The following is a 54,201-nucleotide window of genomic DNA, read 5'->3' as shown; positions in this document are numbered from 1 at the left end:
GTGGAGATTGATATCCCTGAGAACCTGCAGCGGCGTGCCGTTCAACGTGTAGGATTTGGAGAGGCGACGGATCGTCACCTCACCGCGGCGAATATCTTGGGCGAGGCTCATCACGCTTCCTCAGTTGCTGGCAGGCTTGGCATCGGGTGTGAAAATGATGTCCTTGGCCGCCAGCTGGTCTTGCTTCAGCTTGCCTTCGCGGACCAGAACGTCGATCCAGAACTGGATGTCGCGTTCGACCGGCAGACCGCCGGCGCGCACGCCATAGCCGCGGAAATATTGGGCGATATCAGCATTCTCGCCACGCTCGCCGAGCGCCTTGGCCAGGATCTTCTTGGTTTCCTCCGGATGCTCGCGGGCAAAGTCGAGGGCGCGAGCCGACTGCTCGACGAAAATCTTTGCGGCCTCCGGATGCTGGTGAATGAAATCGCGGCGCAGGACGACGAAACCGCCGGCAATGTCGCCGAGCACGTCGGTATCGTCGAAAACCGCCCGCAGACCGCCATTCTTCAGCGCTACCCCCTCAAAGGTCGTCTGCCAGTAGCCGAAGGCGGCAATATCGACCTGCTTGGAGCGCAGCACCTGTTCGAGCTGCGGCCCGGGAACGACGATCTGATTGGCGGAATCGCTCGGCAGGCCGACGGAATGCAGGGCCTCGCGGATGGTATAGTCGAGATGCGCGCCGAGCGTGTTGACCGCAATGCTCTTGCCGGCAATGTCCTTGATGCTTTTGATCGGGCTGTCCTCGAGCACGTAGAAGGTCGACTGCACCTCGTCGTTGATGCCGTTCGACGGATAGGCGGCGACGAAGTCGTTGCCGCCGATGATCGAATTCAGCACCGCGGAGGTAGCCGCACTGCCGATCTCGACGTCACCCGATGCGAGCGCGATGAGCGAGGCCGGGCCGCCCTGGGCATAGCCGACATTCTCCAGCGTGATGCCCGTGTCTTTGAAATAACCGAGCGCGTCGGCGAGTTCATGAGCAGCAAGGCCACCCTGGCTGGCGAGGTAGCGCAGCTTCACCGTATCGGTGGCTGCGGCGGGCGTGGCAAGGCCGAGCGCGATGACGGCCGGCAGGAGAAGATTGCGGGGATGAAATGTCATGACGGGTGCCTTTCGGAAGAGGAAATCGGTGGAAGCAGGTCAGCGGCTCGGTTGAGACCAGCGGCAGAGGCGGCGCTGCAGCAGAACGAGCAAGGCATTGGCCGCAAGCCCGAGAAAGGCGAGCAGCAGGATCGCCGCAAACATCAGCGGGATCTGAAAATTGTACTGGGCATTCATCACCTGGAAGCCGATGCCCTTGTTGGCGCCGATCATTTCGGCGGCAATCAACAGCAGAAGCGCGGTCGTCGCCGAGAGACGCAGGCCGACGAAGATTGCAGGGACGGACGCCGGCAGAATGACGCGACGGAAGATGGTCAGCGATCCAGCGCCATAGGTCCGCGCCATCTCGATAAGCTTCTGGTCCACCTCCTTGACGCCGCCGATCGTGGCGAGCAGCACCGGAAACAGGGTGGCCCAGAAGATCACAAAGATCTTGGAGGTTTCGCCGAGGCCGAGCAGCAGGATGAAGATCGGGTAGAGCGCCAGCGCCGAGGTCTGGCGGAAGAGCTGCAGGATCGGATCGAGCGCCTGCTCGACTGCACGAACCTGGCCCATGAACAGGCCGAGCGGAATGCCGATCACGACGGCAAAGGCGAAGGCGGTTCCGGCTCGCTGCAGGCTGATGGCGATGTCATCCAGCAGTGCGCCGTTGGCGAGATTGGTCCAAAGAGCGGACAGGATCACGTTCAAGGGCGGGAAGATGGCCGGATTGACCCAGCCTTCGGTGCTCGACACCTGCCAGAGCGCGAGGAAGGCGAGGAGCAGGCCATAACGCGGCAAAAACGATGCGAGCACCCTGCGCACATGGGAACCGAGAGCGGAAATAGGGCTTTCGCTGCTTTTCAGGCGGCCGAAGCTTCTCGGGAGAGTCTGGTTGATTTCATAGGCCATGGTCAGCTCCTCACTCTGCTGCCTGGAGAGCTGCATGTCCTGCAGCCCATCGATTGGCGGGGAAAGGCAGTCCGAGATTTTCCCGGAGCGTCTTGCCTTCATAGGCGGTGCGGAACAGACCGCGGCGCTGCAGTTCCGGGATGACCAGATCGACGAAGTCGTCGAGCGCCGTCGGCAGCCAGGGCGGCAGAATGTTGAAGCCGTCGGCTGCCTCGTTTTCGAACCATTGCTGCAGCGTATCGGCGATCTTCTCCGGCGTTCCGACGATGGTGTAGTGACCACGGGCCGATGCGATCCACTGATAGAGCTGGCGGATGGTGAAGTTGTTTTCGTCGGCGATCTGGCGGATGAGGGCTTGGCGGCTCTTCATGCCTTCGGTCGGCGGCGCTGGCGGCAGCGGCCCGTCGAGATCATAACCATGCAGGTCGAGCGTTCCGCCGGTCAGGCCGTTGAGGAGGCCGATTCCATCCTCTTCGACAATCAGCGAGGTCAGACGGTCGTACTTCTCGCGTGCTTCCGCTTCGGTCCTGCCGACGAAAGCGGAGACGCCGGGCATGACGAGGATGTGATCGGGATTGCGACCGAGGCCGCGGGCGCGTGCCTTGATATCGCGGTAGAATTCCTGGGCGGTTTCGATGTGCTGATGGGCGGTAAAGATGACTTCCGCCGTTGCCGCGGCAAGGCCGCGCCCGTCGTCGGACTGGCCGGCTTGCACGATAACCGGATGTCCCTGCGGCGAACGCGAGATGTTGAGCGGGCCGCGCACGCTGAAATGCTCGCCGCGGTGGTCGGTGTCGTGCAGCTTCGTCGGATCGAAGAACACGCCGGTCTCCTTGTCGCGGATGAAGGCGTCGTCCTCGAAGCTTTCCCAGAGTTTGCGGACAACGTCGACATGCTCGGCAGCACGTTTATATCGATCGGCATGCGGAAGCTGGGTGTCGCGGTTGAAGTTCTGTGCCGTGAGGTCGCCTGTCGTGGTCACGACATTCCAGCCGGCGCGGCCCTCGGAAATCAGATCCAGCGAAGCGAATTTGCGCGCCGTCGTGTATGGCTCTTCGTAGGTGGTCGAGGATGTCGCGATGAAGCCGAGATGGGTGGTGAAAGGCGCGAGCGCCGAGAACAATGTCACTGGTTCGAAGCCGGCGACGCGGGCGTTGCCGCCTTCGCGGGCGCCCCCGAATCCGACAGCCAGTCCGTCGGCGAGGAAATATGCATCGAAGAGGCCGCGCTCAGCTGTCAAAGCGAGCTGCTTGTGAAATTCGAAACTGGTCGCGCCGTCAGCCGGCTGGTCGGGATGCCGCCATGACGCCACATGCTGTCCGCCACCGGGAAGAAATGCCCCAAGCCTGATTTTCCGTGTCATTTCGCGCCTCTCCGTTTGCCGTCAACAGCAGGTTCGCTCCAGGGCCGATCTGGCTGTCGGACGCTAAGATACGTTCTCCATAAATTTTATAGAGAAACTTAATTCCGTAGATTCGGGAGAAAAGTGAATAGATTTTCGGGATCGGCTGGAAACTCGAAATTCAATGGCCGGGACGGCGAACGCGGACTGGCGGGACCGCGGAGGGGGCATCCTCGCCATGCCGTATTGCCGTCGAACATTGCTGGTGTCGAAACCGCCAGCCGTTCTGAAACCAACCGCGGCTTTTCACGTTCATTGCGGGAATACGCGGGAGATGACAGATGAGGCTGGTGCCATTCCACTACGCGGGGCCAAACGACCCCCTCGTCTTCATCAATCCCGAACACGTCGTTGCCGTGCGGCCTTTTCCCAGCAGCACGCATATTTATGTCTGCGTGCTGCAGAAAGACGGCGGACCAAGTTATTACCCGGTTAGGGAGACGATCGATGATGTCGTGAAGCGACTAACTGGTTCATGAGTTCCAGCATCAGCCCCGCTTTGGCCGGGAAGGGGCGTGCTCCAGGCCGGTGGCGGCCTTCTTCAGGCAGTCGAGGTAGCGGTCGCGGTTCGCGATGCCGTCGTCACGTGGCGTCACCAGGCAGAGAGTTGCGGCAGCATGACCTTCCTCGCCGCGCACCGGGACGGCAAAACAGTGCGTGAAGCTGTCGACGATGCTGTTGAAGGTGAAAAGACCTTCTCGCTCGGCCTGGCGTACCTCGGCGATGAATGTCTGGGGTTCGAGCCATTCCCCGCCAGGCAGGCGAAAATCCTGCGGCGGAATGAAGTTCAGGATTTCCTCATTCGACAGATGCGCAACGAGCAGACGGCCCGACGCCGTCCATGGAATCGGCACCGATTGGCCGACATCCGTCGAAATACGAAATGGCCGCGCGCCTTCGCGCATGCGCACCACCGTGTACCTGTTTCCATCCAGCATGCAGAACTGCGCCGTCTCCCGGGTTTCGTCGGCAAGCTGTTCCAGCGTCGCCTCGCATTCGCGGGTGAAATCGAAATGGTTCTCATAGGCGGCGCCGAGGAAATAGAGCTTGCGGCCGAGATAGACCCTCCCCTCGCCGCCGGTGAATTCGAGAATGCCGTTACTGAGCAGCAGGTTGACCAACTCGTAGACCGATGAGCGCGGCGCGCCGATCTGCGCGGCGATTTCGTTCGGCTTCAAGGCCTGCCGTTTCTGGCGCAGAAAATCGAGGATCTCGAAGGCGCGGTCGAGCCCACGGGCGCGTTTACCGGCTGCTTCGTCCCGAACTGCATCCATTGCTGTCATCCCTGTTTATCGGCCCGCTTTTATCAGGCCCAAGCTTTTCAAGCCGTCCGCCGTATCTGTCAATTCATGCCGTCATTCAATCGCGAATGAAATTTTCCTTCCCCCCTTGCGGGGTGAAAAATTCGGCATAAGATCGCGTCGTCCGGTATACAGATCACATGTACGATATATTGGACGTAGATGGCGAGCCGTCAAGGCTGCCGCACAAAAAAGGGGATCGACATGAAGAATTTTGAAAACAGCATTTCCGCACCGCTGCGCCGCCGCCTTCTCGCAGGCGCTGCGGCCGCAGCCGCCCTCCTCGTCTTTTCCGGCACGGCCTCGGCCGCTGCCAATTGCATCAAGGGTGACCGGAAGGCGCCCTATACGATCGGCTGGGCGAACATCTACTCGGTGCCGACCTGGATGAAACAGACCGAAGGCACCATCACGGCAGAGGTGGAGGAACTGAAGAAGGCAGGCCTCGTCAAGAACCTGATGATCACCGACGCGCAGGGCAATGCCCAGACGCAGATCCAGCATATCCAGTCGATGATCGACGCCAATGTCGACGCCATCGTCGTCATCGCCGGCTCCTCCAATGCGCTCGACCGCGTCATATCGGATGCCTGCGACAAGGGTATCGCCATCGTCAACTTCGACAGCCTGGTCAATACCGACAAGGTAACCGCCAAGATCAATACCGACTCCAGTGAATGGGGCGCGACCGCAGCCAAGTGGATGGTCAGCCAGCTCGGCGGCAAGGGCAATATCATCATCATGAACGGCCCGGCCGGCATTTCGGTGAGCGACGACCGCCGCAAGGGCGCCCAGCCGGTGCTCGATGCCAACCCGGGTCTTAAGGTAATCACCGAGACAAATACGGAATATAACGTCGCGCCGGCACAGGAAGCGATGACCAGCCTGCTCTTCGCCAATCCGGAAATCGATGGCGTGCTGTCGCTCGGTGGCGCGCTGTCGGCCGGCTCGGTCCTCGCTTTCGAGCGCCAGGGCCGCGATCAGGTGCCGACGACAGGCGAAAACGCCAGGCAGTTCCTGGAACTCTGGAAGGAAAAGGGCCTGAAGGGCTGGGCGACCATGCAGCCGAACTGGCTTGGCGCGCTTTCCGTCTACACCGCGGTGCAGGCGCTGCAAGGCAAGGACGTGCCGGCTTTCGTCAAGGTGCCGCTGCCTGTCATCGACGACAGCACGATCGGGGGCTACCTCGCACGGGCCGACAAGTTCCCAGCTGACGGCTATATCTACTCGGATTATGACCAGGCGCTCTTCGACAAGCTGCTTGCCAAGTAATCCTGAGCCGAGGAAACCGTCATGACGGAAGAAAGACCCCTGCTGGAAGCCCGGCAGGTGTTCAAGGGATTTTTCGGCAATCCCGTTTTGAAGGGCGTCGACATCGCCCTTGTGCCGGGCAGGGTTCACGCCCTGCTCGGTGAAAACGGCGCCGGCAAGTCGACGTTGATCAACCTTCTGTCCGGCTCCCTCCAGCCGGATAGCGGGTCCATCCTCGTCGGCGGCGGGCCGGTCGGGCGCTTCAGCCCAGCGGCGGCGCGCGCGGCTGGCATTGCCGTCGTTCAGCAGGAGCTGAGCCTGACGGCCAGCCTGTCGATTGCCGAAAACATCGGGACCGGCGCCTTTCCGCGCCGGTTCGGTCTGATCGATTACGCAGCGCTGCATCGCGGCGTGCAGGAAGTCTGCGACATGGTCGGGCTCACCGAGCCGCTCGACATGCCGGTTGCCGACCTGGCACTTGGCCGCCGCCAGATGGTGGAGATCGCCAAGGCGCTGTTCCGCAAGCCGCGTGTGCTTATCCTGGACGAACCGACCTCATCGCTTTCCGCGCACGAAGCCGGCATCCTTGCCAGGCTGATCGAGACGCTCAAAGGCCGCGGCACCGCACTTCTCTATATTTCCCACCGCCTCAACGAGGTGCAGGCGCTCTGCTCGCATGTCACCGTGCTGAAGGATGGCGGCGTCACGGCGGACCAGTCGCTGTCCGGCATCGACGGCGAGGGCCTGGTGCGCCTGATGGTCGGCCGCGAGACCGGCGACCTGTTTCCGCCGCGCCCAGTCGCGGCACCCGGCGTGGTACGCATCAGCGTCGAAGGTTTTTCCGCCGGCATCGTGCGTGATATCGGTTTTTCCGCCCGCGCCGGCGAGATCGTCGGCATCGGCGGGCTCGTCGGGCAGGGCCAGGAGGATCTGCTGCTCGGCCTCTATGGCGCGATTCCGGCCTCGGCGGCGCGGGCCGAGGTCGCGGGCAAACCCCACCTGCCCGCCCATGTCGGCGCGGCGAATGCGGCCGGCATCGTCTACGTCCCGGCCGACCGCAAGCATGAGGGACTGGTGCTGCCGCATTCGATCGCCTCCAATCTCATCCTGCCCTCGCTCGGGCGGCTTACCCGCAATGGGCTGCGCGACCCGAAGGCGGAAAACGGCCTGGTTGCCGATCTCGCGCGCCGGCTGACGATCAAGGGTGATGCGGCTCGGCCAGTGCAGGCGCTTTCCGGCGGCAACCAGCAGAAGGTGGCGCTGGCGAAATGGCTGCCGCTCGATCCGTCCGTACTGCTCCTCAACGATCCGACGCGCGGCGTCGACATCGAGACCAAGCGTGAGATCTACCTGATGCTGCGCGCCTTCGCCGCCGAGGGGCGGCTCGTCATTCTGGCCAGTTCCGATACGCCGGAGCTCGTGCATCTCTGCGACCGCGTCGTGGTTCTGCGCGAGGGGCGCGTCGCGGCGACGCTGTCGAAAGATCGGATCAGCGAAGGAGCGATCGTCGGCGCCGCCATGGGCGTTGCGACCACGACGCAGGGAGAGGCGGCATGAGCACAATTTCGGCATCCCGACTCTACGGCTCGATCCAACTCCGCCGCAACCGCGGTCTCGCCGGCCTCTATCTGGTCGTCGCTGCCTTTCTCATCCTCTATGTGGTGCTCTTTCCCGGCATCCTTTCCATCGGCGGCTTTTCGAAGTTCACGCAGAACTGGTTTCCGCTCGCGCTGGTCACCATGGCGCAGGCGCTGCTGATGCTGAACGGCGGCATCACACTGGCGATCGGGCCGCTCGTCAGCCTTGGCGCGGTGATCGCCGCGACGACGATGGAAGGGGTACTCGGCGTGCCCGGCGGCATCATCGCCGTCGCCGTCGCCGGCCTTTCGATCGGCGCCGTCACCGGCGCCATCGTGACACATCTGAGATTGCCGGCGATCATCGTCACACTGGCCGGCTCCTTCATCATCGGCGGCGTCGCGCTCATCTTGCTGCCGCGGCCGGGTGGCTTCATTCCCGATTGGCTGTCGACGGTGCTGGCCGGTCATACGCCCATTGCCTTCCTGCTGTTGGTCGTCATCCTCATGCTCTGGAAAGCCTTTCTCGCAACGCCGCTCGGCCTCGGCATCTATGCGGCCGGCGACAACCCGGTCGGCGCATTTCGTTCCGGTGTTCCGGTCGAACGGGTGAAGGTCGCAGCCTTCGCGCTATCCGGTCTTCTTGCCGCGTTGACCGGTCTCTTCGTCGCCGCGCAGACCGGGTCGGGTGATCCCGTTATCGGCACGCCCTTTACGCTGAACTCGATTGCCGCCGCCGTGCTGGGCGGCGTCGGTTTCCTCGGCGGCAAGGGCACGATGCGCGGCGCGATCTGCGGCAGCCTGCTGCTCTCGGTGATGATCAACGTAATGTTTTTCCTGGGCTTCCCGCCGGTGGCGCAATATGTCGCGCAAGGCTTGATCATCGTCGGTGCGGTCGCCGTTCCGGAACTTCTTGGGGCTTGGAGGGCAAGGCGATGAACATCATCAGGTCCGCGTTCCGCAATCCACCACTACTGACCGTGCTACTGGTCGCGCTCGTCTGGATCGTTGCAAGCGTCTCGTTGCGTGGTTTCGGCGCCTACGGCCATCTGCGTTATCTGCTGGAGCTCGCCGCGGTGATCGGCATTGTCGCTGCCGGCCAGACGCTCGTCATCCTGATGGGCGGCATCGATCTTTCGGTCGGGGCAGTCATCACCGTCACGGCGATCCTGCTGCCGCTGATTTCGCCCGCCTGGGACCCGACCGGCCTCGCGGGCATCGCCGCGGCCCTTGCCATCGCCACCGGCATCGGCCTGCTGAATGGTGCGGGGGCCGCCTATCTTCGCGTGCCACCGATCATCATGACGCTTGCAATGGCGACCTTCCTGCAGGGGCTGCTCGTCATCGTCGCCGGCGGCAGCGCCGTCACCGTCAGCAATCCGGCGGTCATTCTGCTCGGGCAGGCGCGGCCGCTGGGCATTCCCTCGGGCATCCTGCTGTGGCTCGCCGTCTCGGTCGTGGTGCTGCTGCTCGTCCATCGTATGCCGATCGGCGCACGGTTTCTGGCGCTTGGGGCAAATCCGCTGGCGGCCCGGCTTTCCGGCGTCAGCGTCACCCGCAACACGCTGATCGTTCACACGCTGTCCGGCTTTTTCGCCGGGCTTGCCGGCATTCTCGTGCTCGGCATGAACCGGCAAGGTTATGTCGGCATCGGCGATCCCTATCTGCTGACCTCGATCGCCGCCGTCGTGCTCGGAGGCACCTCCATCCTCGGCGGCCGCGGCACCTATGCCGGGACGATACCGGGGGCGATCCTGCTCGTCACCACGACGGCGCTGATCACCGTCGTCAACGCTTCCCCCGGCTGGCGGTCGATCATGTTCGGCACGCTGATCCTCGCCCTCCTGCTGGTGTCCGGCCGTGAGGCGCGCAGATGACGGAGCGCTACGATGGGCCGGTGATCGACCCGCATCACCATCTTTGGGACCTCAGCCTGCAGCGCCACCCCTGGCTCCAGAAGGCGTGGGAGACCAGCGAGGAGATGGTTTTCGGAAAGCTTGCACCGATCCTGCGCGACTATGGCATCGACGATTATCGCGCCGACGCCGCGCGCCAGAACATCGTTGCGACGGTGCATGTGGAAGCCGGCTGGTCCGATGCGCATCCGCTGGAAGAGAGCCGCTGGCTGGAGGGTCTCGACCGTAGCTCCGCTGTGGCGCACCGTTATATCGCGCGGGTTCCCCTCGACGGGCCGGACGCCGTGCGTCTGCTCGAAGCGGAGGCGGAAAATCCCAACGTCGTCGGTATCCGCGATATTCTGAGCTGGCATCCCGATGCGGCGAAGCGTTTTGCGCCGCGTCCGGATCTCATGGTCGATGCCGCCTGGCGGGCGGGGCTGGCTGAGGTTGCGCGGCTCGGGCTGGTCTTCGACCTGATGCTCTATCCCTGGCAGATGGCGGAGGCGCTGGACCTGGTGCGCGATCTTCCGCAAACGCTTTTCGTGCTCAACCACGGCGGCAGCCCCGCCGACCGATCGGAGGACGGCATGGCGGTTTGGCGCCGCGGCCTGCGAGCGCTCGGCAAAGAGCCGAACGTGCGGTTAAAGATTTCCGACCTCGTCGCCTACGACAATGACTGGACGCTCGAAAGCCTGCGGCCGGTGATCGGGCATTGCCTCGATTGTTTTGGCCCTGAACGTTCGATGTTCGCCAGCGACTTTCCGGTCGCCGGCCTGCACGCCTCATTCGACGAGGTCTATCAGGTTTTCCGCACGGTCGCCGCCGAGCTTTCTTACGATGAGCAGCGAGTTTTGTTCTTTGCCACCGCCAACGACACCTATCGCCTTGGTTTGGCCGATCCGGTCGAGATTGGGAGAGGCCGCCATGTCTGATCTTCATGCCGCGACGGAAAACGTCCTGATCGACGACCGGGTGCGCGGCTTTCCGCCGGGCCATCCGCCGCTTTCACCTGCGGCAGTGGGAATGCAGGGATGGAAGCCCTATGACGGCAGGATGGCCCTGCCGCTGATCTCGCTCGACCGCCGGGCCTTCGCCGGCAATGTCGAACTGATGATGGCCTATGTGAAAAGCCATAGCGCCGACATCGCGCCGCACGCCAAGACCCCGATGTCGACGGCGCTGGCGGACGCGCTTCTTTCGGCAGGCGCCTGGGGCACGACGGTCGCCGACATCCGTCAGGCGGCCGTGCTGCTCAAGGCGGGACAGCGCCGGCTGATCCTCGCCAACGAGATCGGCGGGGCCGCCGCCGCCCGCCGGCTTGCGGCCCTGCTCGGCCATTATCCCGATGCGGAGTTCCATATCTTCGTGGATTCGACAGCGCTCGTCGAGGCGCTTCGCTCCGCCTGGCTGGAACGCGCGGATCTGCCGCCTCTCGGCCTGCTGGTGGAATTCGGCGCCGGCCGCGCCGGTCTCCGCAGCGTTGAAGCCGCGACCGCAATCCTCGATGCGATCCTGGCCGTGGAGACGCACGCCTTCCGGCTGACCGGCATCGCCGCCTATGAGGGCGCAGCCGCGACCGCTAATGCGGACGAGACGATGCTGCGCATCGACGCGCTGATGGCGATGACATCAGATTTCCTGCCAAAGATACGCGCCCGCATCGGCAAGGAGCGGCCGCTTCTCGTCACATCAGGCGGCTCGGTGTTTTTCGACATCGTGGTGGCCCGGCTTTCAGCCGCCGTCGCAGCCGATCCCGCCTGCCGGCTGGTGCTGCGCAGCGGTGCGATCTTCTTCCACGATCACGGCGTCTACGAGCGCGGCCTTGCCGGTCTCGATGCGCGCGGCGGCTTGCGTATCGGCGGCGAGACGGTTTCGGCGGCGGCCGGTTTCCGTCCGGCGCTGCGCGTCTGGGCCGAGGTCCTGTCGCGGCCGGAGCCGCAGCTTGCCATCTCCGGCATGGGCATGCGCGACGTGGCGATGGACCAGGACTTGCCGCGGCCGCTGGGGCTCTATCGCAACGGCGCGCGCCTCACCGATCTCGAAGGCGCGAGAGTTTTCCGTCTCAACGATCAGCACGCCTTCATGATCCTTGCCGATGGCAGTGATGTCGCGGTCGGCGACGTCATCGAGTTCGGCATCTCGCATCCCTGCACCTGCCTTGACCGGCATGCAATCCTCTATGGCCTCGACCCCGACCATTCGGTGACGGCGGCCTATCTGACCAGCTTCGGCTGAATCCTCCTGCAAAGCCAAGAAAAGGAAACCTCCATGATCCAGCGTTACCAGAAAGGTTCGCGCATGAGCCAAGCCGTCAGCTATGGCGGTCTCGTCTATATTGCCGGCCAGGTCGCGGAAAATCGCAAGGCTGATATCGAGGGGCAGACGCGCGACGTGCTCGGCAAGATCGACGCCCTTTTGAAGGAAGCCGGTATCGACCGCTCTCGTCTCCTCGCCGTCAACGTCTTCCTGCCGGCGATCACCGATTTCGAGGCGATGAACGGCATCTATGACAGCTGGATCGACATCGAAAACCCGCCGGCCCGCGCCTGCGTCGAGGCGCGTCTCGCCGATCCGGATCTGCGCGTCGAAATGACCGCGGTCGCGGCGCTATAATTGCACGGCAACCGCCCGCACTGGAGAGATCATGCACAGCGGCCTCGTCAATCCGATCGACTTTTCGCGCGAGGGCCGGCAGGCCGGCCATCTCGCCATTCCCTATTCGATCGATCGTTCGCCCTATTATCAGATCCGCATCCCGATCCTTCGCCTCAAAAATGGCGAGGGACCGTCCTTGCTGCTGCTGGCCGGCAATCATGGCGACGAATACGAGGGTGAACTGCAGCTCTGTCGGCTGATACGCTTGCTTGAGGTCACTGAGATCCGCGGTGCCGTCACCATCCTGCCGATGGCGAACCTGCCGGCGGTGATGGCGGCCAAACGCTGCTCGCCCTTCGACGGCGGCAACCTCAACCGGGCCTTTCCCGGCGATCATATGGGGTTGCCGACAGCGCGACTGGCGCATTTCCTCGAACACGAACTCTTTCCGCGTCACGACGTCATGCTCGACCTGCATTCGGGCGGCACGTCGATGGCGCATTTGCCCTGCACGCTGATCGAGCGGCAGGCCGATGCCGCCGGCTTCGAGCGGTCCGTCTCGCTGATGCGGGCGATGGGCGCCTCACATGCCTTCATCGCCGACAACGGACCGACCGCGCCGACATCGATGGGTGCTGCTGCACGGGCCGGAATCGTCGGTCTTTCCGGTGAATTTGGCGGCGGCGGAACCGTGACGCCTGCGACGATGGCCTTCACCGCGGCGGCGATCGACCGGCTGCTGGTAACGCTCGGCATCGTCGAACACCCGATTCTGTCGCGAGCGACCCTCGCCGAACCGGGGCCGTTGCAGCTTCTTTCGCTGTCGCGCCACAGCCAGGGCATCTATGCCAACCGCAGAGGCTGGTTCGAGCCAGCCGTCACACTTGGAGCCATCGTTTCTGCCGGTGATCTGGCCGGATGGTATCATGACCTGGAACGCCTTGAGCAGCCGGAAGAAGAGCTGCACTTCGCTGAGGGCGGCATCGTCATTTCCCACCGATTGCACTGCGACAGCCAGGCCGGCGATTGCCTGATCCAGGTCGCCGAACCCGTCGCATCCTGACTCCTCCGCACCAGGCCGAGGCGCAGCTTAGATGATCGCGTCAACCGCCGCCTTGACCCAGTCGAGACGCTTTGCCGGGATGAGGCCGTAATTGTAGAAGTTCACGCCGTCGGCGCCGGCATCGACGGCCGCCTTGGCGCGGGCCGAAAGGATCGCGGGCTCGCCGACCTCGGGATAGAAGACGCGCAAGCCGACCCCGAGGAACTTTTCCGATCCAACGGCTGCCCGGCCGGTGCGGATGACATCGCCAATTGCATCCGGCGCCATGTCGTAGCAGCAGAGGATCGCCCCGTCGCAGAGCTTGCCGACGGCTGCGAGATCGACGCCGCCGAGCCAGCCGTCCTTCAGGTCGATGAGCACGATGCGTGTCGCCGGATCGGCTGCCGCCTTGATCTCGCCGATCAGGCTGGTCACCGGTTCGCTGCGCCATGAGAGATAGGCATGCAGATCGGGATAATCGCGGAAGGCATCGATGCCGGCCGCCGGGAAATCCGGGAACTGCCGTTCCGGCACAGCCCTTTCGCAGAGTTCCGCGATGAAGCGCGCCACCAACTTGCGCGCGCCTTCAATCGGCACGCTCGCCTTGGCGGCGCGCGCCGTGCAATGCTCGCAGAAGCAGAGAGACAGCAGGAAATCGTCTTCAACGTTCAGGCCGACACCGTCCTTCTCGTGATGGTATTCATGCGCGAAGCCCATGAAGTTCGGGCTTTCCAACTCCACCATATCAGGCCGGTAGTTCACCGTGATGTCGCGGACAAGCGTGACGGCATACGCCCGCGCCGCAGGGCTGGAGGGGCAAAGATTGTAGTAGTTGGGATTACCGTAGGCGTTGCGCGTCACGTGCTCGGGGTGCAGCATGCCGAGGCGGCTATTGTGGAGGCAGACCGTCCAGCAGGAGACCTTGAGACCCGTCGTCTCACGCTCACTGACGAGTGCATCCAGCATGTCGCCGCGCTCGGTGACATTCCCCGCCATCAGCGGCCGGATCACCTTGTCCTGCCACAGGCTTTCATCCGGCCGGAAATAGACCGTCCCGTCCTCGGGAAAATAGGCCTTCTGCTGCGGGCTGCGCGGCTGCAGGAAGCGGCCGGCATGATAGGAGGTCGCCATGCTGATCGTGTTGAGGCCGGCCCGGCCGCGAAGCTCGGCGGCAATCGCGTCGAGCCCCTGGTCCTGGATATCCCAGGGGTAAGTCCACATGGAAAGATGCATGGCACGCTCCGGTCAGATCTGTCCACTTTATAGAACATGTGTCCATAATAGTGTCCAGAGTGACTTTCGCGCGCAGACCTTTTGATGCTTCCGCCGCATGTCAAATATCGACGACGAGGCCCTTGGCTTTCAGCACCGGTGCCAGATTACTGACCTCGATGACCGATTTGCCCGCCTTGTAGGCGGCGATATAGCCGGCTTCGGCATCCTCGCGGGCCTGCGAGAGCCGGGCGACTTCCGGCGCTTCCTGCCGGCGTACGACCACCAGTCCGTCGGCATCGCCGACGATGATGTCGCCGGGATTGATGGTTTCGCCGCCGACGATGACCGGCTCGTTCACCGCTGCAATGGTTTCCTTCACCGTGCCCTTGATGCAGACGCTGAGCGAGAAGACGGGGAAACCGAGTTCCCGCAGCTGCAGCGTGTCGCGCACGCCGGTGTCGGTGACGAGACCGCCGATGCCCTTTGCAAGACAGGCATTGGCAAGCACATCGCCGAAGGATCCGGCCTCCTCGTATTCGCCGGCCGACACGACGATGATATCGCCCGGCTTGGCATAGTTGATGGCAAGCTGCAGCATGATGTTGTCGCGCGGCGCGCATTTCACCGTAAAGGCCGGACCGCACAGTTTCATGCGGTAGTCGACCGGTTTGAGGCGGGAGGACAGCGCGCCGCGGCGTCCCTGGGCTTCGTGGATCGTCGCCGGCGAAAATTTCGAAACGGCATCGATATCGGCTTTATCAGGCCGCTCGGGAATATCTTTAATATGGATCATGGATGGTTCCGATCGTTGGTCGACGGCGGGCATGCCCGCCGTCTGATTTCGGTTGGAAATCGTCACTTGAGGACGTTGAGGCCGGCTGGCCTCACGGGATCGGGTCGAACTTCAGCTCGGAGAGCGGCACGACCTTATCGGTACGGGTCATCTTGTATTCGGTCTCCGGGCCGAGCCACTTGTCCCAGATCTTGTTGATCTCGCCCGCTGTGTCGAGCTTGTGGAGGATTTCGTTGACCTTTGCGGTCAGCGCCGGCTGATCCTTGGCCATGCCGATGCCGATCGGCTGATAGAGCATTGGCTCCTCGATCATCCGCATTTCCTTGCCCTTACTCTTCGATTCATTGACGAACTTGGTCGTCGTCATGGTGTTGGCCACCATGCCGCGGGCCTTGCCCTGCTGGACGGCGAGATAGGCCGAGGCGGTATCCTGGAATGTCAGCGGGTCGGATTTGTTGAGCTTGATCGACATTTCCGAGGTCGAACCCTTGGTCGAGGCGATGCGCTGGCCTGCGTAATCGGCCTTCTTCTTGCCGGCATCGTCGGCCGGCACGATCAGCATCTCCTTGGCGAGATAGTAGGGATCGCTGAACTGGATCTGCTCGGCGCGGCTCACCGTATAGGCGAGGTTGGCTACGGTGATGTCGACGCGGCCGAGCTTGACCTCGGGCACGCGGGCTTCGACCGAAACCGGCTTGATTTCAGCCTTGACGCCCAATTCCTTGGCGATGGCGCCGCAGAGATCGACGTCGAAACCGGCCATTTCGCGGGTCTTCGGATCCGGCGAAGCAAAGGGGGGAACGTCGGCGAAAGTCGCGCAGCGCAAGGTTTTCGCCGACATGATGGTGTCGAGCTGATCGGCTTTCGCGGGCAAGGCGGCCGCCATGCCGGCAAATGCGACGGTGAGGCTCAGGTATTTCCAGTTCATTGCTGTTCTCCTTTGTTTTTGGTCGTTGGTTTCAATGCCTGAGATCAGCGAGGAAACGCTGAGCCCGGGGATGGGTCGGATTGTTGAAGAAGTCCTCGGGGCTCGCCGTTTCGATGATCTGGCCCGCATCGATGAACCAGATCCGGTCGGCGACATCACGCGCGAAACCCATTTCGTGGGTGACGCAGAGCATGGTCATGCCTTCGGACGCCAGGCTCTTCATGACGGCGAGCACTTCGCCGACCATTTCGGGATCGAGCGCACTCGTCGGCTCGTCGAACAGCATGACCGGCGGTTCCATGGCAAGGGCGCGGGCGATCGCCACGCGCTGCTGCTGGCCGCCCGACAATTGACCGGGATAGGCCCGGGCCTTGTCGGCGAGGCCGACCCGATCGAGCAGCTTGAGGGCCTTTTCGTGCGCGACATTGGCTGACACGCCTTTCACCCGGATCGGCGACATCGATACGTTTTGGGCGACGGACAGGTGCGGAAACAGGTTGAAGTTCTGGAACACGAAGCCGATCCGGCTGCGCATCGTATTGAGTTCCTTTGCCCGCATGGCGGCGTGAATGTTTTGCCCGTCGAGCGTGATCGCTCCGCTGTTGATCTCCTCGAGGCGATTGATCGTGCGGATCAGCGTGGATTTTCCCGAACCGGACGGTCCGCAGATGACCACGACCTCGCCGCGCGCAACCTGCGCATCGATGTCCTTCAGGACCGGATAGTCGCCGTAGCTCTTGCAGACCTGCGCAAGCCGGATCATCTGCGATTCCTGCGTTGAAACGGACATGGTCATAGCTGCTCCGATACGATTTTCGACGGTGTGACCAAGGCGGGAGGGACGTTGAGAAGTCCCGCACGCCGCCGCGTGATGCGCCGCTCGAGGCGATTTGCGAAGTAGGTCAGGGTCCAGCAGATGGCGAAGTAGACGATCGCCAGGATGAGGAAGACTTGGAAAGGCTGCGTCAGCAGCTGATTGTTGACCTGGCTTGCCGCAAAGGTCAGGTCCGGCACGTTGATCACGTAGCCGAGCGTCGTGTCCTTGATCGTCGAGACGAAGGTGGAAAGAATGCTCGGGATCATGTTGTAGAGCGCCTGCGGCAGGATGATGAAGCGCATCGCGCCGACATGACCGTGGCCGAGCGCCCGCGCCGCATCCATCTGGCCCGGTCCGAGCGCGACGATGCCGGCACGGACGACCTCGCTCAAAAACGCGCTCTGATAGACCACCAGTGTTGTCAGCATGGTGACGAAGCTCGGCACGTCGGCGCCGGTCAGCAGCGGAACCAGGAAATAACTCCACAGGATGAGCATCAGCAGCGGCACGCCCCTGGTGAAATAAACAAGGGCGGTGACCGGCCAACGCAGTAGCGGCGACTTGGAGAGCCGCGCCATTGCAAACAGGATGCTGACCGGAAAGGCGAGAGCGATGCTCAGCGCCGACAGGATCAGCGTGTTGGCGAGCCCGCCGAGCGGTCCGTTCGGATATTGGCCGATCAGGAGCAGCAGCCAATAGTCTCGGATGATGGCGATCATATCGTGGATCATGCGCGCGCGCTCCTGGCTGGATCTGCGCGCATCGACAGATAGGCGCCGATGCCCATGATCACGAGCGAGAAGAAGAGGTAGAGAGCGGTGCCGATCAGGTAGATTTCGAAAGTCCGGAAGCTGAGGTTCTCGATTTCCTTGACCGCATGCGTCAGTTCCGAAGCCCCGATGATGACGGCGAGACTGCTGTTCTTGAACAGGGAAACGCTGTGATTGATGAGCGGCGGCAGCGCGTTGCGCACGCCCTGCGGCATGATGACGAAACGCATCGCCGAGACATACCCGTGGCCCAGCGCCCGAGCTGCCTCCATCTGGCCGGGACCGACCGAGCGTACGCCCGAACGAAGATCTTCGCTGAAATAGGCCGCCTGGCAAAGCCCGAGCCCGATCACCGCGAAGATGGCCTCGGCATTGTGGATGGCCAGCCATTCTCCCAGCCCGCTCGGCATCAGGGTGAAGATCCCGAAATACCACAGCATCAGCTGGACCAGGGTGGGCACGTTGCGGTGGTAAGATACGTAAGCAGCGACCAACGGATCGCCGAAGCGAAGGGGCGACAGACGCAAACTGAGCAGCAGAACTGCCAGCGCCATCGCCAGCGACCAGGATCCGGCAAAGATGATGAAGGTCATCTCGATGCCATGCAGCAGCATGGCGACATATTCCGGATTTCCAAGGATTGCCGAAAGGTCGAAACCGCTCACGGAGTTGGCTCCCCGGATGGATCTGTCTTTAGCTGCGGCCTTGCGGTCTGCAGGCCACCCATGACCTGCAGCGTTGGTGTGATCTCCATATGTCCGATGTTGACGGCGACGGGGGCCGATATGGCGAAGGCGATCGCGTCGGCGATATCGGCCGCTTCAGGCAGTTCGAAACCGTCGATGAACTTTTCCCGGATGCTCGGATCATCGCCGTGGACGTGATTGAAAATATCGGTGGCGACGCGGCCGGGGCAGATTTCCGTGACCCGCACCCGCTTGCCGAAAGCGTCGATGCGCAGCTGGTTGGACAGCATGCTCACCCCTGCCTTGGTGGCGTGATAGGAGGAATTGCCGCCGAAATTATAGGCGCCGGCGATCGACGAAATGTTGATGACATGGCCGCGGTCGCGCGCCACCATGCCCGGCACGATCAGGCGGCAGATGTGCAGGACGGCTCGCAGATTGACGTCGATGATGAGATCGATATCGCCCTCGTCGGCTTCCAGGAATTTCTTCGGCCGGTCGACGCCGGCATTATTGACGAGGATGTCGAATTCCACCCGCCGTGCGAGCTCGGCGATCGCCTGACGGTCGGTCACATCGATGGTGTGGGCGACGCAGCCCGTGCGTTCTGCCAGCTTTTGCAGAGCTTCGGCGCTGCGGGCAACGGCGTGAACTTCGATGTTCTCCCGGCGAAGCCGCTCAACCACGGCTGCGCCGATACCGGAGGATGCGCCGGTCACCAGTGCGGTCTTGTAGTCGGAGAATGGCATTGTCGTTCCCTTGTTGTTGAAAGAGAGAGTAGCGAAGCTTCAACCCCTTGCCTAAGACCGATTATCTCTGGAGCAATAAGCAACGGTTATGGAGCCGGTGTGGTCTGCCGAAGAAGAGAAAGCGGGCGGTGCCGGCATTCTCTCGCGGCCTTGCCTCGGGCCGCCTCGCGTTGCAAAAGCGATGCGCGTCTGCAAACATGCCATCCGCAGATCAGCACGGTACCCCGATCCCCATGGACATCAGACGCCTCAAATCCTTCATCGTGATCGTCGACAGCGGCAGCATCACGCGAGCGGCGGATCTTTTGCATATCGCCCAGCCGGCTCTCAGCCAGCAGCTTGCGGCGCTGGAAGAGCATTTCGGCCACAAGCTGCTGATCCGCAGCCAGCAGGGCGTCAGCATGACCGATGCGGGACACGCGGTGTATCGCCATGCGCAGATTATCCTTCGGCAGATGGAGCAGGCGCAGGCCGATGCATCGGCAGCCGGCAATTCGCTCGCCGGTCGGGTCTCCGTCGGCCTCGTGCCGTTCAGCAGTGCGGCGACGCTCTCGGTCGACCTTCTGGCGGAGACCCGGAAACGGCATCCCGGCATTCTGCTGCATCTGACCGAAAGTGTCGGCCAGACCTATAGCCAGATGATCATGAACGGCCGGCTGGAGATGGCGCTTCTCCACGGGACCGGACCGATCAAGGGCGTGCGGTTCGAACCGATCCTCAGCGAGGAATTCTTCTTGGTCGCCCATCGTGATTTCGCAATCGAAGCGGATACGAAACCCGTTCCGGTCAATGCTCTCGATGCGATACCGCTACTGTTGCCGCCAGCCTATAATTTCGTCCGCCGCGCTGTCGACACCGCCTTCACGCGCACGCGCACCAATTTGAAGGTCGTGGCGGAAGTCGAAATCGTCCGCACGCTCGCCCGCGCGGTGGACGGCGGTCTCGGCGCGACGATCATGCCGAAGGCGATTGCCGACCGCATCGTCTCTGAATCGAGCGAGCCGCTGATTTGCCGGCTCGTCTCGCCCCGTATCGAGGAAACCCTGTCGCTGTGCGTTTCCGACCAGAATCCCTTGTCGGAACCGGCCCTCGCCGTCCGCGACATCCTCCTTGAGTTGACGGCGCGGCTGAAAGCCTGAGACGCAAGTGCCCGGTCAGCGCATGTCCGCGCAGAACTGGGCTATGCGCGCGCAGCCTTCATCGAGTTTTTCCATGCTTGTCGCGTAGGAAATGCGGAAGAACGGGCTCATTCCATAAGCCGCACCTTGCACGGTCGCGACATGATGCTCCTCCACCAGCCCCATGACGAAATCGACGTCGGTTTCGATCTTTCGACCGCCCTTGCTGGTCTTGCCGATCAACCCTGAAACGTTGGGATAGATGTAAAAGGCGCCCTCGGGCCGATGGCAGCGCAGCCCTTCCACCTCAGACAATTTGTCGAGCACGAAGTCGCGTCGCGTCTTGTAGATCGCCGCCCGCTCCTTCAGCAGCTCCTGAGGTCCATCGAGCGCTGCGGTCGCCGCCGCCTGCGTCAGCGTCGCGATGCCGCCGCCATTCTGTCCGTTGACGTTGCTGATGGCGGAGATCAGGTCTTTCGGCCCGGCGCAAAAGCCGAGCCGCCAGCCGGTCATCGCGTAAGCCTTGGAAACGCCGTTCATCGTCAGGACGCGATCGTACAATCTCGGCTCGACCTCCGCGATCGTGCAGAACTGGAAGTCGTCATAGACTAGGTGTTCGTAGATATCGTCGGTCATGATCCAGACGTCGGGATGGCGCAGCATGACCTCGGCAATGGCAGCCATCTCCGCCCGGGTGCAGGCAGCGCCGGTCGGATTATTCGGGAAATTCAGGAAGAGCCATTTGGTGCGCGGCGTGATTGCCGCTTCCAGATCCTCCGGACGTAATTTGAAGCCGGTCTGCTCGTGACAGGGGACCGGAACCGGCACGCCGCCGGCGAATTTGACGATGTCGGCGTAGCTGACCCAGGAGGGTGTGGGGATGACGACCTCGTCACCCGGATTGCAGGTTGCCAGCATGGCATTGAAGATCACCTGCTTGCCGCCGGCCGAGACGACGATCTGGCTGGCATCATAGTCGAGATCGTTGTCGCGTTTGAACTTCCTGATGATGGCTGATTTGAGTGCCGGCGTCCCGTCCATCGGCGGATATTTCGTATCGCCGGCAAGCGCTGCCGCATGGGCCGCCTCGATCGCGTGTGCCGGTGTGGGGAAATCCGGCTCGCCGGATGAGAGGCTGACGACCTTGATTCCCTTGGCGGCCAGCTCCCGGGCGCGCTGTGTCATGGCGGCGGATGCGGATATGGAGACGTTTTTCAGGCGATCAGATATGGCGGACATCACGTTGGTCCTTCGATGAGACTTTGGAAGAAAGACCGCCCGCAGACGATCCGGATTGTATCAGTCGGCGAGTTCGGCAGCCGGAGCGAGCGTCGCGCCCGCGGCTTCGATCTCGCTTCGCACGATGCCGGCAAGCTCGAGGGCGCCGGGCGTGTCGCTGTGGACGAGAATGGAGCGCCCCGGCATGGCGATCACGGCGCCGTCAATCGTCTCGACGTTTCCGTCGAGGAGGAATTTTCGGACGCGGGCGCGCACCGCAGCTTCGTCCTTGATGACGGCGCCGGGAAGCCCGCGCGTGACAAGCCTGCCCTCGGCGTCATAGGCCCGGTCCGCAAGGAAAAGCGCCAGGGTCTTCAGGCGCGCGCGCCTGGCAGCCTGCTGGATCTCGCTGCCTGCCGTGACGAAGACGACGAGATTGGCGTCGACGGTGGCAATCGCGTCCATCATCAGGTCGGCGAGGACAGGATCGCGGTTGATCATGTTGCCCATGGCCGCATGGAAGCTGATATGGGAGACGGTGACCCGCTCGGCTCTGGCGATCGCCATCAGCGCGCCAAGCTGGTAGAGCATCTGCTGGCGAAGCTCGTCCGCCTGGAACGGTATTTCGCGCCGGCCGAAGCCCAGCCGGTCGGGCAGGCCGGGATGGGCGCCGATGCCGACGCCGTTCTGTTTTGACAGCCGCACCATGCGCCCCATCGTATCGGGGTCGCCGCCGTGGAAGCCGCAGGCGATATTGGCCGACGAGACGATTTTCATCATCGCTTCGTCATCGCACAGCCGGTAGGGACCAAATCCTTCGCCCATGTCGGAATTCAGATCGATCTTCATCAGTTCCTCCTTTCGCCTCCCTTAGGCCATCGCCTTCAGGGCGCGCTTGACCATCCGGGATGTCTGCCTGACATCGTCGACATAGCGGGCGACGGCCTGTTCGACCGCACGCGCTTCCGCATGTGTCGAGCGGACGAATTTCAGGCGGGCGCCGATGCGGGCCTGACCGAGCCGCCAAAGGTCGCACTCGATCACGCCGGCGATCTTCGGATAGCCGCCGGCCGTATTCGCATCGCTCATCTGCACGATCGGTTCGCCGCCGGGCGGAACCTGGATCACGCCGGGCACGACGCCGTGGGAACGCATCTCGATGGAGGCGGTCGGCTTGATCGGCTCGCCGGACAGGCGATAGCCCGTCCGGTCGCTGCGCGAGGAAATCCGCCAGGTCTGGCTCCAGAAGGCTTCGCCGTCTCCGGTGAAAAGATCGTGCTCGCCGGCAGGAAGGGCGCGGATCGGCAGCACGCCGTCGACGGGGGCCGGAAAGACATCGCACAGTGCTGCAGCCGGCTCGACGACGGCGAGGCCAGAGGCCGGGAGCATGGCAATTTCCAAATCCTCGCCGACCGCGATCCGATCGCCCTTCGCCAGAGGTCGGCCGGCATTGCCGCCGAAGCCGCCGCGCAGCGACGTGCTTCGCGATCCCATGACAGGGGCAATATCCAGCCCGCCTCCAAGCGAAATATAAGAACGTGCAAGCCGCGGAGGCTGCTGTAGCTGGAGAACCTGTCCGGCATTGGCGATATAGGCGCACCAGGAAATGAGTTCAGATCCATCGAGATGCGGACTGCCGTCGGCGCCGGTCACGGCAAAGACGGTGCGCCGCTCGAAACGCAGACTGAACGGGAAGGTCTGCACCTCGATCGCGGCGGCATTCTCGTCATTGCCGACGAGAATATTGCCGATCCGGACCGCAAGCGGATCCATGGCGCCGCTCGCCGATACGCCGATGTCGCGATAGCCGGGGCGCCCCAGATCCTGCACTGTGTTGAACGGGCCGCTTTCCAAGATCTCGATCATAGCTCGATCCTTGCCGGCAGGAACCGCACCGTATCTCCCGGCGCCATCATGGCGGGGGTCGGCGAGGCTGGGTCGAACATCTGCAGGGATGCGAAGCCGATGGAATTCCAGCCGTTGGGACCGGTGAGCATGGCGACGCCGGTCTGCATGCCGCCGATGGTCACGCAGCCCTTCGGCATCTTCAGCGACGGCACGGTCTTTCGCGGCATATAGATGCGCGGATCGAGGCCATGCAGATAGCCGAAACCTGGCGCGCTGCCCAGGGCGAAGACACGATAGGTCGCTTCATGGTGGATGCGGACGACTTCGCGGTCGCTCAAGCCGGAGAGATCGCAAAGGGCGGGAAGATCCGTCGCATGCTCGCCGCCGTAAATGACGGGGATCTCGATGGTCTTGCCCTTGAGATCGATGCTCTGCGCATTCTCCCATGCCTCCAGCAGCCGGGTGACCACCGCATCGGAGTCTTCTGGCGTCTCCTTGAAGATCACCAGCAGGTTGGTCATGCCGGGAATATCTTCGGCAAGGTCCGTCCAACCCTTCACCGCCTGCGACAGCGCCCAGATCCGCCGCTGCGCGATGAGATCGAACTCGCCCGGCGCCTCGAGCAGGAAGGATCTGGCCCCGATCGAGGACACCCGTGCCCGGCTTTGGGTGGCCGGAACGATTTCGCGCTGCGATGCATGCCTGTTCGTTGTGGCGATCATGATGGGAACTCGATTTCGAACAGAGGATCGCCGAAGCCGATCAGGGCGCCAGGTTCGGCAAGCAGCCTGATCAAAACCCCGGAACGGCCGGCGCGAAGAGGTAGCAGCAAGTGCCCTACCCTGATGAAGCCGAGGATATCCGCATCGGATACGGAGCGCGGCAGCGTTTGGGGCGTGACGGCGGCGGCCGGATGTTCAGCGCAGAAATATCCCGCGAGCGGCGCCTGCAAGATGACAGGTGCGGGTTCCGGAGCGCGGGGTGTGGCTACCTGTACGCCGATCGGGGCGCCACCCTCCCCTGAAATGACGATGCGAAGCTGTCCGCCCGGCCGGGAGATTTCGAGACCGTCCACGCCGGCAGCCGTCAGTGCGTCGGTGAGGAATGCGATGGTTGCAGGATCGCTGAAATCGATTGCGCTCATGCCGCGGCCCTCCGCAGCTTCAGCCATTGTTCGAGATAGTGGATATCGGTCTCTCCGCGTGCGAATGCGTGATCCTCGAAAAGCGCGCGCAGGAAGGGAATATTCGTGGCGATACCTTCGATTTCGGTGCCGGCAAGCGCCTCGCACATTCTTGCCATCGCCTTCGCCCGTGTCGGCGCGTGGACGATCAGCTTGGCGATCAGCGAGTCGTAATAGGGCGAGACCTTGTAGCCGGGATGAATATGCGTATCGACGCGGATGCCTGGCCCCTCGGGCAAAACCAGATGGGTGACGACACCCGCAGACGACAGGAAATTGTCAGGATCCTCGGCGTTGATGCGGCATTCGAAAGAGTGGCCCTTGCAGGTCACATCGCCCTGGGTGAGATCCAGTACGTCACCCTGAGCCGCTTTTATCTGCGCCTGGACGATATCGACCCCGCCCGTCAGCTCGGTGACGGGATGTTCGACCTGAAGCCGCGTGTTCATCTCGATGAAATAGAAAGCGCCGTCCTCATAGAGGAATTCGAAGGTGCCGACGCCACGGTAGCCGATCTGGCGGCAGGCCTGGACGCAAGCCATGCCGACCGGCTGAATGATATCGGGCGCGATCCCGGGCGCCGGCGCTTCTTCCACCACTTTCTGATGGCGGCGCTGCATCGAGCAATCCCGGTGACCCAGCCAAACGGCATTGCCGTGATCGTCGCAAAGAACCTGGATCTCGATGTGGCGCGGATGCTGGAGGAACTTTTCCATATAGAGCGAGGGTGAGCCGAAGGCCTTGCGCGCCTCTTCCCGGGTCAGCGCGATCGCTTCATGCAACTGATCGGCCTTCAGCACGACGCGCATGCCGCGTCCGCCGCCGCCGCCTGACGCCTTGACGATGATGGGATATCCGATCTCCAGCGCGACGCGCTCGATCGAGGCCGGGTCGTCGGGCAGCGCGGTATCGGGACCGGGAACGCAGTGGACGCCGGCCGCCATCATCGCCCGTTTTGCCGCAATCTTATCGCCCATCGTGGCGATCGATGACGCCGTCGGACCGATGAAGACCAGGCCGGCCTTTTCGACTACGTCGGAGAATGCGGCGTTTTCAGACAGGAAACCATAGCCGGGATGGATGGCGCCAGCACCGGTCAGGCGTGCCGCGAGAAGAATTGCATCCTGATTGAGATAGCTCTTGCCCGCGCTCGACGGGCCGATGCAGAGAAAACGATCTGCGGTTTTGATGTAGGACGCTTCCCTGTCCGCTTCGGAGCAGACGGCGACCGTCTTCAGGCCGAGCTCGCGGCAGGCGCGCTGAATCCGGGCAGCGATCTCGCCGCGATTGGCGATGAGGACGGTATCGAAGCGGCGCCCTGAAGCAGCGGATTGTTCCGATGTTTCCGGCATCAGGCGATCTCCGCCAGCAGGTCGCCGGTCTCGACCTCACCATTGTCGATATCGGTCAGCTGCGTGATGCGCCCGGACCGCGGTGCCGTGATCGTGTTGAAGACCTTCATTGCCTCGATGATGAAGAGGGTCTGCCCCTCCTCCACCACGTCACCGATTGCGACGAACGGCGGCTCGCCGGGCGCTGGAGCCCGATGCAGAACGCCGAAGAGGGGCGCCTTCACCGGATAGGAGGTTTTCTCGACGCTGGAAGGCGCGTCAGGGGCGAGGTTGGTCGTCGGCTCTTTCGAGGGCTCGGAAGCAGCTGCCTCTCCCGGCGACGTGCGGAAAATCCGAACCGTCACGTCCTTTTCCGTCACCGTCAGCTCGGTAATGTTCGATCGTCCGACAAAGTCGATCAGCGTCTTGATCTTCGAGAGGTCCATGTGCGTGCTCGGAATTTCAAATTCCACCGCGCAGACCTGAAGTTTCAGATCGCCCGGCGTTATGATTTTCGTAGCATGACGTGTGGGTTGATGGGGTCAGACGAAGTTTTGATGGAGCGCAATCCACGCTATGGGGAGATATCGCCGAATGCCCTTGATGGCAGCCGGCGCGGGCGAAACCATCGAAGAGCCAAGCGTTTTTGAAAGCGCGCCTCCCTCCAAAATGAATCACACTTCATCGCACCTGCTTCTCTCGCAGGTCTGTCTGTGGGTCGCATCCGTTGGACGGGGCGACCGACAAACAGACTGCGCATGAGGACAGTGGCTGGCCAAGTCGTAGACCGTCGGCTCGAATTAACGTGGCCTCTCAACGATCAGACGATCAAAAATCCTTGTATGGCGCTCTTCTGGCCATTCAGTTTTATCACAACCCACAAGGGTGGGTCGGGCGGCTTTTTGGTGGTATCGGTAAGCTTGGCGCCAAGCGCCGGTTTAGCGACGACGGGCCATACCTTGTCCGTGCTCGTAGCAGAATCATCTGCAAGTACTTCGACGTCAACTCTATCGCTGCCATCTTGCTTGGTAGATACATAGACATCCATCCCCTCGCCAAAGCCGTTACCTATGAGTGTAAACGGCGTTCGTGTGCGTAGCGGAGCTTGCACAGACTTGGGGTCCAAGCGCACAATTTCGAGAGTAGTTTTCGCGGCCATGATAGCCTCCCTGGTCCATCCTTATCCGTAAAAATTAATCACCATCGCCCGATCTGCGTGGGATGAATCCGCCTGATCTCGACATCACGCCGCCGGAGCGGGACAAGGCGCCACCCGACCTGGACAATCCGCCGCTTGCCATTCCTCGAGGATCAGCCGAGGCCTCGGCCGAAAGCAGGATTTGCTCAAGGGTTCCAGTTTGGGCATCAAGCCTCATCGAGACATCGTCCTTGTCATAGATCCAGACCTTCATATCCCTGGCGAGCGCTCCAATTTGGGAGCCGAGGCCCGTTCGTGCACTCGATCCTGGGGACCGAGACAATCTGTCGTATTCGATGTCGCCATCGACGTTCCGCGGAGGGGGATCGTCAGGATTCAGGCCGCTACCGTGGACGACGAAAATAGCCGGTGGGCTTAGTTCAACGAAAGTCCCCTCGAAAGAGAAAGCATAGATTCGCGCGAGGGTCGCTTCGTTCGTGCTGAGCTGGCCCCTCAGAAAACTGTTAGCCCCCAATGGATTTCCGATCAGAGGCTGATAAACGTCGCCTCTCAGAAGAAGGTCACTGAGTTCACGCCCGAAGAGATACACCGCTGATACACCTAATAAGGTTTCGTTGTCTGCCACGTCTGCCTCCATCCACCTGGTTATTGACCGATGCCTGATCTCGACAGCAGAACTTTCTCGCGAAAGGGCATCTTCGGAAGCTCCAGATAATCTATCGGCAGCAACGTCCGCGCAGAGTGGAGATGACTGTGATGCTCGCCGCCTTTGAGGTGCGGGCCAGCGTGCAATTCACCAATCGCCCGTCGCCTGAAGTTCCTACTGATAATCCGTGCGAACTGACCGCCACTTTCGTTCTGATCGATCGCAAGCATCGTTCTCGCGACGTCGCCGTAGTCGAGAAAGTCGGGAGCGAGAGCCCACAAGGCTTCCGCCAGATACGTCCCGACGATATCGCGGGCGTCGAGCAGTGCTTCGACAAAACCATCCGAGTTCCGCGCGAAAGCGCGGTCGAAAGCATGTTGCACCGTCGCCTCGGCAGCCGGATCGAACTCGGCAATATCTGCGAGGTCTTCAACCGCGTCCGAGATCAGGCCGCGCGCCACGAGGCTCTCGTGAAAGATGTCGACGAGGATGTCGAATATCGCGCCGGTGAGCGGCTGCGAGAGTTCGTGCTCGTCCTTCCACCCACGCGCGAATTCGGCCATCGTCCTTTTGTTGTTTGCCGACCGTATCTGGCGATGCGGCGAAAATTCCGAAAAGCGTGAGAGGCGGTTTGCGCGGTAGAGGTTACCGCGCGTCTCCGCGAGAACATTGTCGATCACGGACGGAAAATGCATGGCCGCGATCAGCGACCCGCAGTCGGAGAAGGCCTCCTGGAAGCCAAGATATTCGGGATACTCGGCTCCTGGACGCGGCACGCCGAGCACGCTGAAGATGATCGCGTGTCCCACCTCGTGGGCGATGACGTCGAAATCCAGGCTGAAGGGAAGGATGCTTCCATCCTTATCGAACTGGCTGCCGACTTCGAGGAAACCATAGCCGTACTGTGCGTTGTCCCATTGCGGCAAAATGGAGATCTCCAGACGGTCATTGTGCTCGCGAAAATGCCAGGTGAGCGGCTGGCCGAGATAACGCTCCCAGACATCTAGTGTGAAACGCACGCATCCAAAAACATGCGCGGCTTCGAAGCCGGCCATCGAAGGTCGGAGATAGTTGAAATTGCCGCACACGTCGGGGGTGACGGGCTTGAGGATTTTCCCCGTCCAGGGCGGTAGATACATGTACGGCGTTCCGAGCGGCCCGCGGTTCAAACCGTAAGGACCGGTCTTGCCGACTGGCTCTACAACAAACATGCGATCGTCGGCTGGGCCAGCTGTCAGGCTACCCAACGGAGACGATACTTCAACGATCTCGGGCTTGGACCGAGCATCTTCAAATGGAGGCTGTACAAAAAGCCTGAACCGGGTGCCCATCCGCTCCCCCTCAAAAGACTTTTATGCTTGCCAGTTTAAGTTGACGATCGGCGCTCGCACGAATTTTAGCAAGTAATAAAATAGAATTAGAACTAGCCTGCCTAAATGTACGGGGCGTTATTCTGGCAGCTCAACCAACCTTAAATAACGCGGGTGAGTGCGAATGGGATCGAGGTCGGAATCGTTCTTGAACCACAGCCGCATCTCTATGCCGACCTGCGGCATCCAGACCTCGAGCAAGTCTATCGCACGCTCAATCTCGCCAAGCAGTGCATAGGTGCAGGCGGCATTGTACTGAATGTTGATATCATCGGGATCCGTCGCCAGGGAGCGGGCCAACCACTCCAGAGCCTGATCGCGGACACCGAGAAAGGCCAGCACCGTCGCCCCAAGACAGGCAACATTGGCATTCTCCGGATGTCGCCGCAGTTCTTCCTCAGCCTTTTTCAACGCGATCCGAGCATAGTTGCTGGCCTTGTCTGTTTGCCCGAGCGAACGAAGGACGTTCACAAGCATGATCGGCGCACCATAGTCGGCAGGCTTGATTTCCATGGCACGCTGAAAGTGCGTAGCCGCGAGTTCAAATTGACCTTCGGTGACGCAAAATTCGGCATAATACCGATTTGCCTCGTGGCAATCGGCGTCGAGCGACAAAGCCTGCTCGAATGCAGAAACCGCCTCGGTGCGATTACCGGCCACCGCCAATGCAAATCCTTTGGCCGCATGGGCCTCCGCCAGATTGGGATCGATAACGAGCGCCATCGTCGTATTCGCGAGAATGTCCTCCACCGGAATCTCGGCGCCGAACTGAGACCGCAGACGCGCATCGCAAACCGCGATGCCGGCATAGGCGCGGGCATAATTCGGATCCAGTTCGATGGCTCGGGCGAAGCTCTGCCTGGCCATCAGATGGTTCGAGCGCGAGGCAATATGGTAGTATTCGCGCCCTCTGAGGAAGTGCGTATAAGCTTCGACGCTCTCTGTCGGCGCTTGCTCGATTGCTTCCTTTTCCTCCGGGAGCAGCTTGACCTTCAATTGCTCGACAATTGCCTTCGTGATCTCGTCCTGCACTTCGAAGATATCGGTGAGGTCGCGGTCGTAACGCGCCGCCCAGACGTGGCCGTCGCTGGCTGCGTCGATCAATTCGGCATTGATCCTCACATGGGTGCCGGCCTTGCGGACGCTGCCTTCTACGACATAGGCGACCCCGAGCTCCCTGGCGATGCGCTGCAGGTTTTCGCTCCGGCCTTTCCATGTGAAGACAGTATAGCGGCTCAGGACAAACAGGCCTGAAACATTCGATAGATCAGTGATGATGTCCTCGGTAATGCCGTCGCTGAAAAACTCCTGGGCGGGATCGTCGCTGATGTTGGCAAATGGCAGGATTGCCACGGATGGCTTGTTGACGGGTGCCTGCGTGTGGCCGTTTGCGGTAAGCGGCATCCCTTCACCGGAGGCGACATTGCCCCAATCGGCAAAATAGACATGCACCGGACGCAATATATTCTTGACGGTCTTTTCGCCCTGGTCTGCGAAATCGAGGCCGAGTTTGTTTCCGACTTCGTGGCGCACCGCCGCCGAACAGGCAATGCCGCCCGGAGCTGCAAGGGCTTGTAGCCGGACCGCCACATTAATGCCGTCCCCATGAAAGTCATCCGCGTCGAAGACGATGTCGCCCAAATTCAAGCCTATTCGAAACGCAAAATGCCTGTCGGCTGGAAGCCCCATGTTGCGCTCAAGCATGCCGCGCTGGATATCGACTGCGCATCGGGCGGCACTGAGCACGCTGCCGAACTCGACCAGGAAACCGTCGCCCATCACCTTGATTATACGCCCGTCGTGGGTCGTGACAGCCGGTTCGAAGAGCTCGCGGCGATGCTGCCGAAGGGCATTGAGCGTGTCCTCTTCGTTTGCCTCCAGGAGACGGCTGTACCCCACCACATCGGCGGCCAGAATAGCTGTCAATCGACGCTCGACAAGTTCTGCGCACATGCCCGTCTCCCCAACGTGCTGGTGGCAATACTATTCAATTCGAGAAACTAGCCAGTAATGTTGCCGGACGATCGTATTACTGACAACTAAAATCTCCCTCTCGGCTGTAAGAGCTCCCGGAGCGGATTTAGATCGCGGATTATAACAGCCTGACGGCTGACAGTGTTATATGTGGGTAAATACACGGGGCATGTCATGACCATTACTACGCTTTCCAGCCATGAATTCATTCACCATGTCAGCAGTGCGAAGAAGGCTGCCCAAATGGGACCGGTCATCATCACTGACCGCGGCAAACCTTCTCATGTCCTTCTGACATATGAGGCATTTCAGCGTCTTTCCGGCAGGCGCAAAAGTCTGGTCGACGGGCTTTCGATGCCCGGTCTATCAGAGATCGCTTTCATGCCAACGCGGGTCGAGATCAAAATTCGCTGAGTTGGCTTGTCTTGCGCCCATCCGATCGAGATGCCGGTGCCGGTATCGTCAACTCTTCGGAGGGGCAACGCTCTCCCGCAGGATGAGTCTGCTGCGGATGACGGTGGGCGCAGAAGCAGGGTTTTGGCTCTGGCCAAGCGCGTCGAGCAGGAGATCCACTGCAGCGCGGCCCATCTCTTCCACCGGCTGTTCGATCGTCGAGAGCGGCGGCGAGGAGAATTCGCAGACGGGCGAACCGTCGAAGGAGACGACGGACAGATCATCGGGAATGCTCAAGCCTGCGCGCTTGATGCAACTGACAAATGAGATGGCCATGTCATCGCTGGTGGCGATGACTGCCGTTGGTTTCTCGTCCAATCCAGCGAAATCGTCTGCCGCCTGCACGCCGATGTCGAAACCGTGCTGATAATCGAGGCGACCGCCCGAGCGACGCACCGACTCCGCAGACAATCCCGCCGCCTCAAGCGCCTCGAGCACGCCGCCATAACGCTCGACGTCATGATAATTGCCTTCAGGTCCTGCAAGGTAGAAGAACCGGCGGTGGCCCAGCCGGATCAGTTCGGCGGTTACGTCGCGCACAGCCTCGCGGTCGTTCGTCACGACGCTCTGCAGGCCCGCATCGCTCATGTCGAGCAGCATCGAAACGATCGGCAGGCCGGAACTTGCCAGCGAGCGCCCATCGACCTCCGGAAGCTTCGATGACAGGATAATGGCTCCGCGCACGCTGCCGCCGAAGGCGAGGTCGAGAATGTGCCGCTCGGAAATCTCGTCGCGATCGAGGTTGGCGATCATCAGGTTGTAGCCGCCCTGGATCAGCGACTTGTTGATACTCTGCAGGACCTGCGGAATGATCTGTGAGACGCCATAATAGAGCGATCCGGGCAGGATGATCATGATGATGTTGGATTTACCGACTCTCAGACCGCGTGCCATTGCATTCGGAGTATAGCCGAGCTGCTTGGCCGCCGCGTTGATCTTGGCGCGCGTCTTCTCGTTGACCCGTCCGGGATTGGCAAGCGCGCGGCTCACCGTTGAGATCGCAACACCGGCGAGCCGTGCGACATCAGCCATCAACGCACCCGACTGCTCCTCTGCGGCCACATCCCTGTTTTTATTCACGTTTGTTTCATTCTCCCGGATGCTCCGATTTGCAACTCTAAGGCAGCCGGCGATTTATAGCAAACGTTTGCCAAAAATCGCTTGCTTAAAAAACCAGCTTGATTATCATCTAGGCATGGCAAACGATTGCCATTCTTTAATGCGTTGAAAATTCATGATTTATTGATTGTGGAGCCGCTGTTCCGCACGCGGGTAGGTCATGCCTTAAGAAGTGGAATGGATATGGCTACTGGCGACAGGCTCCGCTTCGGCGTCGATCTCGTGACGTTCTTCGATCCCGGCTTCTGGGGTGTCGATAGCCATGACGCGATCATCGACTATGCGCGCGCCGAACCGCGTGCCTTCTGGAACAAGATTCTCGACAGCGTGCAGGCCTCGGGCGTCACCGGCGTCGAGCTGACGTTTTCTCCGTTCAACTGGCAGGATGCGATCAAGACCTATGGTTCCGTCGATGCCTTTGCAGCCGAGCTGGCAAGACGCGGCCTGACGCTCTGCAGCGGCTTCTTCGCCGAACTGGAGGCGGCGGGCGACTTCGCCGAGCCCGAGGCCCAGCGCGCGCTGATCGACAAGGCGGAGCGTTATGCCGACTTCCTGAAAGCCTGCGGCAGCGACATCATGGTGATCGGTGCCCCGCTTCGCCAGACGCTCGGCGCCCAGCCGGTGCAGTTCTACGATTTCGACCGTGCCAAGGTGATCGCCGATTTCCTGAACCGGCTCGGCGCGACCCTCTATGCCAGGGGCGTGCGGCTGGCGCTGCACACCGAGGCGCACTCGATCTTTGCCGCCGCCCGCGACGTCGAACTGATGATGCTTCTGACCGACCCAGCCTATGTGCATATGTGCCCGGACACGGCCCATATCATCGTTGCCGGCTCCGATCCCATCCAGCTTGTTGATCGCCACCACGAGCGCGTGATCATCGCCCACTGGAAGGATGCGATCGGGCCCATGCCTGCCGACACGCCGATCGACAAGCACATCCACGATCGCCACCAACCGTATTTCTGCAGCTTCGGCCTTGGACGGGTCGACTGGCCGGCCTGGATCCGGCTGCTGCGCGACCGCGCCTATGAAGGTTGGGCAATTCTCGAACTCGATGCCGCGCCGGATCCCGTCCGCGACATCGCCAACGGGCTGACTCTCGTCCGGCAGGCGCTCCTGCCGATCTATCGCTGACGATTATTCCCAAGACAACGAACGCCCCGCAAAGAGGGCATTTCACGAGGTGGAACAATGACGACAATGATAAAGCTTTTTCTTGCCGGTGTGGCATTCGCCGGTCTCTTCGCTTCGGCGCATGCCGAGGACAAACCGACAATCGAGATCATGTCGTCCTGGACGTCGGGCGGCGAAGCGGCAGCCCTCAACGTCATCAAGACCGAGTTCGAAAAGCGCGGCGGCGTCTGGAAGGATTCCTCGATCGCCGGCTTCGGCGCCGCCGATGCCGCCTTCCAGAACCGTATCGTTGCCGGTGACGCGCCCGGCGCCAAGCAAGGCGTCATCGGCCTTGCGGCCGCAGATTTCATCAACCAGGGTCTGTTCAATCCGATCGACGACGTAGCCGGTGCCGGCAAATGGGCTGACGTCCTGCCGAAATCGATCCATGATCTCATCTCCTATAACGGCAAAGCCTATCTCGCGCCGACCGGCGCCCATGGCGAAAGCTGGGTGTTCTATTCCAAGGAGGCCTTCGGCAAGGCCGGCATCGCCGAGGAGCCCAAGACCTGGGACGAGTTCTTCGCCGACTTCGACAAGCTGAAGGCTGCCGGCATCGTTCCCGTTGCCTGGGGCGGCCAGCCGTGGCAGCAGACCAAGGTCTTCAACATGATCCTGCTCTCGCAGGTCGGGATCGACGGCTTCCTGAAGATTTATGTCGACAAGGACAAGAGCCAGGCCTCCATTGACGGCGTGAAGAAGACCCTCGAAATTCTCGGCAAGCTGCGCGGCTATGTCGATGCGGGTGCTGCCGGCCGCAACTGGAACGACGCAACAGCCATGCTGATCACCGCCAAGGCCGGCGTGCAGTTCATGGGCGACTGGGCCAAGGGCGAATTCACTGTCGCCGGCAAGGAGCCGGGCGAGGACTATGGCTGCATGATCGTGCCGGAGTCCAAGGGCATGGTCTATATCGCCGACTCCCTCTGGTTCCCGAAGACCGGCAATGCCGTGACCGACAAGGCGCAGAAACTTCTCGCCGAAGTCGTCATGGATCCGGCGGTGCAGGTCGAATTCGCCTTGAAGAAAGGCTCTGTCCCGATGCGCACCGACGTCGACAAATCGAAACTCGATGTCTGCGCCCAGAAGGGTGCCGAGTTGATGGCTGCCGGTGCGATCGTTCCGGATCAGGCGATCGTGCTGACTCCGCAGCAGGTCGGCGCGCTTGACGATTTCGTCGACGAATACTGGAGCGGTGGCGCAAACGATGCAGCCTCCGGGGCGGAGAATTTCTTCGCCGTCTTCGAGTAGAATAGTGCCTGCGGCGTCGGCCTGATCCCGACGCCGCGGCCGACGCTGCTGCCTCGCGGGGCGGCGTGCGCCCTGCTTCCTTCCGTCAACGAGCTGGCCGATGCCCATCAAACGCAAGCCCAATCTTTCCGCCACCATTGCGCTGCTGCCGACATGGTTCGTCGCGGTCGTGGTCTTCATCGGCACCATGGCCTGGTCGATCCGCCTGTCCTTCACCAACTCGACGCTCTTTCCATCCTCGACCTATGTCGGCTTTGCGCAGTATTCGAAACTGTTTGCTTCCGCCAAGTGGCTTGCATCGCTGCAAAACGTGTTGATCTTCGGTGTGCTCTACGTTGCTGGCTGCCTTTTGCTCGGCTTCCTGCTGGCCGCAGCACTTGACCGCAAGATCCGTTTTGAAAGCGCCTTCAGAACCATATTTCTTTATCCCTACGCCATGTCCTTCGTCGTGACCGGGCTGATCTGGCAATGGATGCTCAATCCGACCCTCGGCATCCAGGCGAGCGTGCGTTCGCTCGGCTGGGAGAGTTTTGTCCTCGACTGGGTGGTCAATCGCGACCTGGCGATCTATGCGCTGGTGCTTGCCGGCGTCTGGCAGGGTGCGGGGCTGGTGATGGTCATCGCGCTCGCCGGCATGCGCGGCATCGAAGGCGAGCAATGGAAGGCGGCGCGGATCGACGGCATTCCCGTCTGGCGGATCTATGTCTCGATCGTCCTGCCGCAGCTCGGGCCAGCGCTGGCGGCAGCCGGCATGCTGCTCGCGATGGGGGTGATCAAGACCTATGACATCGTCGTCGCCATGACCAATGGCGGCCCCGGCAATGCGACGGAGGTGCCGGCGAAATTCATCATGGACAATTTGTTCGGACGCCAGAACCTCGGCCTCGCGACCGCCGGCGCGACGGTGCTTGTCCTCGGTGTGATCATCGCAGTCGCCCCGTTCCGCTACGCGATGCACATGCGCGACAGAGCGAAGGGAGGCGCGTGATGGCAGGTCCTCATCCGAACGGTCCGAAGCCGGCGCAGATCACCGCCGGGCGCATCGGCCTCTATTCCTTCCTGGTTGTTGCCGCGCTTTTCTTTCTTCTGCCGCTCTACACCATGGTCGTCACCTCGCTGAAGTCGATGGACGAAATCCGGCTCGGTCAGATCTTCGCCCTGCCGGCTAGGCTCGATTTCTCCGCCTGGAGGACCGCCTGGTCGGGCGCCTGCATGGGGACCGTTTGCGTCGGCATTCGCAGCGGCTTCTGGAATTCGGTGGCGATCACCCTTCCCGCGGTGGCGCTCTCGGTCTTCATCGGCGCCGTCAATGGCTATGCGCTGTCGCTCTGGCGGCCGCGCGGGGCAAACCTGCTCTTCGGCCTGCTGATGGCCGGCGGCCTCATCCCCTACCAGATTTTCCTCTATCCGATGGTCCGGGCGATGGCGAATATCGACCTCTACAATTCGCTCGCCGGCATCATTCTCGTGCATGTCATCTTCGGACTGCCGCTGGTGACGCTGCTCTTCCGCAATTATTTCGTCAGCGTGCCGGAGGAGCTCTGCAAGGCGGCGCGCGTCGATGGCGCCGGCTTCTGGCGGATCTTCTTTGAGATCATGCTGCCGATCGCCGTGCCGATGGTGGTCGTGGTCTCGATGCTGCAGTTCACCGGCATCTGGAACGACTTCCTGCTCGGTCTCGTCTTCGCCGGACGCGACAATCTGCCGATGACCGTACAGCTCAACAATATCGTCAATACTACGATGGGCGAGCGGACCTACAACGTCAACATGGCGGCGACGATCCTGACCGCCATCGTTCCGCTCGCCATCTATTTCCTGTCCGGCCGCTGGTTCGTGCGCGGCATCGCCGCCGGCGCAGTCAAGGGGTAACGCTTCCATGCAGTCTGCCGTCTCCGTCAAGGACCTGAAGATCACCTATGGCGACCATACGGTGATCGAGAAGCTGTCGATCGATATCGCCCCGCGGGAATTCCTGGTGCTGCTCGGCCCTTCCGGCTGCGGCAAGTCAACGCTTCTGAGCGCCATTGCCGGCCTCCAGGACATCACCGCAGGCGAGGTGTGGATCTCAGGCAAGAACGTCAGCTGGGAGGAGCCGAAGGACCGCGGCATCGGCATGGTCTTTCAATCCTATGCACTCTATCCACGCATGTCGGTCCGCAAGAACCTCTCCTTCGGCCTTCGCGTCGCCGGTCTGCCGAAACCCGAGATCGAGGCTCGCGTCGCCCGCACGGCCGCGCTCCTCCATCTCGACACGCTGCTCGACAGGCGCCCTGCCGAGCTGTCGGGCGGCCAGCGCCAGCGTGTCGCCATCGGCCGGGCGCTGGTGCGCGAAGTCGATGTCTTCCTTTTCGACGAACCGCTGTCGAACCTCGATGCCAAGCTGCGCAACGAATTGCGCGTCGAGATCAAGAAGCTGCATCAGCGCCTCGGCAACACCATGATCTACGTGACGCATGATCAGGTCGAGGCGCTGACGCTTGCCGATCGCATCGCCATCATGCGCGACGGCGTGATCCAGCAGCTCGCCTCGCCGGCTGAGATCTATCGCCGTCCGGCCAATCTCTTCGTTGCCGGTTTCATCGGCGCGCCGGCGATGAATTTCATCGAGGGCAGGATCGAACGCGGCGGCGCCTCGCCGCTCTTCCGGAGCAAGGGGCTCGCCGTCGATCTCTCCGGCTATTCCTTTAGCGCAGGCGCGGCGGAAGGACCGGCAACGCTCGGCTTTCGCCCTGAGCATCTTGTGCTCGATGGGGCGGTAAGCAGCCTGCCCATCATTCCCGGCCGTGTTTCCGTCGTCGAGCCGATGGGTTCGGACGCCGTCGTCTGGCTCGACTGGGCGGATCAAAGCCTCTCGCTGAGGCTGATGGGCGACGTCACCCTGCAGCCTGGCGATGCCCTGGCACCCGGGCTCGATATCACCAAGGCGTCGCTCTTCGGCGCCGACGGATCGCGGCTCTGATGCCCCGTCCCTTTGTTTTCCCGCAATTGCCGGCGCGTTGCGCGCGGTTTTGAGCAATTGCTCCACGACAGGATTTGGAAATGTCTGAGATTGTCTACGATGCGCTGGTGATCGGCTCCGGCGCGGCGGGTTCCTTCGCGGTCAAAGAACTGACGGCGCAGGGCCTTTCAGTGCTGCTTCTCGAGGCTGGTCCCGCCGTCGGGCCGAAGGATTTCGATCCCGCCCGCAAGAAGGCGCCTGCAAGCAGCATCAATATCTGGGAGCGCGCGCGGGCGACCCTCAAGGGCCAGCCGATCCAGGCGCGGGCGGCGTTTTTTACCGAGCGTTTCAGCCACTTCTTCGTCAACGATCGAAAGAACCCCTATACCACGCCGAAGGGCGAACCATTCCTCTGGATCCGTGGCCGCCAGGGCGGCGGGCGTCTCCACAGTTTCGGCCGCGTGCTGCTGCGCTGGACCGATGACGATTTCAAGATCCGATCACGCGCCGGAAAGGGCGTGGACTGGCCGGTGTCTTATGACGAGCTAACGCCTTTCTATGATGAAGTGGAGACCTATCTCGGGCTCTACGGCAACAAGGACGATGTGCCGACCCTGCCGGACGGCGTCTATGCGAAACCGGCAAGCCTGACGCCCGCCGAACAGATCTTCAAGCAGGCTGTCGAAAGCCGCTGGCCGGAAAGGCACGTCGTCTCCTGGCGCTACATCGCGCCGGACGCCGAACGTATGCCGCGACCGCTGCGGGAAGCCAAGGCCACCGGCCGACTGACGGTGCGCTACGACGCCGTCGTTCGCCGCATCACCACGGACGAGAAGACCGGCCGCGCCATCGGCGCCGAGTTCGTCGATCGCAATACCGGGCAAGTATCGACGGCCCGTGCCGCGACGGTGGTTTTGTCGGCATCGCCGATCGAGAGCGTGCGGCTGCTGCTGAATTCGGCTTCGGCAAAACATCCGGATGGGCTCGGAAACAGCTCGGGTGCACTTGGCCGCTATTTCATGGACCAGCTTCCGTGCCTCGCCTTCGGTTCCTTTTCGAAGACGAAGGGCTGGGCGCCCGATGGCTCGGCTCCGACGGATCCGTTCTACAATCCGTCGGGCGGGATCTTCATACCCCGCTTCGGCGAGGGCGACGCCGGCCGCGGCGATTTCGATTACCAGGGAAGCGTCGGCCGGGCGCCGGTCTCCGGCGACACGGATGCGCGTCTCGCCTTCTTCGGTTTCGGCCGCATGCTGCCCTATGCCGACAATCGCATTACGCTCGATGTCAGGCGCAAGGACGCCTGGAACATTCCGGTTCCGCATATCCGTTGCGTGATGCAAGCCGAGGAGCAGGCGCTGCTTCGCCGGCAGGAGGAGACGCTGATCGCCATGATCAGCGAGGTTGGCGGCGATCTTGAATTCATCGGTTCGCCCACCGGTCTCAAGGAGATGGGCAAGGGCGCCTTTCCCGAGGCCGACGCCTTCAGCCGCTTCATGTTCCGCAGTTGGTTCCGCAAGACCATGTGCATGGGCGCGGCAATCCACGAAACCGGCGGCGCGCGCATGGGCGAAACCTCGGAAGCTTCGGTGCTCAACCCCTACAACCAGGTCTGGGATGCCCCAAACCTGATCGTCACCGACGCCAGCGCCTTCCCCGGCAGCGGCATCGCCGGAACCACACTCACCGTCATGGCTCTGACGGTCCGCGCCTGCCGGAATCTTGTCGACCGGTACCGGGCGGGGGAACTATAGGCGCGCTTGGAACGAGAGACGCAAAGAACCGTTTCAGCTTTCGATCAGTGGTCGTCACAAAACCTTTGCAATGGCGTGCTCCTGTCAAAAAAAGCAGGAAGGAAAAACCCATGTCTCAAAACCATCAGGACCAACTCAGCCGGATAAAGGCCGAAATCGCCGACAGCTTCGATGAGGAGCTGGAGATGCAGATGGAGGAAGATCGGCTGGACGATCTGGTTGCCGAAGGAATGGCGGAAGCGGCGGAGCCGACGCTCGAGCGAAAGACCTACTTCCGGGAACTTTTTCGGCTGCAGCACGAGTTGGTGCGGCTGCAGGATTGGGTTCAGCACACGAAGATGAAGGTGGTTGTGCTGTTCGAGGGCCGCGATTCGGCCGGCAAGGGCGGCGCGATCAAGCGCGTAACCCAACGGCTCAATCCGCGCGTCTGCCGGACGGTGGCGCTGCCGGCCCCGACGGAACGGGAACGCCATCAATGGTACTTCCAGCGTTATGTCCCGCATCTTCCCACAGCCGGTGAAATGGTGCTCTTCGACCGAAGCTGGTACAATCGCGCCGGTGTCGAGCGCGTGATGGGCTTCTGCACCCCCGATGAACTCGAGGAGTTTTTCCGCTCGGTGCCTGAATTCGAGCGGATGCTGGTCCGTTCCGGAATCGTGCTGATCAAATACTGGTTTTCGATCACCGACGAGGAGCAGGAATTCCGCTTCAAGATGCGTATCCACGATCCGCTGAAGCAATGGAAGCTTTCACCGATGGATATGGAAAGCCGCGTCCATTGGGAGGAATATACCAAGGCCAAGGAGGAAATGCTGGCGCGGACGCACAGCAAGGATGCACCCTGGTGGGTTGTGCAGGCGGTGGACAAGAAACGGGCGCGATTGAACTGCATCGCCCATCTTCTCGAACAGATCCCGTACGAGGATGTTCCCAAACCGGAGATCGAGCTGCCGGATCGCATCCGCCATGCCGATTACAACAGGGCGCCGGTTGCGTCTGAAATGCTCGTGCCGGAGCGCTATTGAGGCATAACATACCGGCCTTCACGGCCGGAGATGACGAGCGGGTTCCAGCGTCGCTGATGTTTTCGGCTATCGCTACACCACGTGTGAGCGTGGTGTAGCGATAACTCGCGGCCTGCGATCAGGCGATGATGTTCCCGATTTGGTTGAGTTCGTCGATAACCTCATCCGGCAAAACAAGCGCGGCAGCGGCGAGGTTTTCCTTAAGATGGCCGACGGATGAAGTGCCGGGGATCAGCAGGATGTTCGGGGCGCGGCGGAGCAGCCAGGCAAGGGCCACCTGCATGGGGGTGACGCCAAGGCGTGCGGCGACATCGGACAGGGTGGACGACTGCAGCGGGGTAAAGCCGCCGAGCGGGAAGAAGGGCACATAGGCGGTGCCCTCGCCGGCGAGTTCGTCGATCAGGCGATCGTCGGCCCGATGCGCAAGATTGTACTGGTTCTGCACGCAGACGATTTCGGTGATCCTGCGCCCTTCGGCGACCTGCTTCGATGTGGCGTTGCTTAGGCCCAGGTGACGGACGAGACCCTGTCGCTGGAGATCGGCCAGCACCGTCAGGGGTGCTTCGATCGACCCTTCGGCAGGGCCATGAACGTCGAACATGAGCCTGAGGTTGACGACGTCAAGCACATCCATACCTAAGTTACGAAGATTGTCGTGGACTGCCGCCGTCAGTTCTTCTGGCGAGAAAGCCGGAATCCATGATCCATCCGCGCCGCGCCGTGCGCCGATCTTGGTGACGATGACGAGGTCGTCACGATAGGGATGGAGCGCTTCACGGATGATCCGGTTGGTGACGTGCGGGCCGTAGAAATCGCTGGTGTCGATGTGATTTACGCCGCTCGCAACCGCCTCGCGCAGTACGGCCAAGGCCGCTCCGTGATCCCTGGGCGGGCCGAACACGCCGGGTCCGGCAAGCTGCATGGCGCCGTAGCCGAGCCGTTTGACGCTGCGGTCGCCGAGATTGAAGGTGCCGGGCTGATCGATAATGGACATGATCTCACTCCTTTCAAGAGATGACGCCAAGATAGGCGTTGTCGGCGCGCCTGATAATTCGGTACAATCCGCACGGGCTGTGCGGAGGGGCGAACAGTGAAAGTCGATCTTGGTGATCTGAATGCCTTCCTTGCCGTGGCGCGGGCCGGTGGTTTTCGCGAGGGCGCGCGTGCAAGCGGCGGCAGCGCTTCCTTCCTCAGCGAGGCGGTGCGTCGGCTGGAGGCCGAACTCGGTGTGAGGCTGCTCAACCGCACGACCCGCAGCGTTGCGCCGACCGAAGCCGGCAAGGGTTTGCTGGAACGGCTCGGCCCTGCCTTGACCGAAGTCGAGTCCGCGCTCGATGTGGTCAACGGATTTCGCGACAGGCCGGCCGGTCCGTTGCGGCTCAATGTGCCGGTCAGTGCGGCGCGGCTGGTGCTACCCGCCATCGTTCCACCATTCCTCGCTGCCTATCCCGACATTCGGCTGGAGGTGATCGCCGACGAGAGCTTCGTCGACGTGCTTGCTGCCGGGTGCGACGCCGGCATCCGCTATGACGAGCGGCTGGAGCAGGATATGATCGCCGTGCCAATCGGCCCGCGTGTTCAGCGCTTTGCCACCGCCGCCTCGCCTGACTATCTCGACCGCCATGGCCGGCCGCAACATCCAAGCGAGCTGCTCGGCCATGCCTGTCTGTTGGGCCGCTTTGCCAGTGGTGCACTGACGACGCCGTGGGAGTTCGAGCGAGATGGCGAGGTGGTGCGGGTCGAACCTTCAGGACCGTTGATCGTCAGGGTCGGCGGCGCGACCGATCTCACCATCGATGCAGCGATATCCGGCACTGGGGTCATCAGCGTCTTCGAGGACTGGCTGCGGCCGTATATTGATAGCGGCGCCCTCGAGCCCATCCTCGAACCGTGGTGGCAGCGTTTTTCCGGGCCGTTTCTCTATTATCCCGGACGCCGGCTGGTGCCAGCGCCGCTGCGGGCGTTCATCGATTTCGTCAAGGCATCGGCCAAGCCGGCTTGAACAGCGCCGCGATCCGTCAAAGCTTGACCTCGGCGTTGTCGCCCATATCCGGTTTGCTGTTCGAGACCGCTGCCGCTGCCATTTTGATATAGCTGATGATGGTGCCCGGACTATCCCAATATTCCGCCGAGGACGGGGTAATTTTCAGGATGCGGATAGAGGGATCGTCGGGATTATCCCACCACGCCTTGGCCGGCGTTGCCCATAACTCCCTGATCTTCTCGCGATCGTTCTGCACCTCGGCCGTCCCAGACACGGAAACATATTTCTGTCCCTTGGTGTCGGCAAATGCGAGGCACACATTTGGCCAGCGAGCGATCTCATCGTCCTTGTGGCTGGCCACATCCGTCAGAAAATAGACCGCATTCTCCAAATGGGCGGTATAGGCGGACATCGGGCGGGCGCGAAGATCGTCACCGTTGCGGGTCGTTAGCATGCAAAACCCGATTCTGTCGATCAGTTCCCATACCCGTATCGCATCGTCATGCTCGGCCATCGTCATCTCCATCTGTGCAAAAGAGGAAATAACCACCTGCTGACGCCGATGTTCCCGTGATTTACTGCGCCAATTCCCGCAATCGACAGGCGGGATGGAATGTTCCTGCTGCCTGCGATGTCCTCAATGCACGCTTGGGGTTTCCATGACCACTGCAAAGTCTTCAGCGACCAGTTCGCTGACGGCGATGAGGACCTCCTCGCGGGAAAAGCCTGAGGTCAAGGCGCGTTGGATTAGATCCTGCAGATCCGGTTCCACGACATCGCGGCAATCCTCGAGGCGTTCTTCTGAAACGGTGAGGCTACTGAGTTCGTCCATTGTCTGTCCTTTCCGGGGAATGTAGTCGTCGAAGCCTGGGAAGGCCGAGATGGCCGTTAACGGGCGGCCGTCCGCTTCGGCCCGGCGATCAGGCCTTCACGCTGCAGCTTCTTGCGTGCGGCTTTACGCTGCCGACTGATCGCCTGCGCCTTTTGCCTGACGCGTCGTTCGGAGGGCTTCTCATACGCACGCCGTTCCTTCATTTCGCGGAACAGCCCTTCACGCTGCATTTTCTTTTTCAGAACCCTGAGGGCCTGATCGACGTTGTTGTCTCTGACGAGTACCTGCATTTCGAATTCTCCTATGTAAAGGATGCTCGGCGCTCAGCCGAGCTGCTCGGCGATCAGCGCCTGCAATTCGCGGCGTGTGAGAAGACAGGGATACGGCTTCCAAGTCTTGGCGGCGCGGCGGACAGCTTCGTCACCCTCACGCGAGTTCACCACCCCAATCGCGGTGGCTGTATTTGTGTCGTTCAAAAAAATCCTTTACCGGTCATTGCCGGCTTCATCGATTGTTGTGGATTTGACCATCGCGCTGCCTCAAGGGCGTGCGCCGATTCAGCCGATGTACAAGCGTCTCGTTCCCAAGCCGGCGACGGCTTCGATTTCCGCTTTAGCCCCTAAAATAGTTGTCGGAGCGCGCGATTGCAACAGCTGAACCGGATGGCTCGGTTTGGCGTCCAGAATCATCCATAGATATATTCATTGCCGATGTTCAAGTTAGCCGGGTATAGATCCGGTCGAATTTTCTTCAATTTGGCGTGAAAATGAAATTATTCGCCTGGGAATTAAGCAACGCCCCTATCGGTGACGAAATTAACCTTTCATTAAATAACCCATTGACTTGCACTATTAATAGGTTGTTAAAGGAGCCGCTCGCTGAGGTCGAAACTGACCCGTCTATAACAATTTGAGGAGAGAGCGATGGCTTCGCCGATACACGCAACTGATGATAGTGCAACATTTCTAGAAACTGACGTTATTTCCGGAAATCTCCTTTCCAACGATACATCCGATAATGGCCACCTTTTCCTGCGCGCCTTCGACGGCGAGACCGTTGGCGCCAAAAGCGGCAACAGCCAGATCACCGAAATCCATGGCGACTACGGCACGTTCTTCGTCAAGCCGGACGGCAGCTACACCTATGTCCTGAGCGATGCTGCCAAGATCGGCTTCGCTAACGGCGAATCGTACCAGGAAAAGGTTTCCTACAAGATCTCCGACGGCAGCGGTCATACCGACGTCGGCCTGTTCACCCTGAACATTCAGGGCGTAACCCAGGTCAAGCCGATCGCAGTTGACGATGTCTACAGCTTCACCGAAGGCCACGCCATCGGCGGCAACGTTCTAGACAACGACATTGCCGGCGACAACGGCAAGATGTTCCTCCGTCAGTTCCTGACCACGAAGGTCGACGCCGCTGCCGACGCTGTAACCAACGTTGCCGGCACCTATGGCACCTTCCATGTCAAGTCGGACGGCACGTTCACCTACGAGCTGACGCACGATCTTGATGCGGGTCAGACCTACACGGAAGTTCTCCGTTACTACAAGATCTCCGACGGCGACGGCCACACCGACACTGCCAAGGTGACGCTGAACATCACCGGCACCGACGCTCATATCGTCTGATCAGTTGCGATAGATCTGTGAAACATGACGCCCGCCGCACAATCGGCGGGCGTTTTCGTATACTTGGCTTATTCGGTCGATATAATTCTTTTTAGCTAGTTCTTATAAATGCCGGGGAGGCGTAGTCTCGAAATTCGGAGGACACGCCCTTGACCGAACACATCGAACCCAAGCAAATTGAGACCGATGAGCTGACGAAAGTCTGGTCCGTAACCGAGTTCTGCGCTCGCCATCGGATAGATGCCGAGGAACAGGCGCTGTTGCTCAAACTTTTCGGGCCATTCGCGACAGCCTGCGAACTACTCCACAATGCCAGGCGCGCACCGAGGTTCAGATAAGCCTCCTCCATTCCTTCGATGATCCTCTTAAAAATGCCAGCCGCTCGGCCGGCAAACGAGACCGTGCCAATCGGTTGACGCTCTCTGCCTCTTGGCCCGCGGCCGATTCCTGAATTGCTCCTCACTCTCTGCACAAAATCTGCAATCCGGCGCGGCATCTTCCTGCCATGAGCAAGAACGACATGCCGCCCCGCGTTACACCTCCGATCCTGCCGGACCGCCTGCGCAAGGACGGTTGGTGGCTGACGGAGACGTGCGGGACACAAGGCCCGCCTTCTCAAGCGGGTTCCGCAGTCATGCTCGTGATGATCGAAAAACCGCATTTGCGAGAGGAGCAGCAATGGACGCAACAAATATCCTGACGGAAGCAATGCCGATGAGGCGGGGTGGCGGCCGAATTGCCGGGCTGTTGGCGCTCGTGGCGCTTTCAGATTTTCTGATCTTTGGTCATGAACCCGGGATAAATCTTTTCCTTTTTGCGCTCGCCGTCTGCACCGCCACTCTCCTTTCGGCCAGCAAGAGACCTCGGCTTTCCCAAGCGTTCATGCTGCTCGGCTTTTCGGTTCTGGCGTCGGCGCCGCTGCTGGAATCGCCTTCGTTTACGGGCATTGCCCTTTGCCTCGGCGCCCTGATGTCGGTTGCGCTTGTCAGCGCCAGGCTCCTGCCGCGTCGCCTGTCCGCCCTGCCCCTGGTTTTCCTCCGTTTCGCCCTCGTCATTCCCCTGCGGCTTGTCGAGGATACCGGGAAATATCTTGCGACACCGGGGAAACGTTTCTCTTTCGCCGGAACCCGCCAGAGCATCGGCCTCTGGATCATGCCGCTCATTCTCGCAGCGGTCTTCGTATCTCTCTTTGCGGCGGCCAACCCACTTATCGAGATCGCTCTGCGCAGCATCGATTTTGCCGTTCTGCTGCAGTTCCTCGATCTCTGGCGGATCGGCTTCTGGATGATCGTCGCTATTGTGGTCTGGGCGATGTTGCGGCCGCGCTTCAAGCGTCGCTTTGCGAGGCCGCAGGCCGCCAGGACGTTCATGATCGTACCCACCAGGAATGCGCCGCTTGGCCATGCTTCGTTGTTGCGGTCGCTCGCCCTGTTCAACGCGCTCTTTGCCGTGCAGACGCTCCTCGATCTCGTCTATCTCTGGGGCGGTGCAGATCTGCCCGATCACATGAGCCATGCCGAATATGCTCATCGCGGCGCCTATCCGCTGATTGCGACAGCGCTCCTTGCCGCCGCTTTCGTGCTGGTCGCCATGCGGCGCGGCGGTCCCGGCGATCAGAGCCCGCTGATCCGCAGCCTCGTCCATGCCTGGATCGGCCAGAACATTCTGCTTTGCCTGTCGTCGATGCTGCGGCTTGGGCTTTACGTCGAGGTCTATTCGCTGACCGAACTGCGTGTTGCCGCCGGTCTCTGGATGGGCCTCGTCGCCATCGGTCTTTTCTTGATCCTGCTGCGCATTCTGCTCAGCCGATCCAACGAGTGGCTGATCGCGATGAATCTCGCCTCTCTGATCGTGGTCGTCTACATCAGCGCCTTCATTGATTTCCCTGATATTATCGCCCGCTTCAATGTCGCCCACAGCCAGGAAATCACTGCGGAAGGCCCGCCGCTCGATCTTGATTATCTCTCTTCCCTTGGCCCTTCCGTCATTCCGGCGCTCGATCTCTATCTCCACATGTTGCCGGATCAACTGATCGACAAGAGGAATCAGGCACTGGCTATCCGGTACTATCTCGTCAGGGATTTCGAGCGGCGCCCGCGCGACTGGCGGAGCTGGACCTTCCGGGCGGCGCGGCTGGAGACCCATCTTCTGTCTCCTGCAGCCATTGCAAGATAGAACGAGAACGATAACAACAGGCACGACAAACAATGCAGGACTGGTGATGGCGCCCCGAATTCTCGTCGTCGATGACGAACCTCACATCCGCGATGTGATCTGCTTCGCCCTCGAGCGTGCCGGCTTGACATCGACTGCGGTCCGCAACGGAACCGAGGCGATGACGGCATTCCGGCGCGCCAACATCGATCTCATCATTCTCGATATCGGCATGCCCGATATGGATGGTCTCGAGGTCTGCCGCCAGATCCGCAAGACATCGGGATTGCCGATCCTGTTCCTTTCCGCACGCGACGAGGAGATCGACAGGGTGCTGGGGTTGGAAATCGGCGGCGACGATTATGTCACCAAACCGTTCAGCCCGCGCGAACTCGTCGCCAGGGTCAGGGCGATCTTGAAGCGCAGCGGCGGCAATGAAGCCGGGCCCGAAAGGCGTCATGCCATCTTTGTCGCCGGCGAGCTCAGCCTCGATCGCCACGGCAGGACGGTCATGTTCGGCGATAGGGCCGTCGCGATGACAGTGCTCGAATTCGCCATCCTGGAGGCATTGTTGTCACGCCCCGACATGGTCTTCAGCCGCGAACGACTGATGGAGGCGGCCTATGGTGCTGGAACCTATGTCGCCGACCGGACGATCGATAGCCATATCCGCAACATCAGGGCCAAGTTCCTGGCGGCCGGCGGCCAGGGGATCATCGCGACGGTTCACGGCATCGGCTTCAAACTCGGCGGTGAAATCGGGAGGAAGGCCTGATGCCGGTGCCGAAAGTCAGGACGAAATGGCGCCCGACGCTGGCGCTGATCGTCTATGTCGTGCTTCTCGCCGTCATGGCGCTGCCGATCCTGATCGTCATCTGGTTTCGCGCCGTGGAGGTGAGTTCGAACCGGATGGCGCCGGCGGAAATCGGGGCGCTTGCCGTCGTCTTCATCCTAACGCTCGGCGTCGCCTATGTGCTGACACGCACCATCACCGGCCCGATCGACGCCTTGATCGCCCGCACGGAAGAGATTGCCCGCGGCGGTAAGCGGGCAATCCGGCCGCTGGAAAGCTATGGAACGCGCGAGATCGCCGTTCTGTCGCAAAGCTTCCTCGATCTCGCCGGAAGATTGGTCGATCGCACCGAATATGTCCGCTCCTTTGCCGCCCATGTCTCCCACGAACTGAAATCGCCGCTGACGGCCATCCGCGGTGCGGCGGAGCTTTTGCGTGACGACGATGCCGAAAAGGCGATGACGAAGGCGCAACGTTTGCACTTTCTCGATAATATCGTCGCCGATGCAGCCCGGCTCGATGTGCTGTTGCAGCGGCTGAGGGAACTTGCTCGAGCAGAAACCCCATTGGCCGAGGGCAAAAGCAGCATCATGGACATCCTATCCTCGCTGCGCCGGCAATTTCCAAACCTCGATATCTCCGGCAAAGGCGATACGGACATATCGATTGCTCTTCCCCAGGAAGCAGCCGGTATCGCCTTTGCCAATCTCGCCGAGAATGCCCTTCAGCATGGCGCCACGCGATTGGAACTCAGCGCGTCAACCGATGCCCGGACAACCGTTATTCTTATCCGAGACGACGGGGGCGGCATTTCCGAGGCAAATCGCCAGCATGTCTTTCAGCCGTTCTTTTCAACCCGCCGCGAACAGGGCGGCACCGGCATGGGTCTCGGCATCGTTCGCGCCATGCTGAGCTCGCATGGCGGTACGATCCGCCTGCTGCCGACGACCGGCGCAGGTGCCGAGTTCGAAATCACCATGCCCTTGTAGTCTCGCAGGGTTGGGAACACGGCTGCGCCGTGCTGAACCCAAATGCCATCACCGCATGCGGATCAGTTTCGAGGCTCTATCGCTGCCAACGCAGCCTGCGCGATGACATCTGCAATGCGTTCGGAGAGTGCCGGGTCGGAAACGGCGCGCGCCAGGGTAACACCGCCACTCAGCATGGCGAGGAGCAAGATCGCCTGGTCTTCCCGCACGATTTCGGATCGGCCCTCTATCTCCGGCAGGCCGGCGGCGACTTCTTCGACGAGGCGTTTGATCTCTGCGGTATAGGCGCTTCGCGTTTCATTGTCCGCACGCATCACGTCGGGTGAAAGGCTCGGCAAAGCACAGCTCTCGCCCAGATCGCAGGTTCTTTTATAACCGAGATAGTAGCCGATAAAGGTCGTCAGCCAGTCTTTCGGTTGATTGGTCTTCAATGCGGCGATTCCCTGCCGCAGCTCTTCTAGGCCTTCCAGCACGGCTGTGCGAAAGGCTTCGGCCTTCGATTTGAAATGTCCGTAAAAAGCGCCGTTTGTCACGCCGGCCGCCTTCGTCAGCGCATCGATACCGGCACCACCATAGCCCTCTTGGCGAAAGACCTGTCCTGCGGCTGCGAGGACGCGCGCGCGGGTTTCTGATTTGTGTTCGGCGCTATAACGCATGAATACCTCAATAAGAGTGATCGCTCTTTATTGCTTGCTAAGAGAGCGATCGCTGTGTATCTATAAAGAGTGATCGGTATATCACAGGCGGTCACGATTCAAAGAGGGAGATATCCGATGCCTATTACACCGTTCCGGAAGGCCTGCTCTCGCCGGAGGCCCAGGCGCAAGCCTTTGCCGGATTGACGGACGCATTGCTCGATGTCGCAGGTTTGACCGGTAATGCCTTCATGACTGCCAATGTCATCGGCACGATCAACGTGCTGCCGCGCGAGCATGTGCTTGCGGCGGGAAAGCCGATCGCTGCGGCGTTTGTCGAACTCAAATTGCCGGAGGTCGCGCTGATGAGCGCCGAAGCGAAACAGGCCTTCATCGAAAAAGCCGCCGATGTCGTCGAACAGGCCGCCGAAGGCCGGCTCAAGCGTGACCATATATGGTCGAACATCGTCTATGCACCCGAGGGGGCGTGGGGAATAGCCGGCCGCAGCTACAGCAACGCCGATTTCGTCGGCGCCATCCAGGGTACGGCCGCCGTGTTGTAAGGGTTGCGGCATATGCGCGGAAATTTCAAACCAGATCCAGCAATGCGCCGCCGTCCGGCGGCGCGACGGAGCGAGATCATGCAGCTTGCCAACTATCTGTTCTTTTCCACCGGCTGCGAGGACGCGCTGGCCTTTTATGCCGAATGCGGGCTTGGCCGGGTCACGCAATTGAAGCGCCACGGCGCGGACGGAATGACCATTGCCAGCGAAACAATGCGGGGCAAGGTGATGCATGCTCGTTTCGAAGGGCCCGGTGTTCTGTTCTTCGCCTCGGACAATCACGATGCGGAGCCGATGCGAGGCTCCGCCCACATGCTGATCTTGGATGATCGCGACAGGACCGATGGGCTTTTCGCCCGGCTCGCCGAAGGCGGCAAGATAACGACACCGCTCGCGGGCCAGCCATGGGGGAGCTATTACGGCAAGCTCACCGATCGTTTTGGTGTCCAGTGGATGCTCGATTGCTTGGCGTAAGCATATGCCGCCCATGGGCATATAGTTCGCTCCCCTCCAGTGTCAGTCCATTATCGTGTCGTATAGCCGCCATCGATCACCAGCACTTCGCCGGTGACATAGCTTGCCGCCGCCGAGCAAAGGAACAAGGCGGCCCCCGCCACCTCTTCCGGTTGCCCGACCCGTCCCATCGGGGTCATGCTGCGCCAGGTCGGGAACCAGTCCGGATTGGCGATGCCGCCGCGCGACAGATCGGTCTCGATATAGCCCGGCGCAATGGCGTTGACCCGGATATTCTCGGCGGCAACCTCGCTAGCAAGGCTCTTCGTCATCATATGGACCGCCGCCTTGGAGGTGTTGTAGGCGACCTGGTTCTGCGGAATGTTGGAGACGATGCCCGACATCGAGCCGATATTGAGGATGACGCCGCCGCCCTGGCGCCGCATGGGGGCGAGCGCGGCGCGGCAAGCGCGGAAGACGGCGTCGACATTGACGGTCATGATCTCGCGCCAAATCGCGTCGGAGAATTCGCCGCTGTCGCCATGAATGGCGATGCCGGCATTGTTGACGAGGATGTCGAGCTTGCCCGCCCGTAAGAGCGTCTCTTTGACGAGCGCGTCGGCGGCATCGTCCTTCATCAGGTCGGCGGCGACGAAATCGCAATCGACACCGGCCTTGGCGAGCCGGTCTTCCGCTGCCGCATTGCGCGTCCTTCCCGTGATGAGGACTTTGGCGCCCGCCTCGCCGAGCGCCTCGGCGATCGCAAGCCCAATGCCGCGGGTGCCGCCGGTGACCAGCGCCACCTGTCCATCCAAGCGAAACCTATCGAAGATCATCTCGTTTCCTTCCGTGATTTTCGGAGCCGGTACAAACGCGTCAGATATCCGTGCTCTGCGGCAGGATGACGAGATCGCGGATCGTGATGTTGCGCGGACGCGTCAGCATGAAAAGCACCGCTTCTGCCACCTCCTTCGGCTCCATCAGGCCGCCGGCGGCAAGTGCTTCATCCAACTTTTCCTGCGGCCAGTCGCTGAGAAGCGCGGTGACGACTGGGCCTGGAGCGACGGCGCCGACGCGCAAGCCATGTTTGGCCACCTGTCGCCTCAGCGTATGGACGAATGCCTGAACGGCATGTTTCGAGGCCGTGTAGATTGGCTCCCAGACGACGGGGATCATGCCGGCGACGGAACTGGTCAGGATGATATCTCCGGTCTTGCGCTCGACCATGTGCGGCAGCACGGCATGCACCGAGCGGAAGGCGGCATTGACGTTCAGGTTGAGCATCCGGTCCCAGGCGTCGGGGTCGCCACCCAGGACCTCGCCGCCGATATAAGAGCCGGCATTGGCGTGGAAGATATCCAACTGACCTGCCTTCTTCAGAATCTGCGGCATCATCGCTTCAACGCTTTTCGGATCGGTGAGATCGATGACCAGCGGCATGGCGTTGGCGCCGAGTTTCGAGCAGATCTCCTTCAAGGCTTCTTCGTTGCGATCGACCAACACCACCCGGGCGCCGGCGGCAAGCAGGGCCTTGGCGCATTCGAGGCCGATACCCGATGCCGCTCCGGTGACGGCCGCGACTTTTCCAGACAGATCCTGTCCCATTTTCTTCCTCTGCTTTCTTGACTGGTTTTAGGCCCGGCCGTGCGAAATCCGCGATCGGCGTGCCAGCGAGTCGACGATGACGGCGACGGCGAGAACGGCGCCGGTGATCATGTATCGAAGCGATGACGACAGATCGAGAAGCGTCAGCCCGCTGGCGATCGACTGAATGACGATGATGCCGAGAAGGGCCGAATAGGCGCTGCCGCGCCCGCCGAACAGGCTCGTGCCGCCGATGACCGCCGCAGCGATGGCGTTGAGATTGACGTCGCCGGTGCCGGCCTGCTGACTTGCCGTCGCCAGCCGGGCAGCCGAGAGCACGCCGCCGGTTGCCGCAAGCAAAGCACAGGTGACGAAGGCGCTTGCATAGATGCGCGAGACGTTGATGCCAGAGCGGCGGGCGGCCTCCCTGTTGCCGCCGACGGCATGCATGGAGCGTCCCCATTTGGTGCGCATCAGCGCATAATTCATGACGGCGACGAGCCCGACGAACAGGCCGAACATCCATGGAACGCCGCGCGACTGGTTGAGATAGAATGCGACAGCTTCCAGGGCGGCGGTGATAATGATGGCGCGCAGGAGCAGCCCGCGGGCCGATTTCGCCGACAGGCCGGCCGCCCGCCGCCGCGCCGCAGTGCGGTAGCTGGAGAAGAAGAAGGCGATGCCGGCAAGGGCTACCAGCAGATAGGCGATCGGGTCCGGCATGACCATGATCTGGCCGAAACTCACGAGCCAGGAACCATAGGGGAGATTGATCGAACCGGTCGCTCCGAGGATATAGAGCTGCAGGCCGAGAACCGCGAGCAGCCCGGATAGGGTGGAGACGAAACTCGGCATGCCGAACCGGTTGAACAGGAAGGCGTAGAGAGAGCCGATCAGAGCGCCGACGACCATGGCGGCGAGGACCGCCAGAACCACCGGCCAGCCTTGGTTGACCCAGAAGACGCCGACCAAGGCCGAGGCGAAGCCGCTGACCGAGCCGACGGAAAGATCGATCTCGCCCACCATCAGGATGCAGACGATACCGAGCGAGATGACGCCGACCGTCGAGCAGTCGAACAGCATGTTGACCAGATTGGCGCTGGAGAGAAACACCGGATTGAGCGCCTGGAACACCGTCCAGATGATTGCCAGGCCGACAATGACCGGCAGCGAGCCGAGGTCGCCGGCGCGGACGCGGTCCCAAAAGGCGCGGATCGAGCCGGCCAGACTGTCGTCATGGCGCACTCTTTCGTCACGCCGGTCGAGGAGCACAGGTGACGCCGGTTCATTCTGGATGGTCTTCATCATGGCCTGCCCTCCTCGTTCTGCTGGCTTTGCGCCTGGCGGCGCGACGCTCGGCGGGAGACGGAATTGTTGGAGGCGCCGGTGATCGCGCTGACCAGCTCTTCGTTGGAAGCATCGGGCAGCAGAGTGCCGTTGTTGCGGCCGAGCCGAAGGACGACGATGCGATCGGCAACGGCGCGCACGTCCTCCATGTTGTGGCTAATCATGATGACGGCGAGGCCGCGTTCCCGTACGCGCTCGATCAGATCCAGCACTTCGGCGGTCTGGGCAACGCCAAGCGCTGCGGTGGGTTCGTCGAGCATGATCAGTTTCGGCTCAAGCAGCAGCGATCGGGCGATCGCCACGGTCTGGCGCTGTCCGCCGGACAATGAGGCGACGGGCTCGCGCACGCTTGGGATTCGGGCCGAAAGCTCGTTCAGAAGCTTCCAGGCACGGATCTCCATGGCAACCTCATCGAGCTGGAAAGGATTGAGCTCCTTGCCGAGAAAGATATTGGCGACGACATCGAGATTCTCGCAAAGTGCCAAATCCTGGAAGACAGTTGCAATGCCGAGCCCGAGAGCAGCACTTGGGCTCGGCAGGGTCACCGGCTCACCCTCAAACAGGATCGTGCCCGAGCTTGGTTGGTGTACACCGGCCAGGATCTTGACCAGCGTCGATTTGCCGGCGCCGTTGTCGCCGACAAGTGCCACG

Annotated in this window: 61 protein-coding genes (2 of these 61 cut by a window edge); 27 read left to right on the top strand and 34 right to left on the bottom strand. The window is 61.5% G+C overall.

All coding sequences use genetic code 11. The features are described from left to right. The 4 genes in view from RCCGE510_RS24605 to RCCGE510_RS24590 are tightly spaced (at most 39 nt apart) and all read right to left on the bottom strand, a layout consistent with a single transcriptional unit that may run on beyond the window. Positions 1-111 carry the 5' portion of an ABC transporter ATP-binding protein gene (locus RCCGE510_RS24605; RefSeq protein ID WP_007634434.1) on the bottom strand. 660 nt of this gene lie to the left of the window's left edge, so the window shows 111 of its 771 coding nt (coding positions 1-111); it begins with the start codon at positions 109-111; its stop codon lies off the left edge, out of view. Between the two features lie 9 nt (positions 112-120). Then, on the bottom strand, positions 121-1,104 hold the full coding sequence (locus RCCGE510_RS24600) for an ABC transporter substrate-binding protein (RefSeq protein WP_007634433.1): 984 nt from the start codon (positions 1,102-1,104) through the stop codon (positions 121-123). Between the two features lie 39 nt (positions 1,105-1,143). After that, positions 1,144-1,995: an ABC transporter permease gene (locus tag RCCGE510_RS24595; RefSeq protein WP_037079643.1), complete on the bottom strand. Its 852-nt coding sequence runs from the start codon at positions 1,993-1,995 to the stop codon at positions 1,144-1,146. Positions 1,996-2,005: 10 nt separating this feature from the next. Beyond that, on the bottom strand, positions 2,006-3,358 hold the full coding sequence (locus tag RCCGE510_RS24590; protein ID WP_007634431.1) for an LLM class flavin-dependent oxidoreductase: 1,353 nt from the start codon (positions 3,356-3,358) through the stop codon (positions 2,006-2,008). 320 nt (positions 3,359-3,678) lie between these two features. Here RCCGE510_RS24590 and RCCGE510_RS24585 point away from each other — a divergent pair, with 320 nt between their 5' ends. Then, positions 3,679-3,876: a hypothetical protein gene (locus RCCGE510_RS24585; protein WP_007634429.1), complete on the top strand. Its 198-nt coding sequence runs from the start codon at positions 3,679-3,681 to the stop codon at positions 3,874-3,876. Between the two features lie 9 nt (positions 3,877-3,885). Here the strand turns inward: RCCGE510_RS24585 and RCCGE510_RS24580 are convergent, their stop codons facing one another. Continuing rightward, a complete protein-coding gene (locus RCCGE510_RS24580) occupies positions 3,886-4,671 on the bottom strand; it encodes an IclR family transcriptional regulator (protein WP_007634427.1) in 786 nt (261 codons plus the stop codon). Positions 4,672-4,902: 231 nt separating this feature from the next. On the opposite strand from RCCGE510_RS24580, the gene RCCGE510_RS24575 reads away from it, so the two are divergent. The 8 genes from RCCGE510_RS24575 to RCCGE510_RS24540 are packed head-to-tail and all read left to right on the top strand — an operon-like array spanning position 4,903 to position 13,082. After that, on the top strand, positions 4,903-5,970 hold the full coding sequence (locus tag RCCGE510_RS24575; RefSeq protein WP_007634425.1) for an ABC transporter substrate-binding protein: 1,068 nt from the start codon (positions 4,903-4,905) through the stop codon (positions 5,968-5,970). 21 nt (positions 5,971-5,991) lie between these two features. After that, entirely contained in the window at positions 5,992-7,506 is a 1,515-nt protein-coding gene (locus tag RCCGE510_RS24570; RefSeq protein WP_007634422.1) for a sugar ABC transporter ATP-binding protein, read from the top strand. After that, the gene (locus RCCGE510_RS24565) at positions 7,503-8,465 is read left to right on the top strand and encodes an ABC transporter permease (RefSeq protein WP_007634420.1); all 963 of its coding nucleotides are present in this window, start codon (positions 7,503-7,505) and stop codon (positions 8,463-8,465) included. The genes RCCGE510_RS24570 and RCCGE510_RS24565 overlap by 4 nt, the downstream gene beginning before the upstream one ends. After that, positions 8,462-9,403, top strand: coding sequence for an ABC transporter permease (locus tag RCCGE510_RS24560; RefSeq protein WP_007634418.1), 942 nt, complete (start codon positions 8,462-8,464; stop codon positions 9,401-9,403). Before RCCGE510_RS24565 ends, RCCGE510_RS24560 begins: the two co-directional genes overlap by 4 nt. Continuing rightward, on the top strand, positions 9,400-10,356 hold the full coding sequence (locus RCCGE510_RS24555; RefSeq protein ID WP_007634416.1) for an amidohydrolase family protein: 957 nt from the start codon (positions 9,400-9,402) through the stop codon (positions 10,354-10,356). Before RCCGE510_RS24560 ends, RCCGE510_RS24555 begins: the two co-directional genes overlap by 4 nt. Continuing rightward, complete coding sequence (locus RCCGE510_RS24550) at positions 10,349-11,659, top strand: alanine racemase (RefSeq protein ID WP_007634414.1); 1,311 nt, start codon at positions 10,349-10,351, stop codon at positions 11,657-11,659. The genes RCCGE510_RS24555 and RCCGE510_RS24550 overlap by 8 nt, the downstream gene beginning before the upstream one ends. A 33-nt stretch (positions 11,660-11,692) precedes the next feature. Beyond that, positions 11,693-12,037, top strand: a complete 345-nt coding sequence (locus tag RCCGE510_RS24545) for a RidA family protein (RefSeq protein ID WP_007634413.1) — start codon at positions 11,693-11,695, stop codon at positions 12,035-12,037. A 31-nt stretch (positions 12,038-12,068) separates the two neighbouring features. Next, positions 12,069-13,082: a succinylglutamate desuccinylase/aspartoacylase family protein gene (locus RCCGE510_RS24540; protein WP_007634411.1), complete on the top strand. Its 1,014-nt coding sequence runs from the start codon at positions 12,069-12,071 to the stop codon at positions 13,080-13,082. Positions 13,083-13,109: 27 nt separating this feature from the next. Here the strand turns inward: RCCGE510_RS24540 and RCCGE510_RS24535 are convergent, their stop codons facing one another. From RCCGE510_RS24535 to RCCGE510_RS24505, 7 genes are all read right to left on the bottom strand, one after another. Then, positions 13,110-14,294, bottom strand: coding sequence for a hypothetical protein (locus RCCGE510_RS24535; RefSeq protein ID WP_007634408.1), 1,185 nt, complete (start codon positions 14,292-14,294; stop codon positions 13,110-13,112). Between the two features lie 100 nt (positions 14,295-14,394). Beyond that, on the bottom strand, positions 14,395-15,069 hold the full coding sequence (locus RCCGE510_RS24530) for a 4-carboxy-4-hydroxy-2-oxoadipate aldolase/oxaloacetate decarboxylase (protein WP_007634407.1): 675 nt from the start codon (positions 15,067-15,069) through the stop codon (positions 14,395-14,397). A 91-nt stretch (positions 15,070-15,160) separates the two neighbouring features. Next, positions 15,161-15,997, bottom strand: a complete 837-nt coding sequence (locus RCCGE510_RS24525; protein WP_007634406.1) for an ABC transporter substrate-binding protein — start codon at positions 15,995-15,997, stop codon at positions 15,161-15,163. A gap of 31 nt (positions 15,998-16,028) precedes the next feature. Then, positions 16,029-16,793 (bottom strand): amino acid ABC transporter ATP-binding protein, encoded by a 765-nt coding sequence (locus tag RCCGE510_RS24520; protein WP_037079639.1) that lies wholly within the window; start codon positions 16,791-16,793, stop codon positions 16,029-16,031. Continuing rightward, positions 16,790-17,545 (bottom strand): amino acid ABC transporter permease, encoded by a 756-nt coding sequence (locus RCCGE510_RS24515; protein ID WP_007634404.1) that lies wholly within the window; start codon positions 17,543-17,545, stop codon positions 16,790-16,792. Before RCCGE510_RS24515 ends, RCCGE510_RS24520 begins: the two co-directional genes overlap by 4 nt. Then, positions 17,542-18,249 (bottom strand): amino acid ABC transporter permease, encoded by a 708-nt coding sequence (locus RCCGE510_RS24510; RefSeq protein ID WP_007634402.1) that lies wholly within the window; start codon positions 18,247-18,249, stop codon positions 17,542-17,544. Before RCCGE510_RS24510 ends, RCCGE510_RS24515 begins: the two co-directional genes overlap by 4 nt. Then, positions 18,246-19,019 carry an SDR family oxidoreductase gene (locus RCCGE510_RS24505; RefSeq protein ID WP_007634401.1) on the bottom strand — a complete coding sequence of 258 codons (774 nt, stop codon included), beginning with the start codon at positions 19,017-19,019 and terminating at the stop codon, positions 18,246-18,248. Before RCCGE510_RS24505 ends, RCCGE510_RS24510 begins: the two co-directional genes overlap by 4 nt. A 233-nt stretch (positions 19,020-19,252) precedes the next feature. Between RCCGE510_RS24505 and nac the strand changes: the two genes are divergently transcribed. Continuing rightward, the gene (nac, locus tag RCCGE510_RS24500; protein ID WP_007634400.1) at positions 19,253-20,158 is read left to right on the top strand and encodes a nitrogen assimilation transcriptional regulator NAC; all 906 of its coding nucleotides are present in this window, start codon (positions 19,253-19,255) and stop codon (positions 20,156-20,158) included. A 15-nt stretch (positions 20,159-20,173) separates the two neighbouring features. Here the strand turns inward: nac and RCCGE510_RS24495 are convergent, their stop codons facing one another. From RCCGE510_RS24495 to RCCGE510_RS24445, 11 genes are all read right to left on the bottom strand, one after another. Then, entirely contained in the window at positions 20,174-21,376 is a 1,203-nt protein-coding gene (locus tag RCCGE510_RS24495; RefSeq protein WP_007634399.1) for a pyridoxal phosphate-dependent aminotransferase, read from the bottom strand. Positions 21,377-21,436: 60 nt separating this feature from the next. Then, a complete protein-coding gene (locus RCCGE510_RS24490) occupies positions 21,437-22,204 on the bottom strand; it encodes a 5-oxoprolinase subunit PxpA (RefSeq protein WP_007634398.1) in 768 nt (255 codons plus the stop codon). 21 nt (positions 22,205-22,225) lie between these two features. Continuing rightward, positions 22,226-23,221, bottom strand: coding sequence for a biotin-dependent carboxyltransferase family protein (locus tag RCCGE510_RS24485; RefSeq protein ID WP_007634396.1), 996 nt, complete (start codon positions 23,219-23,221; stop codon positions 22,226-22,228). Then, entirely contained in the window at positions 23,218-23,925 is a 708-nt protein-coding gene (gene pxpB, locus RCCGE510_RS24480; protein WP_007634394.1) for a 5-oxoprolinase subunit PxpB, read from the bottom strand. Before pxpB ends, RCCGE510_RS24485 begins: the two co-directional genes overlap by 4 nt. After that, entirely contained in the window at positions 23,922-24,347 is a 426-nt protein-coding gene (locus RCCGE510_RS24475; protein WP_007634392.1) for a hypothetical protein, read from the bottom strand. The genes pxpB and RCCGE510_RS24475 overlap by 4 nt, the downstream gene beginning before the upstream one ends. After that, positions 24,344-25,738, bottom strand: a complete 1,395-nt coding sequence (gene accC, locus RCCGE510_RS24470) for an acetyl-CoA carboxylase biotin carboxylase subunit (RefSeq protein ID WP_007634390.1) — start codon at positions 25,736-25,738, stop codon at positions 24,344-24,346. Before accC ends, RCCGE510_RS24475 begins: the two co-directional genes overlap by 4 nt. Next, entirely contained in the window at positions 25,738-26,163 is a 426-nt protein-coding gene (locus tag RCCGE510_RS24465; RefSeq protein ID WP_007634388.1) for an acetyl-CoA carboxylase biotin carboxyl carrier protein subunit, read from the bottom strand. The genes accC and RCCGE510_RS24465 overlap by 1 nt, the downstream gene beginning before the upstream one ends. 374 nt (positions 26,164-26,537) lie before the next feature. Further along, a complete protein-coding gene (locus tag RCCGE510_RS24460; protein ID WP_007634386.1) occupies positions 26,538-26,876 on the bottom strand; it encodes a hypothetical protein in 339 nt (112 codons plus the stop codon). A gap of 34 nt (positions 26,877-26,910) precedes the next feature. Next, complete coding sequence (locus RCCGE510_RS24455; RefSeq protein ID WP_007634383.1) at positions 26,911-27,513, bottom strand: hypothetical protein; 603 nt, start codon at positions 27,511-27,513, stop codon at positions 26,911-26,913. An 8-nt stretch (positions 27,514-27,521) separates the two neighbouring features. Beyond that, a complete protein-coding gene (locus RCCGE510_RS24450) occupies positions 27,522-28,853 on the bottom strand; it encodes a hypothetical protein (RefSeq protein WP_037079635.1) in 1,332 nt (443 codons plus the stop codon). A gap of 117 nt (positions 28,854-28,970) precedes the next feature. Continuing rightward, positions 28,971-30,845 carry an adenylate/guanylate cyclase domain-containing protein gene (locus RCCGE510_RS24445; protein ID WP_007634379.1) on the bottom strand — a complete coding sequence of 625 codons (1,875 nt, stop codon included), beginning with the start codon at positions 30,843-30,845 and terminating at the stop codon, positions 28,971-28,973. 195 nt (positions 30,846-31,040) lie between these two features. Here RCCGE510_RS24445 and RCCGE510_RS24440 point away from each other — a divergent pair, with 195 nt between their 5' ends. Then, positions 31,041-31,280 carry a type II toxin-antitoxin system prevent-host-death family antitoxin gene (locus RCCGE510_RS24440; protein WP_037079632.1) on the top strand — a complete coding sequence of 80 codons (240 nt, stop codon included), beginning with the start codon at positions 31,041-31,043 and terminating at the stop codon, positions 31,278-31,280. Between the two features lie 48 nt (positions 31,281-31,328). Here the strand turns inward: RCCGE510_RS24440 and RCCGE510_RS24435 are convergent, their stop codons facing one another. Beyond that, positions 31,329-32,399: a LacI family DNA-binding transcriptional regulator gene (locus RCCGE510_RS24435; protein ID WP_037079628.1), complete on the bottom strand. Its 1,071-nt coding sequence runs from the start codon at positions 32,397-32,399 to the stop codon at positions 31,329-31,331. 222 nt (positions 32,400-32,621) lie between these two features. On the opposite strand from RCCGE510_RS24435, the gene RCCGE510_RS24430 reads away from it, so the two are divergent. From RCCGE510_RS24430 to ppk2, 7 genes are all read left to right on the top strand, one after another. Further along, a complete protein-coding gene (locus tag RCCGE510_RS24430) occupies positions 32,622-33,575 on the top strand; it encodes a sugar phosphate isomerase/epimerase (RefSeq protein WP_007634374.1) in 954 nt (317 codons plus the stop codon). A 57-nt stretch (positions 33,576-33,632) separates the two neighbouring features. Next, positions 33,633-34,865 carry an ABC transporter substrate-binding protein gene (locus tag RCCGE510_RS24425; RefSeq protein WP_037079626.1) on the top strand — a complete coding sequence of 411 codons (1,233 nt, stop codon included), beginning with the start codon at positions 33,633-33,635 and terminating at the stop codon, positions 34,863-34,865. Positions 34,866-34,965: 100 nt separating this feature from the next. Continuing rightward, positions 34,966-35,853 (top strand): sugar ABC transporter permease, encoded by an 888-nt coding sequence (locus RCCGE510_RS24420; RefSeq protein ID WP_007634370.1) that lies wholly within the window; start codon positions 34,966-34,968, stop codon positions 35,851-35,853. After that, positions 35,853-36,737, top strand: coding sequence for a carbohydrate ABC transporter permease (locus RCCGE510_RS24415; RefSeq protein WP_007634369.1), 885 nt, complete (start codon positions 35,853-35,855; stop codon positions 36,735-36,737). The genes RCCGE510_RS24420 and RCCGE510_RS24415 overlap by 1 nt, the downstream gene beginning before the upstream one ends. A 7-nt stretch (positions 36,738-36,744) precedes the next feature. Beyond that, positions 36,745-37,827, top strand: a complete 1,083-nt coding sequence (locus tag RCCGE510_RS24410; RefSeq protein ID WP_007634368.1) for an ATP-binding cassette domain-containing protein — start codon at positions 36,745-36,747, stop codon at positions 37,825-37,827. 80 nt (positions 37,828-37,907) lie between these two features. Then, positions 37,908-39,560 (top strand): GMC family oxidoreductase, encoded by a 1,653-nt coding sequence (locus tag RCCGE510_RS24405; protein ID WP_007634366.1) that lies wholly within the window; start codon positions 37,908-37,910, stop codon positions 39,558-39,560. 110 nt (positions 39,561-39,670) lie between these two features. Then, entirely contained in the window at positions 39,671-40,585 is a 915-nt protein-coding gene (gene ppk2, locus RCCGE510_RS24400) for a polyphosphate kinase 2 (protein ID WP_007634364.1), read from the top strand. Positions 40,586-40,703: 118 nt separating this feature from the next. On the opposite strand, the gene RCCGE510_RS24395 is transcribed toward ppk2, so the two are convergent. Beyond that, entirely contained in the window at positions 40,704-41,579 is an 876-nt protein-coding gene (locus RCCGE510_RS24395) for an aldo/keto reductase family oxidoreductase (RefSeq protein ID WP_007634362.1), read from the bottom strand. Between the two features lie 96 nt (positions 41,580-41,675). Between RCCGE510_RS24395 and RCCGE510_RS24390 the strand changes: the two genes are divergently transcribed. Continuing rightward, positions 41,676-42,587: a LysR family transcriptional regulator gene (locus RCCGE510_RS24390; RefSeq protein ID WP_007634360.1), complete on the top strand. Its 912-nt coding sequence runs from the start codon at positions 41,676-41,678 to the stop codon at positions 42,585-42,587. A 16-nt stretch (positions 42,588-42,603) separates the two neighbouring features. Here RCCGE510_RS24390 and RCCGE510_RS24385 read toward each other — a convergent pair whose 3' ends face one another. The 4 genes from RCCGE510_RS24385 to RCCGE510_RS35265 form a co-directional block, all read right to left on the bottom strand. Then, on the bottom strand, positions 42,604-43,083 hold the full coding sequence (locus RCCGE510_RS24385; RefSeq protein WP_007634358.1) for a pyridoxamine 5'-phosphate oxidase family protein: 480 nt from the start codon (positions 43,081-43,083) through the stop codon (positions 42,604-42,606). A gap of 123 nt (positions 43,084-43,206) precedes the next feature. Further along, positions 43,207-43,401: a hypothetical protein gene (locus RCCGE510_RS24380; RefSeq protein WP_007634356.1), complete on the bottom strand. Its 195-nt coding sequence runs from the start codon at positions 43,399-43,401 to the stop codon at positions 43,207-43,209. 56 nt (positions 43,402-43,457) lie between these two features. Next, positions 43,458-43,691: a 30S ribosomal protein S21 gene (rpsU, locus tag RCCGE510_RS24375; protein ID WP_007634354.1), complete on the bottom strand. Its 234-nt coding sequence runs from the start codon at positions 43,689-43,691 to the stop codon at positions 43,458-43,460. 33 nt (positions 43,692-43,724) lie between these two features. Next, positions 43,725-43,877: a hypothetical protein gene (locus tag RCCGE510_RS35265; protein ID WP_007634352.1), complete on the bottom strand. Its 153-nt coding sequence runs from the start codon at positions 43,875-43,877 to the stop codon at positions 43,725-43,727. Positions 43,878-44,324: 447 nt separating this feature from the next. On the opposite strand from RCCGE510_RS35265, the gene RCCGE510_RS24370 reads away from it, so the two are divergent. From RCCGE510_RS24370 to RCCGE510_RS24350, 6 genes are all read left to right on the top strand, one after another. Continuing rightward, entirely contained in the window at positions 44,325-45,032 is a 708-nt protein-coding gene (locus RCCGE510_RS24370) for an Ig-like domain-containing protein (protein WP_007634351.1), read from the top strand. Between the two features lie 149 nt (positions 45,033-45,181). Further along, positions 45,182-45,370: a hypothetical protein gene (locus tag RCCGE510_RS24365; protein WP_007634348.1), complete on the top strand. Its 189-nt coding sequence runs from the start codon at positions 45,182-45,184 to the stop codon at positions 45,368-45,370. A 167-nt stretch (positions 45,371-45,537) separates the two neighbouring features. Next, on the top strand, positions 45,538-45,732 hold the full coding sequence (locus RCCGE510_RS33715; RefSeq protein WP_081525789.1) for a hypothetical protein: 195 nt from the start codon (positions 45,538-45,540) through the stop codon (positions 45,730-45,732). Further along, entirely contained in the window at positions 45,711-47,207 is a 1,497-nt protein-coding gene (locus RCCGE510_RS24360) for a DUF4173 domain-containing protein (protein WP_007634346.1), read from the top strand. The genes RCCGE510_RS33715 and RCCGE510_RS24360 overlap by 22 nt, the downstream gene beginning before the upstream one ends. Before the next feature lie 46 nt (positions 47,208-47,253). Further along, a complete protein-coding gene (locus tag RCCGE510_RS24355) occupies positions 47,254-47,961 on the top strand; it encodes a response regulator (protein ID WP_007634344.1) in 708 nt (235 codons plus the stop codon). Further along, positions 47,961-48,968 (top strand): HAMP domain-containing sensor histidine kinase, encoded by a 1,008-nt coding sequence (locus RCCGE510_RS24350; protein WP_007634342.1) that lies wholly within the window; start codon positions 47,961-47,963, stop codon positions 48,966-48,968. The genes RCCGE510_RS24355 and RCCGE510_RS24350 overlap by 1 nt, the downstream gene beginning before the upstream one ends. A 62-nt stretch (positions 48,969-49,030) precedes the next feature. Here the strand turns inward: RCCGE510_RS24350 and RCCGE510_RS24345 are convergent, their stop codons facing one another. Then, complete coding sequence (locus tag RCCGE510_RS24345; protein ID WP_007634340.1) at positions 49,031-49,624, bottom strand: TetR/AcrR family transcriptional regulator; 594 nt, start codon at positions 49,622-49,624, stop codon at positions 49,031-49,033. A 110-nt stretch (positions 49,625-49,734) separates the two neighbouring features. Between RCCGE510_RS24345 and RCCGE510_RS24340 the strand changes: the two genes are divergently transcribed. Both RCCGE510_RS24340 and RCCGE510_RS24335 read left to right on the top strand, forming a co-directional pair. After that, entirely contained in the window at positions 49,735-50,166 is a 432-nt protein-coding gene (locus RCCGE510_RS24340; RefSeq protein WP_037079625.1) for a hypothetical protein, read from the top strand. Positions 50,167-50,244: 78 nt separating this feature from the next. Beyond that, positions 50,245-50,640 carry a glyoxalase/bleomycin resistance/extradiol dioxygenase family protein gene (locus RCCGE510_RS24335; protein ID WP_037079892.1) on the top strand — a complete coding sequence of 132 codons (396 nt, stop codon included), beginning with the start codon at positions 50,245-50,247 and terminating at the stop codon, positions 50,638-50,640. A 50-nt stretch (positions 50,641-50,690) separates the two neighbouring features. Here RCCGE510_RS24335 and RCCGE510_RS24330 read toward each other — a convergent pair whose 3' ends face one another. The 4 genes in view from RCCGE510_RS24330 to RCCGE510_RS24315 are tightly spaced (at most 40 nt apart) and all read right to left on the bottom strand, a layout consistent with a single transcriptional unit that may run on beyond the window. Beyond that, on the bottom strand, positions 50,691-51,455 hold the full coding sequence (locus RCCGE510_RS24330; protein ID WP_007634335.1) for an SDR family NAD(P)-dependent oxidoreductase: 765 nt from the start codon (positions 51,453-51,455) through the stop codon (positions 50,691-50,693). Positions 51,456-51,495: 40 nt separating this feature from the next. Next, positions 51,496-52,224, bottom strand: coding sequence for an SDR family oxidoreductase (locus tag RCCGE510_RS24325; RefSeq protein WP_007634333.1), 729 nt, complete (start codon positions 52,222-52,224; stop codon positions 51,496-51,498). Between the two features lie 27 nt (positions 52,225-52,251). Further along, positions 52,252-53,511, bottom strand: coding sequence for an ABC transporter permease (locus tag RCCGE510_RS24320; RefSeq protein WP_007634325.1), 1,260 nt, complete (start codon positions 53,509-53,511; stop codon positions 52,252-52,254). After that, positions 53,508-54,201: the 3' portion of an ATP-binding cassette domain-containing protein gene (locus tag RCCGE510_RS24315; RefSeq protein WP_007634323.1), read on the bottom strand. Its footprint extends 128 nt past the window's final position; 694 of the gene's 822 nt are visible here — the last part of the coding sequence; its start codon lies beyond the right edge, outside the window; the stop codon is at positions 53,508-53,510. The genes RCCGE510_RS24320 and RCCGE510_RS24315 overlap by 4 nt, the downstream gene beginning before the upstream one ends.

It is taken from the genome of Rhizobium sp. CCGE 510 (assembly GCF_000292525.1).
GTDB lineage: Bacteria > Pseudomonadota > Alphaproteobacteria > Rhizobiales > Rhizobiaceae > Rhizobium.
This window is presented reverse-complemented; position numbering and strand designations above follow the sequence as displayed.

Excerpts from the sequence above, each read along its gene's own strand:
- RCCGE510_RS24515 (WP_007634404.1), bottom strand. The coding sequence starts at position 17,545 with ATGATCCACGATATGATCGCCATCATCCGAGACTATTGGCTGCTGCTC.
- RCCGE510_RS24555 (WP_007634416.1), top strand. The coding sequence starts at position 9,400 with ATGACGGAGCGCTACGATGGGCCGGTGATCGACCCGCATCACCATCTT.
- pxpB (WP_007634394.1), bottom strand. The coding sequence starts at position 23,925 with ATGATCGCCACAACGAACAGGCATGCATCGCAGCGCGAAATCGTTCCG.
- RCCGE510_RS24425 (WP_037079626.1), top strand. The coding sequence starts at position 33,633 with ATGACGACAATGATAAAGCTTTTTCTTGCCGGTGTGGCATTCGCCGGT.
- nac (WP_007634400.1), top strand. The coding sequence starts at position 19,253 with ATGGACATCAGACGCCTCAAATCCTTCATCGTGATCGTCGACAGCGGC.
- RCCGE510_RS24395 (WP_007634362.1), bottom strand. The coding sequence starts at position 41,579 with ATGTCCATTATCGATCAGCCCGGCACCTTCAATCTCGGCGACCGCAGC.
- ppk2 (WP_007634364.1), top strand. The coding sequence starts at position 39,671 with ATGTCTCAAAACCATCAGGACCAACTCAGCCGGATAAAGGCCGAAATC.
- RCCGE510_RS24350 (WP_007634342.1), top strand. The coding sequence starts at position 47,961 with ATGCCGGTGCCGAAAGTCAGGACGAAATGGCGCCCGACGCTGGCGCTG.
- RCCGE510_RS24525 (WP_007634406.1), bottom strand. The coding sequence starts at position 15,997 with ATGAACTGGAAATACCTGAGCCTCACCGTCGCATTTGCCGGCATGGCG.
- RCCGE510_RS24335 (WP_037079892.1), top strand. The coding sequence starts at position 50,245 with ATGCAGCTTGCCAACTATCTGTTCTTTTCCACCGGCTGCGAGGACGCG.
- RCCGE510_RS24360 (WP_007634346.1), top strand. The coding sequence starts at position 45,711 with ATGGACGCAACAAATATCCTGACGGAAGCAATGCCGATGAGGCGGGGT.
- RCCGE510_RS24440 (WP_037079632.1), top strand. The coding sequence starts at position 31,041 with ATGACCATTACTACGCTTTCCAGCCATGAATTCATTCACCATGTCAGC.
- RCCGE510_RS24600 (WP_007634433.1), bottom strand. The coding sequence starts at position 1,104 with ATGACATTTCATCCCCGCAATCTTCTCCTGCCGGCCGTCATCGCGCTC.
- RCCGE510_RS24345 (WP_007634340.1), bottom strand. The coding sequence starts at position 49,624 with ATGCGTTATAGCGCCGAACACAAATCAGAAACCCGCGCGCGCGTCCTC.
- RCCGE510_RS24320 (WP_007634325.1), bottom strand. The coding sequence starts at position 53,511 with ATGATGAAGACCATCCAGAATGAACCGGCGTCACCTGTGCTCCTCGAC.
- RCCGE510_RS24535 (WP_007634408.1), bottom strand. The coding sequence starts at position 14,294 with ATGCATCTTTCCATGTGGACTTACCCCTGGGATATCCAGGACCAGGGG.
- RCCGE510_RS24355 (WP_007634344.1), top strand. The coding sequence starts at position 47,254 with ATGGCGCCCCGAATTCTCGTCGTCGATGACGAACCTCACATCCGCGAT.
- RCCGE510_RS24460 (WP_007634386.1), bottom strand. The coding sequence starts at position 26,876 with ATGGCCGCGAAAACTACTCTCGAAATTGTGCGCTTGGACCCCAAGTCT.
- RCCGE510_RS24590 (WP_007634431.1), bottom strand. The coding sequence starts at position 3,358 with ATGACACGGAAAATCAGGCTTGGGGCATTTCTTCCCGGTGGCGGACAG.
- RCCGE510_RS24380 (WP_007634356.1), bottom strand. The coding sequence starts at position 43,401 with ATGGACGAACTCAGTAGCCTCACCGTTTCAGAAGAACGCCTCGAGGAT.
- RCCGE510_RS24410 (WP_007634368.1), top strand. The coding sequence starts at position 36,745 with ATGCAGTCTGCCGTCTCCGTCAAGGACCTGAAGATCACCTATGGCGAC.
- RCCGE510_RS24520 (WP_037079639.1), bottom strand. The coding sequence starts at position 16,793 with ATGACCATGTCCGTTTCAACGCAGGAATCGCAGATGATCCGGCTTGCG.
- RCCGE510_RS24585 (WP_007634429.1), top strand. The coding sequence starts at position 3,679 with ATGAGGCTGGTGCCATTCCACTACGCGGGGCCAAACGACCCCCTCGTC.
- RCCGE510_RS24370 (WP_007634351.1), top strand. The coding sequence starts at position 44,325 with ATGGCTTCGCCGATACACGCAACTGATGATAGTGCAACATTTCTAGAA.
- RCCGE510_RS24565 (WP_007634420.1), top strand. The coding sequence starts at position 7,503 with ATGAGCACAATTTCGGCATCCCGACTCTACGGCTCGATCCAACTCCGC.
- accC (WP_007634390.1), bottom strand. The coding sequence starts at position 25,738 with ATGCCGGAAACATCGGAACAATCCGCTGCTTCAGGGCGCCGCTTCGAT.
- RCCGE510_RS24475 (WP_007634392.1), bottom strand. The coding sequence starts at position 24,347 with ATGAGCGCAATCGATTTCAGCGATCCTGCAACCATCGCATTCCTCACC.
- RCCGE510_RS24405 (WP_007634366.1), top strand. The coding sequence starts at position 37,908 with ATGTCTGAGATTGTCTACGATGCGCTGGTGATCGGCTCCGGCGCGGCG.
- RCCGE510_RS24445 (WP_007634379.1), bottom strand. The coding sequence starts at position 30,845 with ATGTGCGCAGAACTTGTCGAGCGTCGATTGACAGCTATTCTGGCCGCC.
- RCCGE510_RS24545 (WP_007634413.1), top strand. The coding sequence starts at position 11,693 with ATGATCCAGCGTTACCAGAAAGGTTCGCGCATGAGCCAAGCCGTCAGC.
- RCCGE510_RS24485 (WP_007634396.1), bottom strand. The coding sequence starts at position 23,221 with ATGATCGAGATCTTGGAAAGCGGCCCGTTCAACACAGTGCAGGATCTG.
- RCCGE510_RS24415 (WP_007634369.1), top strand. The coding sequence starts at position 35,853 with ATGGCAGGTCCTCATCCGAACGGTCCGAAGCCGGCGCAGATCACCGCC.
- rpsU (WP_007634354.1), bottom strand. The coding sequence starts at position 43,691 with ATGCAGGTACTCGTCAGAGACAACAACGTCGATCAGGCCCTCAGGGTT.
- RCCGE510_RS24505 (WP_007634401.1), bottom strand. The coding sequence starts at position 19,019 with ATGCCATTCTCCGACTACAAGACCGCACTGGTGACCGGCGCATCCTCC.
- RCCGE510_RS24455 (WP_007634383.1), bottom strand. The coding sequence starts at position 27,513 with ATGGAGGCAGACGTGGCAGACAACGAAACCTTATTAGGTGTATCAGCG.
- RCCGE510_RS24575 (WP_007634425.1), top strand. The coding sequence starts at position 4,903 with ATGAAGAATTTTGAAAACAGCATTTCCGCACCGCTGCGCCGCCGCCTT.
- RCCGE510_RS24580 (WP_007634427.1), bottom strand. The coding sequence starts at position 4,671 with ATGGATGCAGTTCGGGACGAAGCAGCCGGTAAACGCGCCCGTGGGCTC.
- RCCGE510_RS24325 (WP_007634333.1), bottom strand. The coding sequence starts at position 52,224 with ATGGGACAGGATCTGTCTGGAAAAGTCGCGGCCGTCACCGGAGCGGCA.
- RCCGE510_RS24560 (WP_007634418.1), top strand. The coding sequence starts at position 8,462 with ATGAACATCATCAGGTCCGCGTTCCGCAATCCACCACTACTGACCGTG.
- RCCGE510_RS24420 (WP_007634370.1), top strand. The coding sequence starts at position 34,966 with ATGCCCATCAAACGCAAGCCCAATCTTTCCGCCACCATTGCGCTGCTG.
- RCCGE510_RS33715 (WP_081525789.1), top strand. The coding sequence starts at position 45,538 with ATGAGCAAGAACGACATGCCGCCCCGCGTTACACCTCCGATCCTGCCG.
- RCCGE510_RS24450 (WP_037079635.1), bottom strand. The coding sequence starts at position 28,853 with ATGGGCACCCGGTTCAGGCTTTTTGTACAGCCTCCATTTGAAGATGCT.
- RCCGE510_RS24490 (WP_007634398.1), bottom strand. The coding sequence starts at position 22,204 with ATGAAGATCGATCTGAATTCCGACATGGGCGAAGGATTTGGTCCCTAC.
- RCCGE510_RS24540 (WP_007634411.1), top strand. The coding sequence starts at position 12,069 with ATGCACAGCGGCCTCGTCAATCCGATCGACTTTTCGCGCGAGGGCCGG.
- RCCGE510_RS24495 (WP_007634399.1), bottom strand. The coding sequence starts at position 21,376 with ATGTCCGCCATATCTGATCGCCTGAAAAACGTCTCCATATCCGCATCC.
- RCCGE510_RS24530 (WP_007634407.1), bottom strand. The coding sequence starts at position 15,069 with ATGATCCATATTAAAGATATTCCCGAGCGGCCTGATAAAGCCGATATC.
- RCCGE510_RS24595 (WP_037079643.1), bottom strand. The coding sequence starts at position 1,995 with ATGGCCTATGAAATCAACCAGACTCTCCCGAGAAGCTTCGGCCGCCTG.
- RCCGE510_RS24330 (WP_007634335.1), bottom strand. The coding sequence starts at position 51,455 with ATGATCTTCGATAGGTTTCGCTTGGATGGACAGGTGGCGCTGGTCACC.
- RCCGE510_RS24570 (WP_007634422.1), top strand. The coding sequence starts at position 5,992 with ATGACGGAAGAAAGACCCCTGCTGGAAGCCCGGCAGGTGTTCAAGGGA.
- RCCGE510_RS24430 (WP_007634374.1), top strand. The coding sequence starts at position 32,622 with ATGGCTACTGGCGACAGGCTCCGCTTCGGCGTCGATCTCGTGACGTTC.
- RCCGE510_RS24550 (WP_007634414.1), top strand. The coding sequence starts at position 10,349 with ATGTCTGATCTTCATGCCGCGACGGAAAACGTCCTGATCGACGACCGG.
- RCCGE510_RS24385 (WP_007634358.1), bottom strand. The coding sequence starts at position 43,083 with ATGGCCGAGCATGACGATGCGATACGGGTATGGGAACTGATCGACAGA.
- RCCGE510_RS24465 (WP_007634388.1), bottom strand. The coding sequence starts at position 26,163 with ATGGACCTCTCGAAGATCAAGACGCTGATCGACTTTGTCGGACGATCG.